The organism is Methylobacterium sp. AC315 (assembly GCF_979253755.1).
In genome coordinates, this window is sequence record NZ_CEEDEA010000019.1 from 1 (window position 1) to 57,193 (window position 57,193).

A 57,193-nucleotide genomic window follows, 5' to 3' on the forward strand; every position below is an offset into this window, starting at 1 on the left:
CCTCGCTTCATGTCCAGCTCCTTCAGTCCTGGCTGATCCTCTCAATCAGCCCGGTCCAAAGCCAGCCGGTCAGGTCAGCTGTCTCCAGCGTCACGGCATCAGTCGACTGCCGGAAATAGACGGCGACAAGCCCAAGCGTTCGCGCGCCAAAGCCTACCCGATCGGCTACTTTCACATCGACATCGCACAGGTCAGCACCGAACAAGGCAAGCTCCACCTGTTCGTTGCCATCGACCGCACGAGCAAATTTGCCTTCGTTCAACTTCACGAGAAGGCAACTCAGCGGATCGCAGCGGCCTTTCCACGCGATCTGGTCGCGGCCGTGCCCTACACGATCCACACGGTCCTGACCGACAACGGCATTCAGTTCACCGACAACAAGCCGGTGAACGCGGAGGCCGAAGCGAAGGCGGCCGCCTACTGGGCGACCCAGGACGGGCCGCGCCTGTACCGCTGGCATTCGTTCGAATGGGCCTGCGAGCAGAGCAAGATCGAGCATCGCCTGACCAAACCACGCTGCCCGTGGACGAACGGCCAGGTCGAGCGGATGAACCGCACCATCAAGGACGCCACGGTCAAGCGCTACCATTACACCGACAACGACGAGCTGCGCCGCCACCTGCAACTGTTCGTGGAGGCCTACAACTACGGTCATCGGCTGAAGACCCTGCGAAGCCTCACCCCCTACGAACTTATCTGCCCGACCTGGACGAAAGAGCCCGGACGCTTCAGGCTCGATCCGTCACACCACATGCCGGGACCAAACATCTACCCCAACGGTGTAGAAGATTGCGCCGGTGCCGCACCAGTCTGACTCAAAGTGCGAGCACCTATGCAATTTAGGCAGCTCGATGATTTTGGTGACCCGCTGCGACCCGGCATTTCGCTGTCGGAGTGAACCCTCACCAAGCCGCGACCCGTCCTCCGGAGCCGGACGTTCCGCAAAGTGCCCATCTTGTTCGGTTAGGCCACCGGACGTCACACCCGGAAGCAGACCTTGCCTGGACGGAGCCAAGGTGCTGCAGCAAATCGACTATCGACGCCGGCGCCGATAGTCGATTTGCCGCTCGAGCACGCGGGGCGCCGGCGGTGCGCGATCGTCCTGCGTCGTTGGGTGGATCACCAGCCCACGCGAAAGCTTGTCGTCCCGGCGTGCGGGTGCATCGGAGAGCGTGGAGCGGGATGGCTCCGAAACGCGCTCGCTGCTCCCGCGGCACCCAATGCCGGGCGTCCTCGATCCAGGGGACGCCGTCCATGTGGGTGAAGCTCTCGGTCCCAATGCGGTCGATCGCACCCGGCGTGCGGCAGATCCCCCAGCCCGCCGCGCCGAAGACGAAACGGGACGGTCCGTCGATCGCGCGGCCGTCGATCAACGAACGCTCCGAGTGGCCGAAGCAGTCACCGTCAGCGAGTAGCCCCGCGGCTGCGTCCATGGCTGCGCCGCTTGAACGGGAACCGTAGCGGGACCGCTCGATTGACCGTGCGCGTACGCTGCATCCTCCGCCTGTCCGGGAGGAACCACGCGACCGCCCCCACCCCATCGTAGGATCCCGGTTCGGCTGCCAAAGGGGGTGGGTCGGAACGTCGGTCCGGAGCGTCGTGCATGGAACACGGTTTGGCGACGGCAGTCCTTTGCGTCGTCGGTGGCGGCATGGCCGCTCAGGTTCTCGCGGCCCGACTGCGCATCCCTGCCATCGTCATCCTGCTCGCGCTCGGCTTCCTGGTCGGGCCGGTGCTCGGGCTGCTTCATCCAACGCACGATTTCGGCCCGAACCTGCGCCCCCTGATCGGCTTGGCGGTTGCCATCGTGGTGTTCGAGGGCGGTCTCGCCCTCGATTTCCGCGAGTTACGGGCGTCCGGCGAGGGGGTGCTACGGCTGACCGCCTTCGCCTTGCCCATCAATTTCGTCCTGGGCACGCTCGCCGCCCACCTGATCGGGGGGATGTTGTGGGGGCCGGCATCCGTGTTCGGCGCCATCCTCGTCGTCACCGGGCCGACCGTGATCCTGCCGCTCCTGCGCCACGCGCGACTGGAGAGGCGCTCAGCCGCCTTCCTGAAGTGGGAGGCCATCGTCAACGACCCGGTCGGAGCCATGCTGACCGCGGTCGTCATCGAGATGCTTGTGGGCGTGCCCCGCGCAGCCGGCGAGGATCCGGCAACGGCGCTCATGCTTCACCTCGCCGAGGGGGTGCTGGTGGCAGGTGCGCTCGGCGTGGGTTCGGCACTCCTTGTCGCCTGGGCGTTCCGGCGCGACCTCATCCCCGAGACGCTGAAGACGCCCGTGCTGCTGGCACTCGCGCTCATCGCCTACGTCGTGCCGAACCTGCTCATGAACGAGGCCGGGCTGATCGGTGCGACCGTGTTCGGCATCGCGCTTGCGAACCGGCACGTGCCGGGTCTGGCCGAACTTCGTCGATTCAAGGAAAGCCTCGTCGTCCTGCTGGTGTCTTGCCTGTTCGTGGTGCTGACCGCCGACCTCGACCTCGCGGTCCTTGGAAAGCTGTCGGCACCCATCCTCGGGTTAACGGCCGCGATCCTGTTCGTGGTTCGCCCGGCGGCGATCTGGTTGGCCACGCTGCGCAGCGACCTGTCCCGGCGCGAGCGCCTGTTCGTCGGCTGGATCGGGCCGCGTGGCATCGTCGCGGCCGCCGTCGCCGGGCTGGCCGGTCCCCGCCTCAGCGAGGCGGGGTACGCCGGAGGCGACCTGATCCAACCCACCGTGTTCTCAGTCATCGTCGCGACCGTGCTCGCCCACGGCTTCTCCCTGGGCCCACTCGCCCGCAGGTTCGGCCTGTCGACCGCCGCCGATACGCAGCGGCTCGCCGTGGTCGGGGCATCCCCATGGGCGAGCGACATGGTGATCGCGCTGCATCGTGCCGGCGTACCGGTCGTGATCATCGACATCTACCCCGGCGCCATGCTGGCCGCCCGAGACGCGGGGGTGCCGACGCTGCAGGCGGAACTCCTGTCCCGATCCGCCGAGGAAGGGATGGCCGACCATCCTCCGGACCATTTGCTCGCTGCGACCCGGGACGAGCTCTACAACGCCCTCGTATGCACGCGGCTGGCCCCGGAGATCGGTCGCGAGCGCGTCTATCAGGTCGCTCCGTCCGAAAACCACCTGCTGCACGCCGACACCGGTGTCAGCCGGGATGCCCGCGGCAAGGTCTTCGGGGATGCGGACGCCAGCTTCGATGCGCTGGCCGGACGGCACGAGGCCGGCTGGCGGTTCCTGGTCGCCGGCCCGGACGCCGTCGAGCAACCGGACTCCATCCATCTGCTCGCCATCAAGGCCGACGGGAGCCTCGAATTCTTCTCGGTCGATCACGAGGAGAACGAGGTCGGCGAGGGCGATCGGGTCCTGATCCTGCAGGCGCCAAGCGGGACGGAAATCGACGCCGATGACCGACCCGCCATGCTGTTTGCCTGAACGGTTGTGTCCCCTGCGGGATCGATCCGTCCTGATCCCGATGCTTCGACCGCGCGCCGCTGGAAAGACCCGCCGACCGGTGTGGAGGATTCAGTCGGCCTGCGCCCATCCGCGGTGGTTCCCGCGATGTGGGGGTTTGGGCGGAACAGACCACGCCCGCCGCGCAGTCCCGTCACCATCGTAGGCAATCCCATGCCCGCAGATCGCCCGTGCCGGCCGGCTACGTCCGCCGGCGGGGCTGACGGCCGGCGGCTTCCAACGGCCGCGCCGCGCGTTCGAACTCGGCCCAGGGATCGCGCTGAAAGGCGGAAAGGCGGCTTGGCAGGTTCATGACGTCGAAGCGCGCGCCGGACCCCAGCGACGAAAGCTCGTCCCAATCGACGGGGACGGAAACCGGCGCGCCGGGGCGGGCACGGGTCGAGAAGGCCGAGACGGCGGTCGCGCCCCTTTGGTTGCGCAAGTAGTCCACGAAGATCCGGGCGTCCCTGGCCTTCTTGGACACGGTTGCGACGTAGAGGTCGGGCGTGTCCTTCGCCATCTCGGATGCGATGCGCTGCGCGAAGGCTTTCGCCTCGGCCCACCCGGCCTTCGGCTCGATCGGGACGACGACGTGCAGCCCCTTGCCGCCGGTGGTCTTCACGAACGTGGCGAAGCCCACCGCCGACACGCGTTCGCGCACCTCCAGGGCGCCGGCGACCAGATCGCCCCACGCGACGCCGTCGCCCGGATCGAGGTCGAAGATCAGGCGGTCCGGCCGTTCCGGGTCCGAGGCCGGCGCACCCCAGGGGTGGATTTCAAGGACGCTCCCCTGGACCAGCGTGCGCAGGCCGTCGCGATCGCGGATCACCACGGCCTTCTCGTCACCCACGACCCGGAGGTACCGCTCGTCGAGCCCGGCCCAGCCGTGCTTCTGGTAGAAGCAGGACCCGAGGCCGTCGGGGCACCGGAGGAACGACAGCGGGCGGTCGATCACATGCGGCAGCATGCGGTCGGCGATCTCCGCATAGTACGCGGCGAGACCCTCCTTGGTCAGGCCGACGTCGGACCAGAGGACGCGATCGGGATGCGTCAGCGTCACGGTCTCTCCTGGCGCCTTCCGCGTGCTTGCCTTCGGGGCCGCAGGCGTCTTCTCCCATACGACCTCGTCCGGACGCACGTCGCTCCGGAGGGTCTTGAAGGAGGCATGCCGCAGCTGATCGTCGCCCGTCCACCCGCGGAACGTCACCTCGCAGACGAGCCGGGGTTCGACCCAGCGAGCGTTGCGGCGCGCAAGCGGCGGCAGCTCGGCTTCGAAGGGCGGCGCCGGGATGCGTAGCGGCTCCAGTTCGGTCCAGAGATCCCGCGCGACCGCGTCGCGGAAGCCGGTACCAACCCGCCCGACATGGACGAGGGTGCCGTCCGCGTGCGTCCCGAGGATCAACGACCCCACAGATCGCGCCGCCGTGGTCGAGGGCATGTAGCCCGCGACGACGAACTCCTCGGACCGGGTGCATTTGATCTTGCGCCAGGCATCGGTCCGGCCCGACCGGTAGGGCGCGTCCGCCCGTTTGGCGACGATACCTTCCAGGCCGAGCCTGCAGGCATGGCGCGCCATGGCCGCGCCGTCGGCGGCCAGGTGCTCGCTGAACCGGATGGGGCCGCCCGGCTGGGCGTCGTCGAGGCTCTGCAGCAGCAGATCCTTGCGTTCGGTCAGGGGCAGGTCCCGGATATCCCTGCCGTCCAGGTACAGGAGGTCGAAGGCGTAGAAGACCGCCGATGCGGCATCGCCGGCGGCGAGCGATCGCTGCAGCGCAGAGAAGCTCGAAACGCCGCCCGCCGTCTCGACGACGATCTCGGCGTCGATCAGGGCGGAGGGCAGCTTCATGGCCTTCAGGGCCTGCGCCGTCGCTTCGAACTTCGCGGTCCAGTCGAGGCCCGAGCGCGTCAGGAGCTTCACCGAGCCCCCGTCGATGCGGGCCTGCATGCGATAGCCGTCGTGCTTGATCTCGTACAGCCACCCGTCGCCGGTGGGCACGTCGTCGACGAGGGCCGCGAGCGCGGGCTCGACGAAGGGCGGCAGGATCGCCTTGCGGGCGCTCTTGGACCGGCTCGTGGGCGGCTTCGTCCTCCGCGCGGCAGCCACCTCGGCGCGGGCGGCGTGATCGGCCCTGACGCCCCCGCCCTCGGCGAGATCCCGGTTGGTCCGCCCCGACAGGACGGAGGCTTCGTGCGCGACGAGGATGTCGCCCTCACGCCGGGCGTGCTCGTCGTCGGCCTTCATGAGAAGCCACGGCTGCTTCTTCTCGCCGCCGCGCCCCTTCATCCGCACGAGGTGCCAGCGGCCAGCGAGCCGCTCGCCGTGCAGGGCGAACTCGAGGTGGCCCTTCGCCAGCCCGGCGGCCGGATCGCCGACCGGCTCCCAGGAACCGGTGTCCCAGACGATCATGGTCCCGCCGCCGTACTGGCCCTTCGGGATCGATCCTTCCCAGGCCAGGTAATCGACCGGGTGATCCTCGGTCATGACGGCGAGCCGCTTCTCGGCGGGCGACAGGCTCGGTCCGCGCGTCACGGCCCAGCTCTTCAGCACGCCGTCCATCTCCAGACGCAGGTCGTAGTGCAGGCGCCGCGCGTCGTGCTTCTGGACGACGAACCGCGCGCGCGCCGCCTTGCGGCCGCGCTTCCCCTGGGGCTCGGGCGACGCCTCGAAGTCCCGCTTGGCCCGATACGGTTTGAGGAGCTCGGTCATCGCTTCCAGGAAACGGGACCAGTCGGATCGGGTTCCTGGGGGGCCGGGACGGCGGAGCGAACGACAATAATGGGCCCGTTATCCACAGGTGCGCCTGTGGAGGAACGAGTCGAGTTGGACTCTCGTTGAACCGCCAAGCTCCCGATCGCCGCATTACGGATGCATCGACGGGTGGAGATACTTCGACGGACACAGGAGAGCGACGTGGCAGCCCGCGCCAACTGGAAAGGTCATCTTCGACTGTCCCTCGTCTCCTGTGCGGTCGGACTGTATCCGGCGGTCAGCTCTTCGAGAGAGCTGAAGTGCCATACGATCAACCGCGAGACCGGAAACCGCCTCAAGCAGCTTATGGTCGACTCCGTGACCGGCGACACCGTCGAGCGCGACGATCAGGTGAAGGGCTGCGAGATCGCCAAGGACGAACTCGTCCCCGTCGAGGATGACGAGCTCAGCGAGATCGCCCTGGAGAGCACGCACACCATCAACATCGAGACCTTCTGCCGGCGCGCGGAGGTCGACGAGCGCTACCTCGACAAGCCGTATTACCTCGCGGCCGAGGACAAGGTCTCGCGGGAGGCTTTCGCCGTGATCCGGGATGCGATGAAGAAGAAGGGCATGGCCGGGCTCGGCCGCATCGTCATCTACAAGCGCGAGCGGATCGTCCTGCTCGAACCGTACGGCAAGGGCCTGCTGGCCACGCTGCTGCGCTATCAGGACGAGGTTCGATCGCCGACGGCCTACTTCGAGGACATGCCCGACGGTGATCCAACAGCCGAGATGCGAGCGCTCGCCGAGGAGCTGATCACGCGCGCGACGCGGACGTTCGATCCGTCGAAGTTCGAGGACCGCTACGAGGAGGCGCTGATCGCATTGGTCAAGGGCAAGGCGCCCAAGGCACCGAAGGGCAGGGGGCGGGCAAAGGCCGGGGCCGCGAGTTCCGGCAACGTCGTGAACCTGATGGAAGCCCTCAAGCGCAGCATCGACGCCGAGAAGAGCGGCAAGCCGGCGAAACCGTCGCGTCGGAAAACATCGAGTTCCGAGCGCTCGAACTCAGCCCCGAAACGCGCGCCGGCCAAGACCGCTACGGAGAAGGCGCGGAAAGCGGCGTGACCGACACGCACGCCCGACGTCCAGTGGGCCTGGTGCGCGCGGCACGCAAGGAACGGCGCGCGCGGCTACCGTGCGCGATGCCGAAATCGCCGCCAATCCGGGGAACATCGTCGAGACGCTCAAGGGCAGAGGCATCCGCGTCGTTCGGCTCGTGCACGCCGCGGAGCACCCCCGGGGCGTGGAAGCGGGACCAACTCACAATCTCGACCGTGGCCCGTAGCGATCCCACCCGGCGCCCACTGCGCCCGTCGCCACGGTCTTCAAGCGGCAAGGACACCTGCCGCGTCGTCGGAACTCGGCTGTCCCGTCGGATGCGTTAACACCGATCCGAGACCGGGGGCCACGTTCTGGACGTCGCTCGCTTCTCGGGCCATCGCCGTGGCGAGGAGCTGCGCACGCCCAGCCCAACGATCCCGTTCGATCCGCAGGGCATCGCACTGATCCTCGCTCGATGCCAACGCGACTTGCAACGCGTCGATCTCAGTCCGAAGATCGCTCGTGCGCTGCCGCTCACTGGCCAGAGCGGCCTTGAGTATATTCAATGCCGCGGCGGTTGCTCCCTTCGACGAGCGTCTCACGTCGCCAGCGGGACGGGATTGCGGCCCCGCGTTCGTGAAGGCACCGCTTTGCTTTTCGTCCGCCAGCGTCGACACCCGAGTCGCTGCGGCATCCGGCCGAAGCTGCGCGATTTCCGCTTTCAGTTGCTCGACATCGAGTCCTGCCGGGGGGCCGGCATCGGTTGGCCCGACCAAAGGAGCGGTGGCGAGGGAGGTCGGCAGCCCCTCCTCCTCCAAGACCAACTCGTGCAGCATGGCGAACACGGCATCGCCGTCCAGCCTGGACAGGTCAAAACCGCTCTCAGCCGCAAGTTGGTTGAACTGCGCCTGCCCTCCGGCCGACTGCCCGACGAAGGCCATCGACCAATTGGCAAAGCCGCGGGACTCCGTCGGGCCGCACTGAAGAACCGTCACGTCCCCATGACGATCATCGCACTGGATCCGCTCGAAGGTCTCTTCGACCCCCCGGCGCGGGCCTTCGAGGACTTGAGCGAAGGCGCCGGCGTTGAACATCAGCGCGCCGGTCACCTCGGATCGATCGTTGTTTCGCTGCGACGCGGCCAGGATCTGACTGACGGTGGCTGTCAGCTCGGCCTCGGTTCCTTGGAACAGGTTCTTGCTGGCATAGACCAAGCGGTAGAGTTCGCTCATGGGATTGTCCGACGGATAGGGTGGATCAACGGTGTGGACGGTAGTTCGCAAGGAACTGCAGCAGATCGTCAGCGGGTATCGGCCTGCTGATGAGGTAGCCTTGAACGTCGGTGCAGCCTTCGTCGCGGATGCGCTGCATCTGCTCCGGCGTCTCGACGCCTTCGGCGACCGTGGTCATGCCCAGGCTCTTGCCGAGGCCGGCGATCGCGCGAATGATCGCGTCACCGTCGGGCTTGCTCGACAGATCTTTCACGAACGACCTGTCGATCTTGATCTTATCGAACGGGAAACTGCGCAGGTAACTCAGGGACGAGTAGCCGGTGCCGAAATCGTCCATGGAGACACGGACCCCGAGTTCGCGCAGACGATGCAGCGTTTGCAAGGTCTTCTCGCTCTCCTGCAGAAGCACCCCCTCGGTGATCTCCACCTCCAGCCGCTTCGCTGACAAACCTGAACTGGCAAGGGCCGAGATGATCGTCTCGACCAACCGGTCACTCTTGAACTGAGCCGGCGACACGTTCACCGCGACGGACATCCCGGCGGGCCAAGTCGTCGCATCGCGGCAGGCCTGACGAATGACCCACTCGCCGATCGGTACGATCAGGCCGATCTCTTCGGCGAGCGGAATGAAATCGAGCGGCGACACCGAGCCACGCTCGGGATGCTTCCAGCGGATCAGAGCTTCGCAGCCGATCAGCCTGTCATCGTCCAGCTGTAACTGTGGTTGGTAGTGCAGCTGAAACTCGCGACGGGCCAGCGCCTGACGCATGTCGAGTTCGAGCCGACGGCGCGCTTGCATGCGCGCATCCATTTCAGGTTCGAAGAAGCGGTATGTCCCGCGCCCGTCAAGCTTGGCCCTGTACAAAGCGAGGTCGGCGTTCTTCAAAAGCTTGTCGGCACTTTCCCCGTCTGCGGGCGCGAGGGCTACGCCAACACTGGCCCCGATCGTCAGGAGGTGGCCATCGACCATGTAGGTGCGGCCGATCAGATCGACGATGCGCCGGGCCAGCGCTTGTGTATTCCCGGCCTCACGGATGTCGGTTTGCAGGATGACGAACTCGTCGCCCCCGATGCGGGCCACGGTGTCTGTGGGCCTGACGGTGGAGCGCAGGCGATCGGCAACCTTCGCGAGCAGTGCGTCGCCGACCGGGTGGCCGAGCGTGTCGTTGACCGGCTTGAACCGATCGAGGTCGATGAGAAGCAGTGCGCACGCCTCGCCGCTGCGCTGCAAGCGCGCCAGAGCCTCGGCCAGACGTTCACGCAAGAGGAGGCGGTTCGGCAAGCCAGTGAGGGGATCGAGGCGCGCCATCTCGTCGGCTCGCGCCTCGCTCGCCTTGCGTGCGCTGACATCCTCCAGCGTTGCGATCCAGCCTCCATCAGCGATAGGACAGAGTTCGATCTGAAGCGTACGATCCTGGCCCGTCACCTCGAAAGACACCGCCGTCTGAAGATCCAGCGCATGCCGCAGCGACTGAAATATTGCGCGACGCGTCAACGCGGTCCCGCGAGATAAAGCGCGGAACAACGAAATCGCAGACAGCTCGATTGTCAGTTCGACGCTCAGGCTTGTCAGGAGAAGCTTGGCTGGGACGTTGAAGCCGATGACATATCCGGACCGGCCGATCATGAGCAGGCCGTGTCGAATGACGTCGAGGTAGTGGTTGGGCGTCATGCGGGAAGCCGCACCTGAGTCCGGTCGCGTCGCCGGCACCGGTATTTTGGGTTGCACTGCGCCGAGGTGGTGCAGGTCAGCATTCATCACGCAATGGCCCTGTCAAAAACGCCTTGAAAGTACAGGTCGTCTAAAATCAGGACGGATATAAGCAGTGAATCTTTAATTCGAGGTTTATGCCCTTCGAAATATATCGAAGCATTCCAGATCGAGTCCAAGACCAGCTACTGATCTAAGTTAATCCGCGACAATGTGTAACCGCGCCCCGGAATAGGCGACCTGTCCTAAACGTGTGACGGTCGCTGATCCCATCGGCTTTTTATCGATCCGCGGACGTATAGTGTGAGTCGTCAAAAGCAGCTTCTTACTCATGTCGAATATGTGAGGGCCTACAAATCAATCAAACTTCCTATTCGTGCCATGGATAGTTCGAGCGAAGTTGTGACCGCGGCGACGCCGTCGGAGGCCGGCACCGGACCCGACGCATCGGTGAAGGAGGCATCCGCTTGTCTGGTCGACGATCGCCGGATCGGGCCAGCGACTTTCGCCCAAGTTCGGTCTGCGGTCAGGCGGATTTTGGCAGCTCGCCGACTTCGATGGAGGCGTTCTCGTGAGCGGCTTCGGAAATGGCATCCCGGGCGATCTTTACGGTCACACCCATCACGTGCCGTCGCAGAAGACGGGACAAGCGAGCGGCTTTGCGAACCTTCAAAGCGTCCATGATCGCGTGGTGATCGCTCACCGCGGCGAGCCAGTTCTCCGGGCTCTTGCGAGCCACAAATCGGAACGCCCGCGTCCGCGTCAGGATCTGCATGTAGCTGGCTGTCAGCGTGGCGTTTCCGGCCGCGGACACGAGGGTCTCGTGGAAGCTGCGGTTCGCCTGCAGGTATGTCGGCTCGTCCTCGGCGGCGTGAGCGCGCATCATATGATCGTGGATGGCGCCCAAACGCGCCAGGTCCTCATCGCTGGCATGTTTGCAGACCAATTCACCCGCGAGCGCCTCAAGCGCCGCCATCACGGGGAACAGCTCGTCGATCTCCTCCGGGCTGACGTTCGCCACGATGGCGCCGCGCCGGGGCAGCAGCTGGAGCATGCCTTCCGAGGCCAGGACCTTCAGCGCTTCTCGCAACGGCGTACGCGAGACCCCGAACCGTTGGCAGAGCGCTTGTTCCGGGACCTTGTCGCCGGGCCGCAGCACGCCAGCGATCACCATCTCGCGAATGCCGGCAACGAGCATGTCGTGGAGGTTGGTCCGGATGAGGTTCGTCGGCTGCATCATCGCGATCGTCAGATGGTCTCTATGCCCTACCGTTTCATATCGGACCTGCGCCCCCGGCAACATTTTTCGGTGACCGCATCGAGCTAAACCGCGTTCCCGGGCGCCACCGTCGGCGACAGACTGGACGTCGCCTCGCTCCCTGTGACCTCATCCCGCGGCAGGCCCCGCCAAGCCAGGACCGCGCCGACCAGCAGCAAGGCGATCGAGCCGACGAACGGCAGGGCATAGCTTCCCGAGAGCTGGGCGATCACGCCGAACGCCAGCGGCGAGACGATGCCGGCGATTGCCGACCCGGTGTTCATGATGCCGCTGGCGGTGCCGGCATGCTTCGGCGCCACGTCCATCGGGATTGCCCAGATCGGGCCGACCGTCAATTCAAGGAAGAAGAACGCGCCGCTCAGACAGAATGCGACGACCGCGAGTTCGTGGACGAAGAGCACCGGGAGCAAGCAGACCATCGAGCCGAGCAGGCTCACGACGATCACCGTGCGACGCGCCCGCGCGAGGTCGTTGGTACGGCGATAGATGCGGTCGGCCCAGATGCCGCCCATGGCGTCGCCGACGACACCGGCGCCGAACACACCGAAGGCGAAGAACGCAGACTCCTTGATGTTAAGGCCCTGCGCCTTGACGAAGTAACTGGGCAGCCATGTCACGTAGAGCCACAGCGTCCAATTATAGCAGAAGTACACCAGCGTCGTCGGCAGCATGCGGCGCAGGAGGGCCGCCCAAGGGGTGGGCTCCGACGATTCACCGGCCGAATTGCGCGGCGCCGGCAACTCCGCCAGCTCCTCCGGCGTGCAGCCCGGATGGTCACTCGGCTCATCTCGGAAGTACAGGGCCCAGACGACAATCCAGCACAGGCTCACCGCCGCGAGCGCGATGAAGGTGCCCCGCCAGCCAAAATAGGCAGCCATCAGGACGACCAGTGGCGGCGTCACGGTGTTGGCCAACCGCGAGCAGGAATGGACGACACCCTGCGCATAGCCGCGCTCAGCCGTCGGAACCCAGCGTGTCATCGCGGTGGTCGCGGCGGGGAAGGTCGCGCCCTCACCGACGCCCAGAAGCAGGCGGGCGAGGACGAGGGAGAGCAGGCCGCCGACGAACCCGGTCAGCAGCGTTCCGACGGTCCACACGATCCCGCACAGGACCAGGGTCCGACGCGCGCCGAGCCGGTCGGCGGTCATTCCGCCCAGGATCTGGAACAGCGCGTAGGTGTAGCCGAACGAAGAGAGGGCAAAGCCCAGCTCCACGTTGTTCAGGTGTAGGTCGGCCGCCATCAGCGGCGCCAACGTCGAGAGGTTCACCCGATCGACGTAAGTGATGAAGTAGACCAGGCACAGCAGCGCGAAAACGCGCCCCCGGGTCGTCGTGAACGTGCGGCGCAAGGCGTGCGTGACGCCGCCGGATCCTAGGCTCATCGGCTGTTCCTCCCGTGAGCGCGGTTGGCTCCGCACCCATCGCATGTCGCTGCTTGTCTCGGCTCAGACTGCGCGCAGGCGTCAAACCCCGCAAGATGAATTCTGCACGCAAAATGCATTTTATGCGTGACGCCCGGAATATCGTTGCACGCGCCGAAAATCGCCTTATGCATGCAGAATTCAAAAGGCGACGCCTTGGATGCGTCGCGGGAGGAGAGCCCTGAATGGATGAGATCGGCCGTTCCGACGATCGCTCGGCTCAGGCGCTGGAGGATGAGGTTGCTACCGCACCCGTCCGGCCGCTGCCGCTCGCAGGCCTGCGCGTTCTCGACGTGACGCAGGTGATGGCGGGTCCGTTCTGCAGCATGCTGCTGGCGGATCTCGGCGCCGACGTCATCAAGATCGAACCACCCGGCACGGGCGACCAGACCCGCGGCGCGATGGGGTTCAAGATGAAGGGGCCCGACAGCATGGGCTTCCTCAACATGAACCGGAACAAGCGCAGCATCGCGATCAACCTGAAGAGCGAGGCCGGCCGCGCGTTATTCATGACGCTCGTGGCCACCGCCGATATTCTGGTCGAGAACTACCGTCCGGGCGTGATGAAGAAGCTCGGGCTCGGTTACGACGTGCTGCGCGCGCACAATCCGCGTCTGATCTATGCCAGCATCTCGGGCTTCGGTCAGTCCGGTCCCTGGGCGATGCGGCCGGGCTACGATCTGATGGCTCAGGCGATGTCCGGGGTGATGAGCGTGACCGGCCATCCCGGCGGGCCGCCGGTCAAGGCGGGCGTGCCGGTAGCCGATATCGGCTGCGCATTGTTCTGCGTCTACGGGATCCTGAGCGCGTATATCGGCCGGCAGACGAGCGGCGAAGGCCAGTACATCGACGCGTCGCTGTTCGACTCCGCCCTGGCGTTCTCGATCTGGGACATCTCGGAATACTGGGGTACCGGCCGCATCCCGAAGCCGCTCGGCACCGCGAACCTGATGAGCGCCCCCTATCAGGCCGTGCGCGCTTCGGACGGCTACTTCGTCATGGGCGCGACCAACCAGAAGCTCTGGCGGCTGCTATGCGAGGTGCTTGCGCGGGCCGACCTCGTCGATGACCCGCGCTTCGTCGACATCCCGGCCCGACTCGCCAACCGCGACGTGCTGATTGGCGAGTTGGAGAAGAGCTTTGCCGAACGGACCGCCGAGGAATGGGTGACCCACCTGCTCGCGGTCGGCATTCCGGCCGGCCGGATGAACACCTATCCGGAAGCGTTCGAAAGCGAGCACGGCCGCCATCGTGAGATGCGGATCGAGGTCCCGCATCCCAATGAGGGTAGCGTCCCCAACATCGGTTTCCCTGTGAAGTTCTCGGGCACACCGCCGCGCACCCGGATGCATGCACCGCTTCTGGGCGAGCATACGGAGAGCCTGCTCCGGGAACTCGGTCTCGGCGAAGACGAAACCGAGGCGCTGCGCGCGGGAGGCGCGTTCGCACCGTGAGCGCGTGCGAGCGGGAGGGCGCAGTCCGCTATCGCGCCGAGGACGGCATCGCCCACCTGACCTTCGACCGGCCCGCCGCGCGCAACGCGATGACGTGGCGGATGTACGAAGACCTGGCCGACGGCCTCGCCCGGATCGAGGCTGACCCGGCGATCCGCATTGCGGTCCTGCGCGGGACTGGCGGCAAAGCTTTTGTTGCCGGCACGGACATCGAACAGTTCGTGGGGTTCACCGGGGAGGACGGGGTGGCCTACGAGGCGCGGATCGACGCGTATGTCACTGGACTGGAACGCGTGCGCGTCCCGACAATCGCCGTCATTGAGGGTCTGGCAGTCGGCGGTGGCCTCGCGATCGCCAATGCGTGCGACCTGCGCGTGGCCACACCGGGTGCGCGGTTCGGCGTTCCGATCGCCCGCACCCTCGGCAATTGTCTGTCGCCCGCGAACTTGCGTCGCCTGACGGCGACGCTGGGTCTGAGCACCGTCAAGCGCATGCTTCTGCTCGCCGACATGCCGACGGCCGAGAGCCTGGAGCCGCTCGGCTACCTCGCCGCGATCGAGAGTCCCGAGACCCTCGACGCTCGTGTGGTGGAGCTCTGCCGGCGCCTGCTCGGTCATGCCCCGGTGACCATGCGCGTCACCCGGGAGATGCTGACTGCGCTCGCCCTCGATCTCGATGCCGACGGCAGCGCCGGTATCCGAACCTGCTACGGCAGCCGGGATTTCGCCGAGGGCGTTCGAGCCTTCCTCGACAAGAAGCCAGCGGTTTGGTCGGGCGCCTGACGTCGGGTCTCTCATCCAACAGTCAGCACGGCTCGTCCGCGACGGCACTGGAAGAGGACACGACATGCGCCTTCGGCAGGGACGGCATTTTCTCAACATCCCCGGCCCAAACCGGTGCCCGAGCGTGTTCTCCAGGCGATGGACCGACAGGCGATCGATCACCGGGGGCCGGAATTCGGCCGGCTGGATCGGGAGATGCGGGAAGGTTGCAGGGCGGTCTTCCGGACCGATGGACCGGTCGTTCCGTTTTTGGCTCCGACACGGGGGCGTGGGACGCGACGATCGTCAACACGCTCTCGCCGGGCGCCCGAGTGTTGATGTCCGAGATCGGGCATCTCGCCACGCTGTGGAGCAAAATGGCCGCCCAATGAGGGATCGCAGTTGAGTTGGTACCGGGCGACTGGCGCCACGGTGCGGACCCGGCCAACGTCGAGGCCACGCGCGCCGAGGACACGCTCGCCGAGGACACGGCGCACGCGATCAAGGCGGTTATCGTCGCCGGTCATTCGGCTTTTCGCCCTTGTCGGACGCCGAACGAGCCAGAGCGCTCGGTTGGAAGCAGACGCTCGCGGGCAGGATGGTCAGTCTCAGCACGCTGGCGCTATCCTTGCGTCGGGCCAGCTTGCCCCCAGACGCGAGAGCTGACCAATCATGGCTGTCACAGACCAAGCGCTCGCCTGGACGCAGCTGTTCGGAGACCTCGACCGCAGCGGCTTGGCGCTGCACTTTCAGATCCGCCGGGCAATCGTCACCGCCATCGAACGGGGCCTGTTCACCGCGCAGGCCCGACTACCGTCAACACGCCAGTTGGCGACGCTGCTCGGGGTTGCCCGGAACACGGTGGTGAACGCCTACCAGCAATTGATCGACGAGGGATTTCTGGTCGCCCACGAACGCAGCGGCATCTTCCTGGCACCGGACTTGGCCGTCTCCCAGGCGCCCGCGGCCGCCGGCGGCCGGACCATCGATTGGTCGGAGCGCCTCGCGCTTCGGCCTGCGCGGCTACGACAGATCACCAAGCCCCGGGACTGGCTCGACTACCCCTATCCCTTCCTGTTCGGCCAGTTCGATCCGTCCCTGTTCCCGGCCAATGATTGGCGCGAGAGCGTGCGGGCCGCCTCCGGCGTGTCCGAGATCAACGCCTGGGCGGGCGACTTGATCGACGAGGACGACCCCGACCTGGTCGATCAGCTGCGCCTGCAGGTACTGCCCCGGCGGGGCATCTTCGCGAGCGCGGACGAGGTGATGGTCACGATCGGCTCGCAACAGGCGCTTTCGCTGCTGATCCAGCTGCTGGTCGGCCGCAACACCCCGGCGGGCGTCGAGGACCCCTGTTATCCCGATACCCGCAACATGCTGACGCTGGCCACCGACGACCTGGCGACACTCGCCATCGACCGGCAGGGGGTCGTGCCGGATGCGACCTTCGCCAGCCGGCGCGTCGCCTTCGTCACCGTGGGCCATCAGTGCCCGACGACGGCGGTCATGCCGCTGGAGCGACGCCGCGCCCTCCTGGAGGCCGCGCGGCGCCACGACGTCGTCCTGGTGGAGGACGATTACGAGGCCGACCTCGCGCTGGCGGACGAGATCCCCGCGCTCAAGAGCCTCGATGCAGACGGGCGCGTTGTCTATGTCGGCAGCTTCTCGAAGGTGTTGGCCCCGGGCCTGCGCGTTGGCTACGTGGTGGCACCCCGGGCCGTGATCGCCGAGTTGCGCGTGCTGCGGCGGCTGATGCTGCGCCACCCGCCGTCGAACAATCAGCGCGCCACCGCGATGTTCGTGGCGCTCGGGCATTACCGCACGCACCTCCGCCGGACAGCCAGCGTGCTGGAGGAGCGCGCGTCGCGCATTGCCGGTTTGCTGCCCCGCCTCATGCCCCGGTTCAGCTGGCGGCGCGATCCGGGAGCCACAAGCTTCTGGATGAAGGGACCGGCAGGCCTCGATGCCCGGGATCTCAGTCTGCGCGCCCGCGCCCGCGGCGTCCTGATCGAGCCGGGCGACATCTTCTTCGCCGATCCGGATGCCGGCCGGGCTTGTTTCCGGCTGGGCTTCGCCTCGATCCGCACCGATCGGATCGAGGCGGGGCTCACCCACCTGTCGGAGCTGATCGGCCCGGCGGGCGCTCCGCTGTCACAGAGGATGGCCGAGCAGGTCTGAGACCGCCTGCACCACGCTCGTGATCGCCACGGTACAGAGGAGCAGGATCGACAACGCCCGATGGCCGCGGCCGTCGCCGCGCTGGAGGAGCGCCTCGCCGACCCGGCTTCCGGCGACGATGAGCGGGATGCCGATCGCCACCGGGATCGCCAGGGATACCCCGAGGAGGCCCGCGGTCGCGAGGCTGACGGCGCTGGCGATCGACGTGGCGAGGAAGAACACCAGCAACGAGGCGCGCCCCTGCTGAGGCGAGAGCGGCGTCGCGAGATAATAGGCGACCACGGGCGGGCCGGGCATCGCCGCGAGCCCGTTGCACAGGCCGGCCGCCAGCCCGACCACCAGCGTCGCGCCGCCCCGCGGCACCACCACGAAACGGAAGCCCCGCACCAGCGCGACGGTTCCCCCACCGCAGATCAGCGCGATGCCGAGCCGCGCGACGTCGGGGCTCGCCGCTGCGAGCGCGGCCACGCCCAGCGGCGATCCGACCACCGCACCGGCGACGAGCCAGCCGAGCGAGGGCCAGTGGCAGGTCCGGCGCGCCCGCGGCAGGTCGGACAGGCTTGCGCAGAACTGAAGGGCGACGGCGAGCGGGACGCATTGGCTCGGCGGCAGCGAGAAGCCCAGCAGCGGCACGGCCGCCAGGGCGAATCCGAAGCCCGTGAAGCCGCGGATCAACGCCGCCGCGAAGACCGCCGCCGCGATGGCGACCAGGGTCCCCGGCTGGGGCGCGGCCGCCAGCAGGGCGGGAACGGCTTCCATCGCCTCAGCGCATGTCGACCACGATTGTCTTCTTGCGGGTGAAATGCTCCAGCATCGACTCGAGGGAGGCTTCCTTGCCGAGGCCGGACTTCTTGAACCCGCCGTAACTCAGGTTCGGCTGGATCGTCAGGTTCTGATTGACCTGGACATAGCCGGCATCGAGCGCGTGCGACACCCGCAGCGCACGACGCAGGTCGGTGGTCCACACTGTCGCGGCGAGGCCGAAATCCCCGGCATTCGCCGCCTCCAGAACGGCCTCCTCGTCGGAGAACGGCACGATGCAGGCGACCGGCCCGAAGATCTCGTCGCGCATGAGCGGGCTGTCCTCGGTAAGACCGGTGAACAGGACCGGCTCGACGAAGAGGCCTCCGGCGAGCTCCGCCGCTTCGGGGAGGGTTCCGCAACGCACGGCCTGCGCGCCCGGGGTCGCCTCGCCCTGCGCGATGTAGTCCATGATCTTGGCACGCTGCCGGGCGTTGATGACGGTGCCGATATCGGTCGCCTCGTCGAGCGGGTCGCCCATCCGGAGGTTCGAGACGGCAGCGGCCAGCCGCTCCACGAACGGGTCGTGCAGGTCCGCATCGACGTAGATCCGGCTCGACGCGGTGCAGCTCTGACCCTGGCGGGTAAAGCGCATGCCGGCCACTGCGCCCGCGACGGCCCGGTCGAGATCGGCGTCGGCGAAGACCAGCATCGGGCTCTTGCCGCCGAGCTCCAAGCTCACCGGGATCAGCTTGTCGGCGGCCTCCCGGTAGATCGCCTCACCCACCGCCTGCGAGCCCGTAAAGGTGACCTTGGCGACGTCGGGGTGGCGGACCAGCGGCGCCCCGCATCCGGCTCCGGTGCCACAGATCACGTTGAGGACGCCGGACGGCAGGAGCTCCGCCAGCAGGCGCGCGGCCTCGATCGTCGCGAAGGGGGCCTCCTCGGAGGCCTTCACCACCACGGTGTTGCCCGCCACCAGGGCCGGGCCGATCTTGAGCGCCATCAGCACGAGGGGCACATTCCAGGGCAGGATCGCCGCCACCACGCCCAGGGGCTCCCGGGTGGTCAGCGCCAGCATGTCCGGGCTGAACGGCAGCGTCTCGCCTTTGAGTTCCGTGGCGAGGCCGCCGAACATCGCGAGGATGTCGGCGGCGGTGGCGATCTCGGGTCGGCATTCGGTGCGGATCGCCTTGCCGGTCTCGGCGGCGAGGAGCGGGGCGAGGTCCGGGGACGCCGCCGCGATCCGGCGCCCGCCCTCGGCGACCAGCCGCCCGCGCTCGCGCGCCGGCACCCGCGCCCAGGCCTTTCCGGCGGCGCGGGCGGCCGCGACCGCCGCCTGGACATCCGCCGGGCCGGCCGCCGGCGCCTGCCCCAGTGCGTCGCCGGTCGCCGGATCGAGAACAGTCAGGCATGTGCCGTCCACCGGGCCCACCAGCGCGTTCCCGATCAGGTGGCGTCCCGCAAGCGAGGCCAGGAGGTCGCGCGCGTTCCCAGGAAGGCGCGCCGGGCCGCGCGTCAGGCTCTCGGGTTCGTTCGACATGGGCGGGTCACTCGCGATCGGACTCGGGCGTCCCGCCGTCGATAAAACCGGTGCGGGCGCCGCGACAGGTCCAGGCGGCGGCGAGTGAGCGGACCAGGGCACTGTCCGGGCGCCGTCAGGCCTTGCCCTTCCAGGGCACCAGCGCGCGTTCGAGCCGCCGCAGGCCGAATTCGAAAAGGGCTGCGAACAGGCCGATCAGCAGGATCCCCATCACCACCACGTCGGTGCGCAGGAAGTTCGAGGCGTTGAGGACGAGCTGGCCGAGCCCGGCCTGGGCCGCCACCATCTCGGCGGCGACCAGGGTGGTCCAGCCGACGCCCATGCCGATCCGCAGGCCGATCAGGATCTCCGGCATCGCGGCCGGGAACACCACGTAGCGCAGCACTTGCCAGCGGCTCGCGCCGAGTGCACGCGCCGCGTTGATCTGGTCGACAGAGGCCGAGAGCACGCCCGATCGGGTCGCCAGGGCCACCGGGGCGAAGCAGGCCAGGACGATCAGCAGCACCTTCGACAACTCGCCGATCCCCAACCAGATGATCATCAGCGGCAGGTAGGCCAACGGCGGCAGCGGCCGGTAGAACTCGATCAGCGGGTCGAGGATGCCGCGGGCGATCCGGCTCATGCCCATGGCCAAACCGGCCGGGACACCCAGCAGCGTGGCGAGCCCGAAGGCGCCGAGGACGCGCAAGAGGCTGTCGCGCACGTGAAGGCCGAGGGGGGCGCCGTCGAGTTCGCCGTTCCAGGCCTGCCCGAGGGCCGTCAGGACCGCCTCCGGCGGCGGCAGGAACAGCGGTTTGATCCAGCCGACATGGGTCGCGACCGCCCAGAGACCGAGGCAGGCCAGCACGGTGGCCAGACTGATGATCGGCACCAGCGACTCGTTGCGGCGGCCACGGCGCCCGGGGCGAGAGCGCGACGCCTCGGGAACCGCCGCGTCGAGGGGAAGGCCGCTCATCGGGAGCCTCCGAACGCCGGTTCGATCCGGTGATGGATGCGCCCGAGCACGCGCTCGCGCACGGCGATGAAGTCGGGATCCGACTTGACCGCCCGCGCCGCCCGCCCGGCCACGACCGCGCGCGAAAAGGGCAGGTCGATCGTCTCGACGATGCGGCCCGGCCGCGGGCTCATGATCAGGAGCTTGGTGGCCAGGAACACCGCCTCCTCGACGTCGTGCGTGATGAAGAAGGCCATCTTGCCGGTCCGGTGCCAGACTTGGAGGATCAGCTCCTGGACCTGCTCGCGCGTGAATGCATCCAGGGCGCCCAGCGGCTCGTCCATCAGCAGGGCGCGCGGGTCACTGGCCAGCGCCCGGGCGATGCCGACCCGCTGCTGCATGCCGCCCGAGAGCTCGTAGGTCTTCCGGTCCGCGAACTCGGCGAGACCGACCAGCTCAAGCATGGCGAGGGCGATCCGGTGCCGCTCCGGGCGCGCAACGCCGCGCATCTTGGGACCGAAGGCCACGTTCTCGGCCACGCTCAGCCAGGGCATCAGCGCGTGGCGCTGGAACACCACCCCCCGGTCGGCCCCCGGACCCCGGACCGGCACCCCGTCCAGCAGGATGCTACCCTCGGTCGGTTCAAGGAAGCCGGCCATCGCCGAGAGCAGGGTGGTCTTGCCGCAGCCTGAGGCGCCGAGCGCCACCACGAACTCCCCCGGCCGGATCGTGAGGTTCACCTGCGAGAGGGCGACGATGCCGGTCTCGCCCTCCCCGTAATGGACGCTGAGGTTGCGGATCTCGATCATGGATCTCTCCGGCTTCGCCGCGGGCTATTGTCCGGCCGCCGCCACGTAATCGCCGGTGACGAACCGGCCGTAATCGGGTGCCAGCGCCTGCACGCGCCCCTGCGCCTTCAGGAACTCCGCGGTCTCCGTCAGGGCCCTGGCGGCCCCGCCGCCAAGCCAGGCCGGGGAGGCCTGCGCGTCGAGGGCCGGGAAGCGGTAGCTCGCGAGGCTCGCCGGCACCTCTGCGGGGGTCGCACCGGTGATCTTGGCCACCGCCTTCACCTCGCTTGAATCGGCAGCCCACGGCCGAGCCCTGTAGGCCGCGTCCTCGGCCGCGATCAGCTTCACCAGCGTGACGAGGAAGTCCCGGTTCTGTGCCGCCCAGGCCCGGTCGACCACGAGGCCGTCGAAGGTCGCCTTGCCCTTGCGGGCGATGTCGCCCGCCGAAATCAGCACCGTGCCGGACTTCTTCACGCGGGCCAGCACAGGGTCCCAGATGAAGGTCGCATCGATGTCGCCGCGCTCCCAGGCGGCGGCGATCTCGGGCGGCCGCATGTTGAGGATCGTCACGTCCTTCTGGCTCAACCCGGCCTCCGCCAGCGCGGCGATCAGCTGATAGTGGGATGTCGAGACGAACGGCACCGCGACGGTCTTGCCACGCAGGTCGGCCACGGTTTTGACGCTGCTGCCGTTACGCGCGACAAGCTGCTCGGCGTCGGCGATCTCGTCGAGAATCCAGAAGAGCTGGATGTCGAGTCCCTGCGAGGCCGCCGCAGCGATCGGGCTCGACCCCGCCTCTCCGATCTGGACGTTGCCCGACGCCATGGCGCGAATCACGTCGCCGCCGCCGCCGAACTTACGCCACGTCACGGTGTAGCCGGTGACCTTCTCGATGGCGCCCGAGGCCATCAGGGCCCGGAACGGGACCACCATGTCCTGGTGCGCGAAGGTGACCGATTTCTCGGCGGCCAGGGCGGGGTCAGGCGAGAGGATGCCGAGGAACAGCGGTGCCAGGGCCGCCAGAGCGGCTAAGATTGCTCGCGCGGCGGGGCGGGCTTTTGGTCGCGATCGTACGCTGTCCATGAGCATTCATCCCCTCCGGGACCCCGAATCGCTCCCGATGAGCGGTCCGACCGGAGGGTCCGACAAGGCAAGCTCCGTGCACAAGGGGCCAGACCATGCCTAAATCTCCCCCCGCATGGCTCCCCCGCGCCAGTCGCTCCCCAGGGCCGGCCAACTGGATGCGTCGTTGACACCGCTCTGGACCTCGCGAGGCTGACGGCGCCGGCGCTAGGTCGTGGCGACGACAGCCGCCCGCGGGCGAGCCAGGGGAGTGCGGTTCCATGAATGAAACGACGACCGAAGCGGAGCGCCACGCGGTGCTCGACAGCCTGTTCGAAGCCTTCAACCGCCACGATGCGGACGGGGTGATGGCCTGCTTCACGCCGGACGTGGTGTTCGACACCGCCGCCGGCCCGGAGGCGCACGGGCGCCGGCTGACCAGCCAGGACGCGGTGCGGGCGGCCTTCGTGGCCGTCTGGACCGACATGCCGGACGTGGCCTGGACGGTCACCCGCCACACCCTGGCGGGGGAGCGCGCCACGTCGGAATGGCTGTTCACCGGCACCCGGGCCGATGGCGGCCGGGTCGCCGTGGAGGGGGTCGACCTGTTCGTGTTCGAGGGAAGGCTGATCGCCCGCAAGAGCGCCTTCCGCAAGGACCGCCCGGTCCAGGCGGCCTGAGGGAGGCGGACCGTGAGCCTGACCCCCGATCCCGTGCCACGCCCGACCGGCGCGCCCTACGATCCGACCTACGATCCCCTGACCAGCGCGACCCCTGGCACGAACCGCGCCTACGCGCCGACCTACTGGGTGGCCACCGCCGGCCCTCCGCCGGAGGATGACGGCCCGATCACGGGCGACGTCGATGCCGACGTGGTGATCGTCGGCTCGGGCTTCACCGGCCTGTCCTGCGCCCTCAGCCTCGCCCGCGATCACGGCATCAAAGCCACCGTGCTGGAGGCCAACCGGGTTGCGTGGGGCTGCAGCACCCGCAACGGGGGCCAGGGCCAGAACGCGTCGGGCCGGCTCAGCCGCTCGCAATGGATCGCCCGCTACGGTCGGGAGACCGCGCTCCGGCTCCACGCCGAGATCCAGGACGGGTTCTCATACTTCTCCGACCTCGTCCGCGAATTCGACCCCGATCCGCAGCCTGGCGGCCACATCTACGTCGCCCATCGGGCGCGCACCTTCGCCAAGCTGGCAGCCGAATGCGAGGTCGCCAACGCGGTGTTCGGGTATCGCACCCGGATGCTCGGCCCGGACGAGTTGCGGCGCGACTGGCTCGACGAGGCCGGGGCGGTCGGTGCACTCCATGAGCCGTTGGGTATCGGCATCCACCCGGCGAAGTTCGCCTTCGGGTATCTCCGGGCCGCGCGGGCGGCTGGCGCGCGGATCCACCCCGCCAGCCCGGTGCTCGGGATCGACCGCGACGGCGCCGGATTCCGGGTGCGCACCCCCCACGGAACCGTTCGGGCCCGTGCAGTCGCGATCGCCACGGGGGGCTACACCAGCCAGGGACTGCACCCGCGCCTGCGCAGCCGGATCATGCCGATCCTGTCCAATTCCCTGGTCACCCGCCCGCTGACGCAGGACGAGATCGCCGCGACGTTGCGGACCACCACCTTCGTCACGGACACCCGCACCCTGCGCTTCTACTACCGCCGGCTACCCGACAACCGGGTCCAGATCGGCAGCCGCAGCGCCATCACCGGGGCGGACGCGACCAACCCGCGCCACCTCCGCCTCCTGGTCGATGGCCTGCACCAGAAATTCCCGGCGCTCGAAGGCATTGCGATCGACTATTCCTGGTGGGGCTGGGTCGATGTCAGCCACGACATGATGCCCCGGATCGTTCGGCCGGAGCCGGACCAGCCGCTGTTCTACGCCCTGGGCTATGGCGGCAACGGCGTCTCGTTCTCCGCTCAGGCTGGCCGCCGGCTCGCCGGGCTGGTGGCAGGTCGCAAGCTCGCGGGTCTGCCGATCTTCGAGGGATCCTTGCCGAGCCACCCCTTCGCGCCGTTCCGGCGTATCGGGCAGCGGATGTTGTATCGCTGGTACCACCACCGCGACGAGGCGGCCTGACCCGGCTGTCTGCGGGAACGAATAACCCAGCCCTCTTCGGATGGGCCGCCCGGTCGGTTCGGGGCGGCCCTTGCCATGTCGGGAGGTACCGCCGGATGGTCAGGCAGCCTGTGCCTGATCGAAGTTCGGCGCCTCGATCTCGCCGACACGGTGACAGGCGACGTAGTGACCCTGGCCCGTCGCGAGCAGGGCCGGATCCTCGGCCCTGCACCGCTCGACCGCGAACGGACAGCGCCCGGCGAACCGGCAGCCCGCGGGCGGATCGATCGGGCTCGGCGGCTCGCCGCGCACGAGGTAGCGGGCCTTCAGGGCCTCCCGTGCCGGACCGGCCGGCACCGCCGCCGAGATCAGCGACCAGCTATAGGGATGGCGCGGGGCGGAGAAGAACGTCCGCGTCGGCGCCTGCTCGACGATCCGGCCGAGATACATCACCGCGACCTCGTCGCAGAGGTGCTGCACCACGCCGAGATCGTGCGAGATGAAGATGTAGGCGAGCCCTCGCTCGGCCTGGAGCCTGGCCAGGAGGTTGAGGATCTGCGCCTGGATGGCGACGTCGAGGGCCGAGACCGCCTCGTCGCAGACGATGATGTCGGGCTCGGTCGCCAGGGCCCGGGCGATGCACAGGCGCTGGCGTTGCCCGCCCGAGAACTGATGCGGGAACAGGCTTTTGGCCTCCGGTGGCAGGCCCACCGCGGCGAACAGCGCGTCGAGCCGCGCCGCGGCCTGCTTGCGCGACAGCCCCTCCAGCAGCCGGAGCGGCTCGGCCACGAGGTCGCCGGCACAGCGGCGGGGATCGAGCGACGCGAACGGGTCCTGGAACACCATCTGGATGTGGCGGCGCGCCTGCCGCAACCGGGCGCCCCGGAGGCCGAGGATGTCCTCGCCGTCGAGGACGACGTGGCCGGCGGTCGCCGGAACGAGGCGCATGATGCCCTGCGCTGTGGTGGATTTGCCTGATCCGGACTCTCCGACGATGCCGAAGCTCGCGCCGCGACGCACGACGAAGCTTACGCCATCGACCGCGTGTACCCGCGAGCCGCCGCGACCCGGGACCGGAAAATGAACCCTGAGGTCGTTGACCTGCAGGATGGCGGCGCCCGTCGGGGCCGGGATGGGTCTCACGTTCATGCCGCTCTGGCTGCTCTTGCCGCTCATGCCGCTCGTGCCTCCGGGTGCCAGCAGGCCACCGCCCGGGCGGACCCGGTTTCGGCCAGGGCCGGCTGGGGACTGTCCAGACAGGTGGCGTCGACCCGCGCGCAGCGGTCGGCGAAGGCGCAGATCGCGGGTCGACGGCCGAGCGGAGGGACGAGGCCTGGGATCTCGCGCAACGCGCCCGTCCCGGCGTCCGCCGCTGCGCCGAGGCGCAGGTGCGGCGTGCAGCCCATCAGCCCGCGGGTATAGGGATGCTGCGCCGCGCGCATCACGGCGCGGGTCTCGCCCTGCTCGATGCACCGCCCGGCGTAGAGTACCGCCACCGTGTCGGCGATGTCGGCCACCGCCCCGAGATCGTGGGTGATCAGCACGATGGCGGTGCCCATCTCGTCCTGGAGGGCCTTCAGCAGATCGAACACCTGCGCCTGCACGGTCACGTCCAGCGCCGTCGTCGGCTCGTCGGCGATCAGCAGCTTCGGCCGGCAGGCCAGCGCCATGGCGATCATCACGCGCTGGCGCATGCCGCCGGAGAGCTCGTGCGGGTAGGCGTGAAGGCGCCGATCGGCGGCCGGGATTTGGACCGCCCTGAGCATCGCCAAGGCCCGGTCCAGGGCGTCGCGGCGCCCGAGCCGCTGATGCAGCCGCAGCGCCTCGGCAATCTGGTCGCCCACCGTGTAGACCGGGTTCAGGGCCGTCATCGGTTCCTGGAAGATCATCGACATGGCGCTGCCGCGCAACGCCCGCAGCCGGGCCGGCTTAGCCGCCGCGAGATCCTCCCCGGCGAGGCGAATGCGACCGGCGGCACGGGCGAATTCCTCCGGCAGCAGGCCCATGATCGCCAGCGCGGTCATGCTCTTGCCGCAGCCGGATTCGCCGACCAGCGCGATGGTGCGGCCGGCCTCGACGGAGAAGCTCAGGTGCTCCAGCACCGGCACGCTGGCTCCGGCCTGCCGCAAGGTGACGGTGAGGTCTTCGACTGCGAGGACGGGGGGCATCGCTCAGCTCCGCTTGCGCAGGCGCGGGTTGACCGCGTCGTTGACGGCGTCGCCCACGAGGCTGACGCCGAGGACCGCGAGGAAGATCGCCGCCCCGGGCAGCAGCACCGTCCACCACGCCTCCAGGGCGTAGGCGCGGTTCTGGCCGATCATCAGCCCCCAGCTCATCACGTTGGGGTCGCCCAGCCCGAGGAAGCTCAGAGCCCCCTCGAACAGCACGGCGGTGCCGATCGCCAGCGTCGCCGAGACCACGATCGGCGGTGCGGCGTTCGGCAGGATCACCCGGCCGATCAGGTAGAGCGGTCCGGCCCCGGCCGCCCGCGCGGCTTTGACGAAGTCGAGGCCGCGCAGGCGCAGGAACTCCGCCCGGGTCAGCCGCGCCGTGGGCGGCCAGGAGACGATCCCGATCGCGATCGTGGTGATGGCGATCCTCTGGCCGAACAGGGTGACCAGAACCATCGCGAACAGCAGGGTCGGCAGCACCTGGAAGAATTCGGTGACCTTCATCAGCAGCGTGTCGGTCCGGCCTCCGAAGAAGCCCGCCAGCGCCCCGAAGGTCACGCCGATCACCACGGTGATCAGGGCCGCGGAGAAACCGACCAGCAGGGTCGCGCGACCGCCCTGCAGCAGGGCCGCCAGGATGTCCTGGCCGAGGTAGTCCGTGCCGAGCAGCGGATCGCCGCCGGGCGGCTGGAACGGGGCGCCGACGATGTCGAACGGATCGACCCCGTAGAGGTGCGGTCCGACCAGCGCGGCGAACAGGAGGCCGAGCAGGATGGCGAGACCGAGGAGGCCGCTGGGGTTGCGCAGGAACAGGTAAAGCGTGGCGAGCCCGGGCGTGACGGCCGGGCGCGGCATCGGCGGGGCCGCCTCGGGGCGCGTCGCCTCCGATGGCAGGGTCGAGCCGGTCGCGGCGGCGACGTTCATGCGGGCCTCCCGGCACGGATGCGCGGATCGATCAGGCGATAGAGGAGGTCGGTGACAAGGTTCGCGGCGACGACCAACAGCGCCGAGCAGAACAGGATGCCGAGCAGCGTCGGGTAGTCGCGCCGCAGGATCGAGTCGAAGGTCAGGCGGCCGAGTCCCGGCCAAGCGAACACGGTCTCGACCAGGATGGCGCCCGCGAAGAGCTGTCCGAACTGGAGTCCGACCATGGTGACGAGCGGGATCAGCGCGTTGCGCAGGGCGTGCTTGCCGACCACGATCCACTCCGGCAGGCCCTTGGCACGGGCGGTGCGGACGTAGTCGGCATTGAGCGCATCGATCATGCTGGCCCGCATCAGACGGCTGTATTGGGCGACGTAGACGATGCCGAGGGTGAGCATCGGCAGGACCAGATGTTCGGCCACGTCGAGGGCGTGGGCGAGGCCGCGCCGCGGCGTCGCCACATCCTCCATCCCGGCGACCGGCAGAACCGGCCACAGGGAGGCGAACACCACCAGCAGCATCAGGCCGGTCCAGAAGACCGGTGCGGCATTGCCGGCGATCGCCACCAGCGAGACGACGTGACTGAGGAGGCCGTTCGGTTTGCGCGCGCTCAGGATCCCGAGGCCGGCGCCGATCAGCACCGCGAGGGCGAGGGAACTCAGAACGAGCAGGGCGGTGGCTGGCAGCCTGCCGAGGATGAGGCGCGAAACCGGCTCGTTGAAGTAGAACGAGTAGCCGAGGTCGCCCTTCGCCACCTTGCCGACATAGGTCGCGAGCTGTTCGGGGATGCTGCGATCGAGGCCGTAGCGCGTGCGGATCTCGGCCATGATCTCCGGCGAAGCACCACCCATCTCTCCGGCGATCACCTGCGCCGGGTCACCGGGTGCCGCCTGGATCAGCAGGAAGTTCAGCACCACGACGGCGAGCAGCAATCCGACCGCGTTCAGCGCGGTCGAACCGAGGCTGCGCAGAGCCGTCATCTCTCGGCTCCCGCGGCGCCTTGCGCCCAGGCGACCTCGTCGAGGGGTGAGAGCGGGCCCCAGATCGACAGCGGCAGATTGGTCAGGCGCTTGTCGTAGACCGCCTTGTAGGGCGTGAGGTTGAGGTAGGCGATCGGCACATCGGACACGACGATCTTCTGGAAGTCATCGTAGAGCGTCTTGCGCTTGGCGACGTCGGTCTCGATTGCGGCCGCGTTAAGCAATTCGTCGACTTTTGGATTCTGGTATTGCTGGGTGTTCGACCAGATTACGCCTTTGCGAATGTTGGTCGACAGGTAGGTTCGCGCCACGCCGATCACGGGGTCGCCCCAATTGAAGACGTTGTCCATGGTCAGGTCGAAATCGAAGTTCGAGACGCGCTGCGCCCAGGTCGGGAAGTCCGGCGCAGCCCGGACCTGAAGGGCGATGCCGATCCGCTTGAGGCCGGCCCGCAGGTATTCGGCGACGTTGCGCTGCTGGTCGTTGTCGTTGGGGATGTAATCGATGGTGAGCTGAAGCCGCGTGCCGTCGGCCCCTTTCTTCAGCCCGGCCTCGTCGAGCAGGCTCTCCGCCTTGGCGATGTCGAGCTTGTACGGGTCGACGGCCGGCTCGTAGAACGGCGAGCCCGGCACGATCGGGCCGGTGGCGGGCTTCGCCACGCCGCCGAGCAGCTTGCCCGTGATGAAGTCGCGGTTGGCGGCAAGAGCGATGGCCCGGCGCACCCGCACGTCGTCGAGCGGCTTCTTCCCGCAATTGAAGGCCAGCCAGTTGATCGGGCCGATCCCCTCGAAGCCGCGATCGGTCACCGTGAGGGTCTGCGCCTTGCTCAGGCGCTCGATGTCCCGCACCGAGGACAGGAACGGCAGCATCCCGATCTCGCGCCGTTCGGTGGCGATGACGAGGCTGTTCTGGTCCGGCAAGATTCGGTAGACAAGCCGCGCGAGCTTGGGCCGCCCGGCGATGAAGAACTTGTCGAACCGCTCGAGCTGGATCGACTCGCCCTGCTTGTACGCGACGAACTTGAACGGGCCCGATCCGACCGGCTTCAGGTTGGCCGGATGGGTCTTGATGTCCTGCCCGTCGCCGTAGACGTGCTTGGGCAGGATCGGCATCAGGCCGGGTGACATGGCCAGCAGCAGCGCAGGATGCGGCCGCGAAAGCCGGATCACGACGGTATGGGCGTCGGGGGTCTCCACGGTCGAGACCGGCTCCAGCATGGTCTGGAACGGGTGGTTCGCCTTGATCACCCCGATCGAGAAGGCGACATCCTCCGAGGTCAGCGGATGGCCGTCGTGGAACACGGCATCGCTCACGAGGTGGAGCGTCACGCTGAGGTTGTCGGGGGCGACCTCCCAGGACTTCGCCAGATAGGGAAGCGGGTTCCACGCGTCGTCGTAACGCAGCGGGCTCGCGAAGATCTGCGTCGAGACCATCCCGGTGGCGATACCGGACTGCACCGCGCCGTTGAAATGGCGGGGCACCTGGTTGGTGCCGATCACCAACGGCGCGTTCGCGTCGTCGGCCAAAGCCGCGGGCAAACCGAGGATCGGGGAGGCCAAGGGGGCGGTCAACACCGCGAGGCCGGCGCCGAGGAGCGTGCGTTTGGTCAGTCGCATCCGAGTCGGTCTCCGTGGGGGATCTGCGGCGGGAGCAGCGCGGCGTCGAGGCGATCGCTCAGCGTCGGACCGGCCTCCGTGTCGGCCGCTGCGATGCCGACGAGTTCGATGCCGCCCTGTGCAGCCTCCGGCAGCGGCGAGAGGCTCCACCGGCGCCCGACCATCTGAAGCAGGTGCATCCCGGAGGCGTCGCCCAGTCGGACCCGGCCCTTCAGGCGCAAGAGCGGGGTCGGCATGCCGGCGAGTGCGCGTCCGAGACCGGCGCGGTCGAACGTCCCCGTGCGCCGGTAGAGCAGGCGCTGGAACGTGTCCTCGTGCGTGACCGCTTCGGCACGCAGCCGGGAAGAGCCCCGCCCCACCAGTTCCGGAGCCTCGCCGCCGAGGGCGAAGAGCGCCTCCGGCAGCACGGCCGCCACGGTGTCGACCACCGGGACAGCGGGCGCGAGGGCGGCGAGCGTGGCGTGCGACGCCGCGAGGCCGATTGCGTCCACGAGATCGCGCTTGTTCAGCACCAGGATGTCGGCTGCGCGGATCTGGCGGGCGATCGTGTCGCCCATCCGCGGATCGGCGGCGAGGGCGGGCAGGCGCTCGGCATCCACCAGCACGACGACGCCGCGCAGGACGAGGCCAGGCTCCACCAGGGCGATCTCCGCGATGGCGCCGGGATCGCCGACACCGCTGGCCTCGATGACGATGTGATCGAAGGGTTCGGGCTCGGCGAGCACGCGCATCAGCGTGTCGAGGAAGCCGTCGGCCAGACTGCAGCAGACGCAGCCATTGGTCAGCCGCAAAGTCTGCCCGTCATGGTCGCGGATCAGGCCGGCATCGACGTTCACCGCGCCGAAATCGTTGACCAGCACTGCGTAGCGGCCCTGCGCGCCGGCGAGCAACCGGTTCAGCAGCGTCGTCTTGCCGGCGCCGAGGAAGCCGCCGACCACCGTGAGCGGGCAGCGCGTCGCGGGGGCGGGACGCTCCTGCCTCATACCGACGGCACCGCGAAGACGCGGCCGCCCAGTACCGTGGCGTGGATGGGAATGTCCTTCAAGGTCTCTGGCGGCGTCTCGAACGGATCCGCGTCGAGGACGGCGAAGTCGGCGAACTTCCCGGCTTCGATGGAGCCGACGCAATGGTCCATCCGGAGGGTGTAGGCGGCCCCCAGCGTCACAGCGTGCAGAGCCTCGGCGACGCTCAGCCGTTCGTCGGGGCCGAGCACACGCCCCGACGACGTGGTCCGGTTGACGGCGCACCAGGCCGTGAAAAGCGGCCCCAGTGGCGTCACAGGCGCGTCCGAGTGGATCGCGAGCGGGATGCCGAGGCGCGCCGCGCTCCCGGCGGCGTCGATCCGGGCCGCGCGTTCCGGCCCCATGGTCAGATCGTGGTGGGCATCGCCCCAGTAATAAAGATGGTTCGAGAACAGGTTGAGGCACAAACCCAGCGCCTTGATCCGGCGCAGCTGTGCCTCGGTCGCCATCTGGCAGTGCTGGAGCGTGTGCCGGTGGTCGGGACGCGGATGGGCGATCTGCGCCTTCTCGACCGCGTCGAGGGCCGCCTCGGTGGCCTCGTTGCCGTTGGTGTGGATGTGGAGCTGGATGCCGGCGGCGTGGTAGACACCCACGATCCGGTCGAGGTCGTCCGGGGCGACGTACCAGAGGCCATTTGGTGCGCCGTTATGGTAGCCGGGCGGCAGGAGCCGGGCGGTGAATCCCTGGATCGAACCGTCGACGACGATCTTCACGATGCCGAAGCGCAGGCGGTCGGTGTTGGCGGCATTGAGGCGGCCGATCTTGGCGACGCCCTCTTCCGGCGCACAGGAGACCGAGGCCAGCGCCGGCACGATCCGCACCGGCAGGCCGTCGACGCAGGCGGCCCGATAGACCGCCACGGACGCCTCCGTAAGGTCGTTGTGCAGGTCCGCGATGGTGGTGATGCCCTGGAGCTGCGCGGCGGAGCCGAACCGGGCGACATCGGCCGCATCGAGATGCCCGCTCATCGGGTTGTAGCCGAGCGCTCGGAATAGGCGCAGCCGGGCGGCGATGCCCTGCAACTCGCCCGACGGGGTGCCATCCGCCAGCTTCGGCACACCATCGATCGCGGTGGTGGCGTCGAAGCCCGCCATCTCCAAGAGGAGGCTGTTGACGTTGGTGATGTGCAGGCTGGCATGGTGGACCATGACCGGCCGGGTTGTGGAGACCCGATCGAGATCGTGCCGGGTCAGGCGTGCGCCGCCGAGATGCAGCGGATCGAAGCCCCACCCGTAGAGCAGCTGGTCCGGGTCGGCGATGGACCGGTCCGCGTCCGAAAGCCGGGCGACGACGGCCCCGATATCGCGCAGGCCCGGCACGCGGCGTCCGTCCGGACTGCGGCGGTCGCCGGCCCCGACATAGGTCTGGCGCCAGAGGGTGCCCTCCATGACGTGGGCGTGTCCCTCGACGAAGCCGGGAAGGATGACCTTGTCGGCAAAACGCCGATCGGGAACTGCATCGAGCCCGTCGAACTCGTCTTCCGTCCCGACCATCAGCACGCATCCGTCACGCACGGCGACGTGCGTCGCGTACGGCCGCGATGGGTTCATCGTGATGACCCGCCGGGCCTCGAAGAGGGTGATCTCGCTCGGCATGGCTGTCCTCGGCACGGCGGCCAAGATGTCGGCCGTTCTCCGGGGCCGCTAGCGCCAGACGCCGGGTATGAAGGGGGCCAGGGTGCCGCAATTCGAAGATCGGAATCCCCGCATCGAGCGGCGATGGGGACGCCGCCGTTGAAGTCCTCGCTCATGCCGCGGCGCCCGATTTCTCGGGCTCGTTCGCCTCAAGGGGATCCAGTCCGCCCGGAAGGCTGCGTGACACCCGTCGGGGGGCGGGTGGCTCCGGCCGGCGGGCAGCCCCCCGCGGCCAACGGTGAAGCGACTGTGCGAAGCCTCGCCCGGCGCTTTCGGCTCCCACACGGGGAGGAATAGCGCACCGGCGTGAACACCATCCCGGTCTTTCCGGTGCGCACGCCCGAGGAGGCGGGCAACTGCCGGGACATCGATTTCGATCCGCTCGTCCTGCCAGACGGAATCGGGCCATCCGACGACCCGCTGTTGCGCGCCCGCCCAGCTGCCTATTCCCGATCCTTCACGCGCCGGGCAGGCGAGGCGAAGACCCCCGAGTGCTGCAGTTGCGGCGACGGCCCAAGGAGCTGGCCTATGACCGCTCCACCCGCTTCAACCTGCCGGCTCGCCTGCTCCACTGGAGCATGGCGGTCCTGAACCTGGCGATGCTGTTGATCGGCGTAGCGATGGTGACCGCGCTCGCCGACTACCACGTGCTGGCCGCGCTGCACCGCCGCTCGGCTCACCGCGCGATGCCGGAACATCTGACGCGCGCGTCCGGTGCGCGCCGGACGTGTCCTTCGGCACGCAGCCGACGCCCCGGCGGACCGCGTGTTATAACGGTAACCATCGGCTCCACGTCCGACATGATCGTGTAGCTTCGGCATCCGAGGGTCCTCGCGCCGACATCCTCGGTCCGCCGCATGGGGGCATCCCCCGCTTCACGCACCTCGCCTACGAAGGCTCCCGACTGCCGAGCTTCACCTTCGGACCGGAAGACATCCCGAACCTCGAAGCGGCGGCGGCTGCACCAACAGGATTTCATGCGCGCGATCGTCGAGGCGCGCCGGTCTGCGACATCCGGCGCGGCGCGGATCGGCGCGGTTCAGCCCGTGCGCGGCGCGCGCGTCGTCCTGCGCCTGTTCGCCATCGCCCTGGCCCCAGAGCGGCCGGGCGCAATCTCAAAGGGATCGGGATTCCTCCGCATGGTTGCCGAACAGGTTCGTCGAGACCGGGTCTGGAAGCGCCGTGTGGCCGCATTCCTCGGATCGGCCGTTCTCCTGGCCGGCGCGGCCAGCGTCGGCCCGCGCCTCCTCAGGCCGAACGCCTACGCGTCCGTCACGTCGATCGCGACGCGGCCGGACTTTCATGATCCTGCGCTGCTGGCGCGGGCCTGGGCCTTACCGGTGGCGGCGGCTTACCGGAGACGGCCTTACGAGTACCAGAGCAATCCGAGCTTCTGCGGTCCTGCCACGGTGGCGAACCTGCTCCGCTCCCTCGGCGTCGACTTCTCGCAAGCCGACGTGCTCCGGGGGACGGCGTTCCAGCCCTGGTTCGGCGTGCTCGTGAATGGGCTGACGCTGGACGAGCTGGCCGACCTGATGCGAAGGCGGCTCGACCGCCCGGTCCATGTCGTGCGCGATCTCACGTTGCCGGCGTTCCGCGATCTGATGAAGGGCGGCAACGACCCCGACAAGCGGCTGGTCGTCAACTTCCATCGCGGCCCCTTGTTCGGACGCGGCGCCGGGCATTTCTCGCCGATCCTCGGATATCTGCCGGACGCGGACCTCGTCTTTGTCGGCGATGTCAACGGCGACTACCGGCCGTTCCTGGTCGACAGCGAGCGCCTGTGGCGCGCCGTCGCGACGCGCGACAGCACCTCGGGCAAGACGCGCGGGTTGCTGATCGTCGATACGACCGGGCATTGAGGCAGAGACGCGCCGATCGAGGGCCGGCGTCAAAACCGTCGCTGCGAGCGTGCGGGAGGACGGTCGACGGGGGAATGCCGGCGGATGCCGCGCGATCGCCTCTGGGCGCTTCCGGTCAGCATTCGGGGAAACGGGGCGGCCCGTCGCCAACCCTGCAAGCGCAGCACCACCGGTTTGTGGGGAAGGCCACGCGCCGGGACGCCGGGTCCCGAACGGGCGGCCGTCCCGCCCTGACGGGCTCACGGCCCTTCGATGGCCGCTCCGGCGTCGCCGGCGTGCCTCCGTCAGGGCAGAGACGATGTCTCGTGGTGCCGGGAATCTCGGACCGGATCAGGTCGCCTTGGATTCGGCGACGAGGCGGTCCAGCGTTCCAAGGATCACTGCCGACGTATCGATCGCCGCCATATCCGCCGCGATCGACCGCGCGCGCTCGACGAAGGAGGGCACGGTCAGGACCCGCTCGACCGCCACGCGCAGGTCTCGAGCCTCCGGCCGCTGCGACGGGATCTCGAGGCCTACGCCCGACCACGCCACCCGGGCGCCGACCTCGGCCTTGTCCTCGGTGCGCCCCGCTGCCACGATCGGTACGCCGGCTTGAAGAGCCAGCTGCACAGTCCCGTAACCGCCATTGGTGACCAGCACGTCGACCTTCGGCAGGAGCGCCGCGAAATCGAGGAACTCGGCAAGACGAGCGTTCTTCGGGATCGGTCCGCGCACGTTCCCGATCGGTCGGAGGCCGGTGGTGACGAGCACCAGCAGGTCGTCGCGCGTGCCGAGCGCCGATAGGGTCGGCTCGATCAGCTCGCCGAGATCGGCGTTGGCGACTGTCCCCTGGGTTACGAGCACGACCTGCTTGGACCCGTCGAGTTCGCCCCACCAGTCCGGCAGGGCAGCGTCCCGCTGAGGCGGAGGGGGCAGGGCGCCTACGAACCGGACGTGGTCGGGCAGCCCCCCGAAATCGTACTCGAACGCCGGTACGGTCGTCTGAAGGACGGCGTCGGCCATGAGATGGCGCGAATGCAGCACCGAGCACGGCAACGGCGGCAGGCCCATCTCGGCGAGTTTGGCATCCGCGTAAGCGCGGACCGGCGCACCGAATAGACGTTCGGCTTCGATGGCGATGGCCGCGTATGCCGCGCGCGCGGCCTCGTCGCGTGCCGGCGGCAACCCGATCATGGTCGGAGCTCCATCCGGCCTGTCGGCCACCATGATCGTGATGCTGCAGGCGACGATCGGTGGCCGGGGTGTCCCCTCGTCCAGGAACAGGGCCGTCGCGCCGAAGAACAGATCGTCCACGACGATGATGTCGGGGCGTTCGGACGCGATGATCCTGCGCAGCGTCTCGGCCTGAGCCCGCATCGGGTCGAGGAAGATACGCTCGAAATTGTAGCGGAGCTGCTCCGGGCCCGGGGGTAGATTTGCGCGCTCGGGCAACACGTCCTCGATCCGCGTGAGGTCGATGTCAGCGCCGGCGGCGAGCGGCAGGAAGCGGGCACCGGACTTTTCGACGGACGGGCGGAGGTACCCGGCCGTGGCCACCAGCGCCTCGTCGCCGCGCGCCAAGGCCATGCGCGCGATGGCCAGCAGCGGATTCAGGTGGCCGGCGGCCGGCGTAGCGGCAAAGAGGATTTTCATGGAGGACCCGTGACGGCGACAAAGCAGGTTCTGGTCGGTCGCACGCGCTGCACTGTTCCGTGCTCGGTGGTGAACGACGGTCCCTGCTCCTGACCGGGTGTCTGCGCCTTGCGCATGACCGCAGCGTTTCGCCCGTCGGCGATAAGGTTACAGGCGTAACGTCGGACGGTCGGGCATTCGCCGCTGCCTTGCGTCGGCTATGGCGTTCCTCTGAGCAATCGTCCGCCTTCCAAATCGCACGCAACGCCATGTCCTGATCGCATCATGGCGAGGATGAGCCGTCCGCGTTTCTGCTTCGAAGCGGACAGGCCACTTCCGGCCAGACTACGCGATGCTGGATCGCCAATCGGCGTATCACCGGCCCTTCGGTTTCGCGCCCGATGTCGCCGTCCATCCAAGCCAGGCAGCATCGCGAAGGCGGACGCTGAGACAAACGTCGTGGGCCGGATCACGGGAACGCTGGTTTTCGGCTCGGGACGGACATGGGAACGTGCCACTTCGCAAGCCTGCGAAGGTCCGGCGCTTATATGTCTTCGGATGATTCGAGGAACGCCCGTACCGTGTCGCGGAGAAAAGCCGCATCGGCCGGGTTGGTGGAGGGATTGCCGGCGCGGTGGCCCCAAATGCTGGGGATCGGCCGCAGGATGGCGTCGCGCAGGGCGGGCAGTTCGGCCGCATTGTCGGCGACGCGGAAGTAGAGGTCGGTCTCCGCGGGCATCAGCAGTAGCCTGGCCGTGATCGCGCCGAGCGCCCGCGTCAGGTCGCCGTCGAAGCGTGGATCGCGGCTGATGTCGCCCGCGTCCCAGGTGCAGAGCTGCGCGTAGAGGTCGGCCGCCGGGCGCCGGGCGAAGCGTTCCTCCCAGTCGGTGCGCAGGAAGGTGTCGAGGTCCGGCGCGCCGAGCGCGGTCCGGTGCAGGTCCGCCCGGTAGAAGTCCTGGCTGAGCGCCCAGCCGGCGTAGATGCGCCCGAAGGCCCGGAGGGACGCGGCGGGCTCGGCCGAGAAGCGGCCCGCGCCGCGATACGCGGGCGCGGCCTCCAGCACCGCCATGAGGCCCTTCAGGAACACGCGGTTATGGGTGGCGGTGCGGGCGCTGCCGCAAATGATCACCGCCCGGGCGACCTGCTCGGGGAACAGGGCCGCCCAATGGTAGGCTTGCTGCGCGCCCATCGACCAGCCGTAGACGGCGTGCAGCCGCGCGATCCCCCAGGTCTCGGCGAGGAGGCGGCGCTGGGCGTGGACGTTGTCCCAGGCGGTGACGAGGCCGGGCCAGTCCGGCGTGTTGGATGGGCTCGATGACAGGCCGTTGCCGAACATGTCCGGGATGACGATGAACCACCGCTCCGGATCGAGCACGCCCTCCGGGCCGATCAGCCATTCGAGGTCGGGATGCTGGGCCGCGTAGCTCGTCGGGTAGAGCACGACGTTGTCGCGCCCGGGGGCGAGGGTCCCGTGCGTCTTCCAGCGCAGCTGCGCCCCCTCCAGCACGCCGCCCGATTGGAGGGGCAGATCGCCGAGGGCGAAGGTTCCGGCGGCGCTGGCCCAGCCGGTCACGGACGCAACGTCCGGACGAAGCCGACATGCCACTTGGCGTAGCCGCGCTGCAGCACGACGAGCCGCTCGCGCATCGCCGCGTGGGCGTCCGGCAGGCGGTGGAACGGGATCGACGGGTAGAGGTGATGCTCGGTGTGGAACGGCATGTTCCACATGAGCAGACGCATCAGGCCGTTGGTCAAGGTCGTGCGGGTGTTGGTCAGGCCGTTGTTGTCCATGGTGCAGAGCGTGTGCTCGGTGAGCAGGTAGAGCCGCAGGAATGGCTGCCCGAGGAGCTGCGGACCGATCCAGAACACCAGGGGCGCCCACCATCCGACCAGCACCATGGCCAGAACCGAGACGCCGAGCAGGACGGCGCACATCAGCCGGAGCGACCGGATGATGCGCGGCGCGGCGCGCTCCGTGATGAAAGGGTAGGCCGAAAGATCGCCGCGCAGGCCGGCCGCAGCCACTTGGAGGCGGGTGCGCCAGTAGGGCAGCGCCATCACGCGCCAGACATAGGCGTCGAGGGTGGAGGGGGGCAGCAACGCGAGTTCCGGATCGTGCTCGGGATCCTGGGTATGGCGGTGATGGGCCAAGTGGAAGGCCGTGTAGAAGTGCCAGTTCAGGAGCGACGGGCAGGCCACCAGCCAGCCGACGACGGCGTTGGCCCGGCGCGAGCGGAACGCGGTCAGGTGGATGGTCTCGTGGATCGGCGCGAACAACGCCGATTGCACGATGCCGAGCAGCAGCATGGCGGGCAGCAGCGTCCACGGCCCGGAGCGCCAGACCAGCCAGCCGGAGCCGGCCAACATCAGGACATGCGCGCCGAGGCGCATCGCACCGCGCAGGTCCGAGCGCTGCGACAGCGCCTTCACCTCCGCGCCCGTCAGAATTCGTCCGCTCGCCGAAGCCATGGATCTCCCCGAGAGTTGCAGGCGCCTCGAAAAACACACGCCTGGTGCATCATCCGTGCCGGTGCCGCGGGCCTTCGTCGCCGAACCGGCGGACGCGCTCAAGCGGTCCGCGCCTCGGGCGCCGACGCGTCGAGGCCGCCGAACAGGCGGCGGCCGGGCATCGCGGCCACGAGGCCGCGCGTGTAGGGGTGCTCGGGCGCGGCGAAGATCGCAGCGGCCGGTCCCGCCTCGACGATCCGGCCCTGCTGCATCACCGCGACCCGGTCGGCGATCCGGGCCGCGATGCGCAGGTCGTGGGTTATGAACAGCATCGCGAGGTTGTACTCGGCGCGGAGTTCCGCCAGCAGGTCGAGCACGCGGGCCTGTACGGAAACGTCGAGCGCCGAAACCGCCTCGTCCGCTACGAGGACGCGCGGCTTGAGCGCCAGCGCCCGGGCGATGCAGATGCGCTGGCGCTGGCCGCCGGAGAACTCGTGCGGGAAGCGGTCGGCCGCGCCGGCCTTCAGGCCGACCCGGTCGAGCAGCGCCCGTGCCTCGGCGACGGCCTCGGCCTTCGGCACGCCGTAGGCCATCGGGCCGCGGGCGATCGCCTCGCCGACCCTCTGGCGCGGGTTCAGCGCCGCGAACGGGTCCTGGAACACGATCTGGAGGCGGCGGCGTGCGACCCGGAGGGCTTCGCCCCGCAGGGCCAGGAGATCCTGGCCCTCGAAGCGGACACGGCCCGAATCCGGCTCGGCCAGACGCAGGATCATCTGCCCCAGGGTCGACTTGCCCGACCCCGACTCGCCCACCACCGCCACCGTCTCGCCGGCCGACAGCGTGAGGGAGATCCCGTCCGCGGCGACCACGCGCCGGGCTGGACGGAACCAGCCCTGCCGGGTGATGAAGGTCTTGGAGAGTGCTTCGATCTCGAGCAGCGGCGGCGACGCCGCCGTCGTCCTGCGGGGCGTGCGGCCGCCGCCATGCGGCACCGCGGCGATCAATGCCCGGGTGTAGGGGTCGCGCGGCGCGGTCAGGACCGCCTCGGCGCTGCCCTGCTCGACGACCCGGCCGTCGCGCATCACCACGACGCGGTCGGCCATCTCGGCGACCACGCCGAAGTCGTGCGTGATCAGCAGGACGCCCATCTGCCGCTCGCTCTGGAGGCGGCGGATTAGCGCCAGGATCTGCGCCTGCGTGGTCACGTCGAGGGCGGTGGTCGGCTCGTCGGCCACCAGCAGCGCCGGATTGTTGGCCATGGCGATGGCGATCATCACCCGCTGGCGCTGGCCGCCCGACAGCGCGAACGGGAAGCTGGCCCGGATCCGCGCCGGGTCGGGCAGGCCGACATCCTGGATCAGCGCGCCGACCCGTGCTCCGACCGCGGAGCGCGGCGTTTCCGGCGCATGGGCCCGTATGGCCTCGGCGATCTGCTCGCCGATCCGTTTCAGCGGGTTCAGTGCGCTGAGCGGCTCCTGGAAGATCATCGCGGCCTCGCGTCCGCGGACGGTGCGCATCTCCGCCTCGGAGGCGGTGGCGATGTCGCGCCCGCGCAGCGCGACCGCGCCGCCGGCCACCGTCACCCCCGACGGCAGCAGGCCCAGGATCGCGTGGGCGATCATCGACTTGCCCGACGCCGACTCGCCCACGAGGCAGACGATCTCGTTTGCGCCCACCGTGATCGAGACGTCGCTCACCGCCTGGGCCCGGTCGGCGCCCCGCGGCAGGCTTACGGAGAGGTCCGAGATCGTGAGGACCGGCGGGCTCATGCGCCGCTCCGCCGGGCAAGCCGCGGGTTGAGCGCGTCGTTGAGCGCCTCGCCGACGAGGTTGATGGCGAGCACCGTCACGAGGATCGCGGCGCCGGGGAAGACGCTCGTCCACCAGGCCTGCCGGATGACCGTGCGGGCGGCGCCGACCATGTAGCCCCAGGACATCAGGTTCGGATCGCCCAGACCGAGGAAACTCAGCGCGCTCTCGATCAGGATCGCGGTGGCCACCGTGAGCGAGCCGGTGACGATGATCGGCGCCAGGGCGTTCGGCAGGATGTGGCGCAGGACCAGGGCCGCGGGGCGCTCGCCCTGGCAGGCGGCGGCCCGCACGAAGTCCCGGTTCTTCAGCCGCAGGAACTCGCCGCGGGTCAGGCGTGCCAGCGGCGGCCAGCTGATCGCCGCGATCGCCAGGATCTCGTGGGCGAGCGACGGCCCGAGGGTCGCGACCAGCAGTACCGCCAGGATGAAGCCGGGAATCGTCTGGAACAGCTCGGCGATCCGCATCAGCACGGCGTCGACGACGCCGCCGAACCATCCGGCCGTCGCCCCGATCGCCACGCCGATCAGCAGCGCTGCGAGCGTCGAGGCGAGGCCGATCGCCAGCGAGACCCGGGCGCCATGGGCGAGGCCGGCGGCGATGTCCCGGCCCATCGTGTCGGAGCCCAAGGGCAGATCGGGGCTGAGCGGCGGCTCGAAGGGCGCGCCGACCATCTCCCAGGGATCGACCGGGACGAGGAGCGGCGCGAAGATCGCCACCACGACCACCGCCACGAGCAGCACGAGGCCGATCACCCCGCCGGGATTGCGCAGGAACGCCCGGACGAACCCCATCACGCGGCCTTCGCGGAGGCGTCAATCCGCGGATCGATGAGCCGCGAGAGCAGGTCGGTCAGCATGTTGATGACGATCACGAGCACGGACATGACGAGGAAGATCCCAAGCAGGACCGGGTAGTCGCACTGGCTGAGGGCCTCGAACACCAGCCGGCCGAGCCCCGGCCAGGCGAAGACGGTCTCGACCACCACCGAGCCGCCCACGAGCGCCCCGGCCTGCATGCCGGCGACGGTGACCACCGGCAGGATCGCGTTGCGGATCATGTGGTCGCGGATCACGCGTCCGCGGGTAAGCCCCTTGGCCCGGGCGGTCTTCACGAAATCCTGGGCGGCCACCTCGACGATCGAGCTCCGCATCAGGCGGGCGTAGACCGCCAGATAGACCGCGGCGAGCGACAGGACGGGCAGGATCAGATGGGCCAGCACGTCGCCGACCTGCCCCAGCGGCGAGAGGGTCGCGCCGACGCTGCGGTAGCCGAAGGCCGGCAGCCATTCGAGCTGGACCGAGAAGACCAGCACCAGCATCAGGCCGAGCCAGAAGACCGGCATGGCGTAGAGCACCAGCGCCACGAGGCCGATCAGCGTGTCGGACCACCGGCCCGCCCGGACGCCCGACAGGGTACCGAGCAGGATCCCGGACCCGAGCGCCAGGGCGAAGGCCGTGCCGGTGAGCAGCAGGGTCGCGGGCAGGCGCTCCAGCACGAGGCCGAGCACCGGCCGCTGCTGCCGGTAGGAATAGCCGAGGTCGAGCCGCAGGACCCGGCCGAGATAGGTCGCGAGTTGCACCGGGTAGGGCTTGTCGAGGCCGTATTCCGCCCGGAGCTGCCGGAGAAGCGTCTCGTCCGAGGCGCCGGACTGGCCCGCGATGACCTGGGCCGGATCGCCGGGCGCCGCGTGGACGAGGGCGAAGTTCACACTGGCGATGACCAGGATCACCGCCAGCGTCCGCGCGATCCAGGCGGCCAGGGCGGCCATCGTCCTCATGCGCGATAGGCCCGGGCGAAGGTGTCGTTCACGCCGCTGCCCGTGACGACGAGATCCTTGATGCGCTTGTCGGTGAAGGTCGGGAAATCGAGTTCGGTGAGCCAGGCCACCGCGGCGTCCTCGACCAGGATCTTCTGGACCCGGCTGTAGAGCGCCTGCCGGGTCGCGTCGTCCCGCGCCACGGCAGCCTCCTCGAACAACCTGTCGACTTCCGGATTGCTGTATCCGGAGGTGTTCGAGAACAGGATGCCCTTGCGGATGTTCGTGGAGATGTAGGAGCGCGAGACGCCGAGAGCGGGATCCCCGTATTGGTAGGTCCAGGGCGCGGAGATCTCGAACTCCCAGTTGCCGCATCGCGCCGCCCAGCCGCCGACGTCGATGCCTTCCAGCACGATGTCGATCCCGACCTTGCCGAGGGACTGGCGCACGTACTCGGCCACCCGCTGCCACAGCTCGCCGTAGGGCGGCACCAGGTATTTCAGGCTTACCCGCTTGCCGCCCGCGCCGGGCTTCAGCCCCATCTCGTCCAGGAGCGCCGCTGCCTTGGCCGGGGCATACTCGTAGGTCTTCACGTCCGGCTCGTAGAACCGCGTCTTCGAGGAGACCGGGCCGGTGGCGACCTTGCCGAGGCCGAAGAAGACGCGCTTGCGCAGGGCCTCCCGGTCGATGGCGTAGAGCACCGCCTGCCGGAATCGCCGGTCGTTCATCGGCGCGATGCGCGTGTTCATCTCCAGCCAGAGATGGGGGGCGTAGAACTCGTAGCCCTTCGTGGTCATGTCGAGGTTCGGCAGCGCCTTGAGGCGCGGCACGTCGAAGGCCTCGACGTCGTTCCACTGGGTCAGCTGGATCGTGCCGCTCTCCAGGGCGACGGCCCGGGAGGCCGCGTCCGGAATGACGCGGTAGTAGATCTCGTCGAGATAGGGTTCACCGTTGCGGTAATAGCCTTCGTGGCGCACGAGGTGGATGTGGGATCCCTTGACCCATTCCTTGAGCTGGAACGGGCCGGTGCCGATCGCCCGGGCGTTGTTCGGGTTCTGCCGCAGATCGGTGTTCTCGTAGAGCGCTTTGGAGATGATCGGCGCGGTGGTGGCGTCGAAAGCGTGCAGGAACGGCGCGAACGGCTCCTTCAGCTTGAACACCACGGTGAGCGGGTCCGGCGCTTCGGCGGACGCAAGGCGCGAGAACGTGCCGCGCGCCCTCGCATGAGCCTCCATCAGCGCCTTCGTGACGGAGAACACCACATCCTCCGAGGTCATCGGCGACCCGTCGTGGAAGGTGATCCCGGGAAACAGCTTGAACGTGTAGGTCAGGCCATCCGGGCTGCGCTCCCAGCTCTGGGCCATGCCGGGCTTCGGCGTCAGATCGAAATCGTAGGTGAGCAGGCTCTCGTAGATCTTGCCGCAGACCGTGAGCGTCGGGGCCTGCTGGTTGAGCGCCGAGACCAGGATCGGCGGCTCGGGCTGGATCACGGTGTTGAGGACGCCGCCGCGGGTCTGGCCTGCGGCGCGCGTGACGCCGAAGGGGATCGGCCCCGCCGCACCTGCGGCGAGCACGAGCTTGGCGAAATCGCGTCGATTCATCCGGGACCTTTTCAAGCGGCTCGGAGCCCTCCGGGGCGATCCGGCAATCCCCACGGCGAGCTGGGGCCGTTCCAGCCGAATGCATCGAACAGGCCACTTCTGGTGGCGCTAACCCGGCAACCTTCCAATTCGTGGGTGAGGAGGCCCGCACGGTGCCCTCGCGGATCGCGCCGAACGCCCCTGGATCGGCACGCCATCTTTTGCTGGTATCTGGCTTGCTTAGCCGGCTCGGACACAGGGTGAATACGCATGAGACGATTCTGGCTTCCCGGGCTGATTGCAGCCGCGGGTGCGCTCCTCGCGCCGGCACCGGCCGGTGCGGAGACGACGGTGCGGGCCGTGCTCGAGGCGGAGATCGTCACCCTCGATCCTTATTTCACCACGGCCTACATCACCCGAACCTTCGGCTTCATGGTCTACGACACGCTGTTCGCGCCGGACGCGCGGGGCCTGTTCCAGCCGCAAATGGTCGACACGTGGTCGGTGTCGGATGACCGCCTGACCTGGCGCTTCACCTTGCGCGACGGCCTGCGCTTCCATGACGGCACGCCCGTCCGGGCCGCCGACTGCGTCGCCTCGCTCAAGCGCTGGGCAGCCCGCAGCGCACTCGGCGGCCGGCTGATGGACGTGGCGGCCGCGCTCGAGCCCGTGGACGACAAAACCTTCGTGCTGACGCTGCGGGAGCCCTACGGCCTCGTGCTCGACACGCTCGGCACCACGTCGAGCCCGACGCCCTTCATCATGCCCGCCCGGCTCGCCGCGACGCCGGCCACGACGCAGCTCTCGGAGGTCATGGGATCGGGTCCCTTCGTCTACGACCGCGCCGCGCACATCACCGGCGACCACATGCTGTTGCGCAAGAACGCCGATTATCGGCCGCGTCCCGAGCCGGCGGACTTCCTGGCCGGCGGCAAGGTCGTGAAGGTCGACGCCCTCGACATTCGCGTCATTCCGGACGGGGCGACGGCCGTCGGCGCCCTCGGCGTGGGCGAGATCGATCTCATGCAGTACGCGCCCTTCGATCTGATCGAACAGATCGAGCGCAACAAGGGCCTGGCGGTGTTGAACTTCACCGGCCCGCACAGGTTCACGGGGCATTACCGCATCAACACGGCGGCCGCGCCCTTCGACGACCCGGCGATCCGGCGCGTGCTGCTGAGCCTCGTGGATCAGCGCGAGGTCCTGGACGGGTTCGGCCTGGATCCACGCTTCTCGCAGACCTGCGACGCCTTCTTCATCTGCGGCTCCCCCTACGAGACGCATGCCGGGACCGAACTCCTGCGCGATCCGTCGGTGGCGGCGGCCCGAGCCGCCCTGAAGGCGACCGCCTACAAGGGCGAGCCCGTGATCGTGATGGCGGCCAACGATCTCGAGGCGGCGCGCGTCTCCTCGACGATCCTGGCCGACCGGCTGAAACAGGCCGGCTTCACCGTGGATCTCCAGGTCATGGATTGGGCGGCCCTGCTCGCGCGTCGCACCAAGAAGGCCGGGTGGAACGTCTTCGGCATTCACGCCCTCGGCCTCGACCTCAGCTCCCCGCTCACGAACTCGGCGATCAACTTCAATTGCAAGGATGCAGCGAGTTCCGGGTTCATGTGCGACCCACGCATGGTCGGGCTGTTCGACCGGTTCTCCCGCGAGCCCGATCCGGACAAGCGGCGTGACATCGCGGGCGAGATTCAGTCCGTCATCTACGGCGAAGGCCTGGTCGTGCCCTTCGGCCAATTCGCGCAGCCCGCAGCCTACCGGACCACGCTCACCGGCCTGATCCCGTCCGCCATCCCGCTGTTCTGGAACGTTGAGAAGAAATGAGCGCAGCCCTGTACGATGTGGTCGTCGTCGGCGCCGGATCCGCGGGGGCCGCGCTCGCCGCACGCCTCTCGGAAGATCCGAAGCGACGTGTGCTCCTGCTGGAGGCGGGGCGCGACTGGCGCACCGGCGAGGCCCCGCCGGCCTTGCGCTCGGCCAACATCGTCCCGTTCATGTACGATCCGGACCACCAGGCGGATTGGCAATGGCCCGGGCTGATGAGCCGGCGGACGCGCGTGCAGGAGCCCCGCTTTTATTGGCGTGGGCGTGCGCTCGGCGGCAGCTCGACGGTCAACGCACAGATCGCGATCCGCGGTGTCCCGGCGGCCTTCGATGCCTGGGCGGAACAGGGCTGCACCGGCTGGTCGGCCCGTGACGTGCTGCCGCTCTTCGACCGGATCGAGGACGACGCCGAATTCGGCACGGAGGCCGGCATCCGTCGTGGCGGTCCGCTCCCGGTCTACCGTGCGCCGCCGGAGGCCTGGGGCGCGGTGGATCTCGGGCTGCGGGACGCAGCCCTCGCTGTCGGCCATCCCTGGAAGGCGAACCTCAACGCTCCGGAGGGCGAAGGCGTCTCGTGCAATCCTATCAACAGTCGCGATGGGCACCGTGTCACCACCAACGACGCCTACCTCGAGCCGGCACGCGGGCGGCCCAATCTCGAGATCCGCGGCGGCGCCCTCGTCGATCGCGTCCTGTTCGAGGGACGCCGCGCGGTCGGGATCCGCGTCCGCTTCGGGACGGGGCCCTGGACCGAAGTTCACGGCCACGAGATCGTCCTGTGCGCCGGCGCCATCCATAGCCCGGCCATCCTGATGCGCTCCGGGATCGGCCCGGCCGCGCAGCTCCACGCCCTCGGCATCCCCGTTCTTCAGGCCCGCGAGGCGGTCGGCTGCCATTTCATGGATCACCCGATCCTGCGGGCGACGATGGATCTGCGGCCCGACCACCGGGCGTTCGGTCCGGACGCGCGACACACCAACTGCTGCGTGACGTATTCCAGCGGTCTCGCGGGCGGCGGCGAGCGCGACATGATCCTCGTCGCCTACAATCACAGGGGCCTGACGGGTCCGGAGCCGACCCCGCAAGGGGCCGTCGGCGTCGGGCTGTACGATGCGTTCTCGCGCGGTTCGCTGCACCTCACGTCGGCCGATCCCGAGATCAATCCGGTCATCGAGGAGAACATGCTGGACGATCCGCGCGATCGCCTGCGCATGCGCGATGCGGTGCGACGCCTCGCGCACCTGATGGCGCAGCCGGCCCTGGCCGACCTCGCCACGGCGATCCGGTTCGGAGAAAGCCCGCTCGCGATCGGCGAGGCCGCGCGCCTCCCGGATACCGAACTCGATGCCCTGATGCTCGCCGAAGCCGGCGATATCCAGCACGCGGCCGGCACCTGCCGCATGAGCGGATGGCAGGACGCATCCGGCGTCGTCGACCCGGATCTCAAGGTTCGCGAGATTGGCGGACTGCGCGTCTGCGATGCGTCGATCATGCCCAGTGATTGCCGGGCCAACTTGCACTTCACCTGCGTGATGATCGGCGAACATCTCGCTCGGAGCATGGCCAAGCAATAAGCTGAAGCTCTTTCATGTGCCGAATTTTATGATTCACTGCCGTGCATCGCCCACTCGGACGAGCCTGCGAGGCTTGCGAATCGCGGAACGAGGGCTGCTTCCTCTCGACGGAACACCGAACGCAACCAGTTTCTTTTCGCCCAGATCCCGTCGTTCATGGCCGCTCAGACGGTGGTGACCGGACCCATCTTCAGCGGCCTGCGATGTGCCGCCTGCATCAAGAGGTCCGCGTTATGCGCGCTTCGATTATGCGGAGCGCCTCAAGCCGTTCATCGTCGTTCGGCAGTGCGCGGAAAGCCCGGATCAACCTGGCGAGCAGGTAGGTGCCGTGCAGATCACCGGCTTTGTCCAGTTCGACAGCACTTTCAGTCGCAAACACTTGCGCAGGCACGCTGAGGGCTGCCGCAATCAATCGCAGGAGATGATCGTCTCGCTCGTCGTGCGCCAAGGGCTATTCGAATCCTCTGTCGGCCGATGCGGGATGCCTCCTACCTAGACGATCAAACCGAGCCGGAAACCCTCGGCCACAGACTGAGCCCGATTGCGTGTTCGAAGTTTCGTGCGCACCCCGCGCAGGTGTGAGTCGACCCCGTGTTCCGAGATGCCCATGATCTCGCCGATTTCCCAGTCGGTTTTGCCCTCAGCGGTCCACTGAAGGGTCTCACGCTCGCGCGGTGAAAGGCCAGCGGATTGTTCGATTGGTTGGCCGCGCACAAGTAGGCCGTGACCGAAGGCGTAGCTGGCGACAAGCGTCAGCATTCCGCGATGCTCGGGGGCTATCTCGAGCCGGCGGCCGGCAAAGCTCATCCCGCCGATCTCACCCTCGACGGTCGTCAGGGGGACCGTGTAGCCGTCGCGAAGGCCGAACTCGGCCGCCTCGTTCATGATTTGAACAGCGGTCTCAGACGTCGGCGACGGAAGTGCGGGGTCGCGCCAGCCAAATCCCGTCTGCCTGTGCAGGGTTTGCACGACGATCGGATCGTGTGCGGCGTAGCGCCGATGCAGGTACCGTTGCCGCCACTCGTCGGGAACGCTTTCCATCACCAGGAACTGCCGATTGAAGCTGGTTAAGGCGGACGATGTAGGGAGAAGCCCGGCGATGATCGCGTCGATCCCAAAACCCGCGAGTTGGCGGTGTACCGTTGAAACCACCTCGGGAACGCTGCCGGCTCGGTCAAGCTCTTTAAGCAACTTGAGCGTGTGATCGAGTGATTTTCGGCTCACGACAGCCCCTATCGTCTGCTCTCGAAAGCTTCGAGCCGCGCTTCAACCGACGATAGCACCGAGACCTCATCTCCGGAAATAGCCCGCACCGCGCAACAAACAGGCGGACACCACGCGTTCGCGTGGTGTCGCGCGCCGCGTCGGGCGGGCACACCAAGCACGGAGGTGTTTCATGATTAAAGTCATCACTGCCGCGAATATCGATCATAACCGAGAGCTAATGGAGCAAGCGTGGCGCCTGCGGCATAGAATTTTCGTGGAGGAGATGGGCTGGGCGGCAATCGCGCGCGATGACGAGCGTGAGATCGACGAGTTCGACGATGAACATGCCGTCCATCTTCTCGCAGTCGACGACGATGAGGTTGTGGGATACTCCAGGCTCCTCCCAACTTTACGCCCCTACGTTCTGTCCACGCATTTGCCGCAGCTTTGCGAAGGCGTGCCACCCGCCTCGCCGCATATCGTCGAGTGGAGTCGGATCGGCGTCGCCGGCCCCGCCCGCACCTCGGGCCGTCGGCTCAATCCAACCGCTCTGGCCATTCTCACGGGCATCGTCGAGTGGGGGCTGCCTCGTGGCCTGAAAGGCTTCGTCTCCGAGATGCCAACGAGTTGGCTTCTACGGCTGCTTCAGCTGCACATCCATGCCCTGCCCCTTGGGCTTCCGCAGACGATCGATGACGTCGAGATCGTCGCGGTCAATGCCGGCTTCGACGGCCGCAGCCTCCGACAACTCCAGAAGATGCGCGGGAGCACGGACTCGGTCTTGGCGCCGGAGAGCCGGGTCGCCGCCCGGTTGGCAAGCTGAAGAAGGCCGCCTTGTCATGAGCAACGCGCTGGCCGATGGCAGCCATGTCGACAACGGGGGTGAGCTCATAAGGCGCGCCGCCGAGCAAGCCCTGGATCTGCGACAGACCGTCAACGAACTGGTCGATCCGCAGCTACGCGAACTTGTTGACGTTGTACTGATCGAACTTGGATTTCGCCTTTCCAAGCTAAAATGACGATCGTCCTGCACAACATATCCAGGTAGAAGAACCTAAAAATCGCGCCACCGGTCGTCTTACGTTGCCGACCAATAGCATCGTCCTGTCGCTGGAACCGGCCGAAAGTCCAGCGGCAGGCCCCTGATTCCTGCAAATACTTATTGGCAAGGCCACGATCCAGCAAGAGGAATCAGTCTCATGCTTTCGCCGACAGCAGAAGGCCATGCAAGGAAAAATCCAATGCCCAAAATGTCTTCTCAAGAATCACTGCCACATTCATGCCTTGAGCTGGCAGCTGAGATCACGGCCGCCTATGTCACCAACAATCACATCGCGGCGACCGATCTGCCAGGTTTGTTCGAGTCCATTCACTGGGCACTTTGCAAACTGGAGCAGCCATCCGACGAACTCCGTTCAGCCATCGCAACCACTGATGTCCCAAGTCCTGCACAGATCCGCAGGTCGGTCCAGCATGACCACATCATGAGCTTTATCGACGGACGTTTGTACAGAACCCTAAAGCGACATCTCACCGCCCACGGCCTTACGCCTGAGACGTACCGTGCCCGCTACCGCCTGCCTAACGACTACCCGACTGTGGCCCCCAGCTACGCCGAGCAACGCTCGGCGATCGCGAAGGCGATCGGTCTTGGGGTACCGGGGGCACAGAGTGTTCGGCGCCCGCAACAGGCCGCCGAGTGAGACCCGGAGGCTCACCTTTCGGCCGGACCAAGACCAGGGGACCCTCACCAGCCCGAGACCTTGCACAGGCCTTGGTTGGCAAACGGGGTCAACGCCAGCATGGCTCAAAGCCATACCTCAGGGAGGACGACTTTTGAGGGGTCAGGTCACGTCAACGGTGAGACGGGCGGCAAAAGCATGGCGTGGGTTTTTCCCCAGTTGGCGGGAAGCAGTCATGCCGCCAGCGATGAGATTGCAACGATCAGGTGCTTGATGCCGCAATTGAACGCATTCGGCACGAACCATCCGGTTCGGTCCTCTATCCCAAAGAGCGGCAGGCTCTTTACCAGGCCCCGCTCCTCGCGTGACCGGTGGTGAACGGCACCCTGCGGTCGGAGCGGGCGTCACCCGACAGGAACCGGGACCGATGAAGGAGCTTGGCTCACCAAGTCGGTACGGTCGCCGGCCGGGAGAAACGCATGTCTGCCGATACTGAGAAGCACCGCGCCCTGCTTGGCGCCCTCAAGGACGCCCACGGCAAGGGCGACGGGTCATTCGAGAAAGCTGTCACGGCGGCGTTCGAACACGTCTTCGAGCACCTGGGCCGCCTGAACGACCACGTCGCACGGGGCGGTCCCGATGGGGAGGAACGGCGCCTGGAGGACGGGGAATCTGCGACTTTACGATAATCGCGGCCCCTCGTTGCGGCGTTGACGCTCAGGTGCGCCAACGCCTTTCGGTGGATCAGGAATTCTGCGCGGCCGCGGACCGTACGGGAAGGGCCCAGTTCGGTCTGACGAAGTGGCAGGTGTACCCATCGGGCCGCCGCTCCAGGTAATCCTGGTGTTCGGGCTCGGCCTCCCAGAAGTCTTCGGCGGGCGCCACCTCGGTCACGACCTTCCCGGGCCACAGGCCGGACGCGTCGACGTCGGCGATGGTGTCCTCCGCCACCCGACGCTGGTCGTCGTCGGTGTAGTAGATCGCCGAACGGTAGCTCAGGCCGCGATCGTTGCCTTGGCGGTTCGGGGTGGTGGGGTCGTGGATCTGGAAAAAGAACTCCAGCACGCGCCGGAAGCTCGTCCGTGTCGGGTCGTAGACGATTTCGATGGCCTCAGCGTGGGTGCCGTGGTTGCGGTAAGTGGCGTTCGGCACGTCGCCGCCGGTGTAGCCGACCCGGGTCGACAGCACGCCTTCCTGACGCCGGATCAGGTCTTGCATACCCCAGAAGCATCCGCCTGCCAGCACCGCTCTCTCGCTACCCATGTTGTCCTCCGTAAGCTCCTGCACACTCCTAGATAGGGGCTCCGACTGCGCTTACCCCATGGCCCGGTCTACCTGCTGTCAAACAGCGTTGATCATTGACCCCTAGGATGGGTGTGGCGGGACGCCCCTGATCAGCCCGGCGAAGCGAGTCGAGGGGGCACAGCCGGTCAGATCGGGGGCCAGCGGACGCGATGCGTGTGCCGGCCTCAGGCGCGGTTCTTGAAGCGCCAGTTCTCCTTGCCTGTCTCGACGATCCCGCAATGGTGGGTGAGCCGGTCGAGCAGCGCCGGGTCATTTTGGCGTCGCCGGCGAAGATGCTGGGCCATTCCCCGAAGGCGAGGTTGGTGGTGACCACGATCGAGGTGGTCTCGGAGAGCTTGCCGATCGGGTGGAACAGGAGCTGGCCGCCCGACAGTGTGCACCTTCATAGGCGCACGGCTGCGAGGCAGCAGGGATGAAGGGGGGACGAGGCCGGTTAAACCGCAAGATCGGAACCGTGCCGCTGAGCATAGCTTGAACCCATCCCGAGCCAACGCCCACGGTTCAGGCAAGCGCGACGCTCCATCGGTCGGAATTGGCGACATGCTGATGGCCGACCGAAGCCACCATCGTCCAGGGTCGTCCATCCCGCTCGACTGGGCACAAACTGGACACCAGCCACAACAGTCTAAGCTGACTGCCTCGTATTTTTGGCGCTCCCAAGGGGAATCGAACCCCTGTTTTCGCCGTGAGAGGGCGACGTCCTAGACCGCTAGACGATGGGAGCTTTCCGGCGGCGTGCAGGTGCTATAGCCACGCCCCGCCGGGGGGGCAAGGGCCTTCTCTCGAGATTCCGCACGGTTCGGTGCGGTGGAGCGCAGATTGAGGTCGTGGTGAACGCAAACGACGAAGAACGGGTCGGGACCGTGGCCGAGGGGGGGATCCGGCTCGACCGGGCGCTGGTGGCGCTGTTTCCGGATCTGTCGCGGGCGCGGCTCCAAGATCTCGTGCGCACGGGCTGCGTGCGCCGGGATGGCACGCAGGTGCGCGACCCGTCTGCGAAGGTCGCCGTCGGAGCACAGATCAGCCTGGACGTGCCACCGGCCGCGGATGCCCAACCCGCGGCCGAGGCTGTGGACTTGGTGATCGCCTACGAGGACGACGACCTCGTCGTGATCGACAAGCCGGCCGGGCTGGTGGTGCATCCGGCGCCGGGTCACGAAAGCGGAACCCTGGTCAACGCGTTGCTCGGCCATTGCGGCGCGAGCCTGTCGGGGATCGGTGGCGTGCGCCGGCCCGGCATCGTGCATCGCCTCGACAAGGACACGAGCGGCCTGATCGTGGTCGCGAAAAACGATGCAGCCCATCAGGGACTGACGGCGCAGTTCGCGGACCATGGCCGGACGGGGCCGTTGGAGCGGGCCTACGCGGCTTTGGTCTGGGGCGTGCCGCATCCGCGAGCGGGAACGATCCAGGCGAGCCTGGCCCGGTCGCGCCACAACCGCGAGAAGATCGCCGTGGTCTCCGAGGAGGCCGGGCGGCACGCCGTTACGCATTACGCGGTCGCCGAGACCTACCCGGAGGTCGCCCTCGTGCGCTGCCGCCTCGAGACGGGCCGAACGCACCAGATCCGCGTCCACCTCGCCCATCGCGGCCACCCGCTTCTGGGCGATCCGGTCTATGGCGGCGCGTTCCGCACCAAGGCGGCCCGGCTGTCGCCGGATGCACGCGACGCGCTCGCCACGCTGGGACGTCAGGCGCTGCACGCGGAACTGCTGGGCTTCAGGCATCCGCGCACCGGCGAGACCCTCAGGTTCGAAAGCCCGATCCCGCCCGATATCGCCGCGCTGGTGAACGCCCTGGCGAAAGCTTGACGGCTTAGGATCGGGGATGAAACCGTAGCCGCGCGGCGTGCGAAAGGTCACGGCGAGCCGCGTCAGATCGTGACATGGTACGACCAATCGGCCGGTCGCGCGTTGATGGCAATATGGGGGTGCCCAACCGCGACCGGCCCGTCCGACGTACCCGTATGACATGGGTGGTCGGGAGGGTCGGCTCAAGAGCGGCCCGAGTGGACGGCACTGTTGCCCGTCGCGTCCGCCCGTCAGGGGGACAAGAGTCCAGGAGAATGCCATGGCCGGTACGCTGCCCGTGCTCGCCAATGAAGGTGGCCTCTCGCGCTACCTCGACGAGATCCGCAAGTTCCCTATGCTGGAGCCGACGGAAGAATTTACGCTGGCCAAGAGTTGGCGGGATGCCGGCGACCGTGAGGCCGCACATCGGCTGGTAACCTCGCACCTGCGTCTCGTGGCCAAGATCGCCATGGGCTATCGCGGCTATGGCCTGCCGATTGGCGAGGTCGTGTCCGAGGGCAATGTCGGCCTGATGCAGGCGGTCAAGCGCTTCGATCCCGACAAGGGTTTCCGGCTTGCGACCTACGCCATGTGGTGGATCAAGGCGGCGATCCAGGAATACATCCTGCGCTCCTGGTCGCTCGTGAAGATGGGGACTACCGCCAACCAGAAGAAGCTGTTCTTCAACCTCCGCAAGGCGAAGGGGAAGATCTCGGCGCTGGACGAGGGCGACCTGCGGCCGGATCAGGTCAAGCAGATCGCGACTCGCCTGGGCGTGCCCGAGCAGGACGTGATCGACATGAACCGGCGCCTGTCCGGTGACACGTCGCTCAACGCTCCCCTGCGCGAGGAAGGCGAAGGTGAGTGGCAGGACTGGCTGGTCGACAACGCCCCGAGCCAGGAGACGGTGCTGGCCCGTGAACAGGAGGGGCAGAACCGCCTCTCGGCCCTGCGCGACGCCCTCGGCGTGCTGAACCCGCGGGAGCGGCGGATCTTCGAGGCCCGGCGCCTCGCGGACGATCCGATCACGCTGGAAGACCTATCCGGCGAGTTCGGCGTCTCACGTGAGCGTGTGCGCCAGATCGAGGTTCGGGCGTTCGAGAAGGTGCAGGAGGCGGTGAAGCGCAACATCGCCAACCGCGAATTGCCGCGCACCGGCATCGAGGCTCACTGACCGTGCAATCCGGCGCGCCGGAGCGCGCCGGCCACGATTACTGCCAGGCGTCGAAAGCGCTCTGCAACACCTGGGCGCCGGCGCTGCCCTTCTCGAAGGTCAGCACCGCGCGCTTGCCCGAGGTGTAGCGGACGGCCAGATCGAACCAGTTGCGGTGGAGCAGCAGGTCCGTGTTGCGATCGACGTCGTTCTGTAGCGACGACAGACCGATGAGGAACAGGTTGTCCCGGACCCGCACCGGCAGGCCGGAGACCGGCGAGCCGCGTCCGTTCTCGTCGTCCTTGGCCTGGAGCAGGCCGACATCCTGCACCGTCCGCCCCGTCCCACTCTGCTGGGTGAAGGCGAGGCTCACCGTATGTGAGGCCGGCAGCGTCGCGTCGAGATTGCGCTGGATCGTCATCACCAGCGTCAGCCCGGCATCCGGGATCGTCACGGTCGCGACCACGGCGTTCTGGAGCGGCTGACCCTGCTCGCCATTCACCGTGTCGAGCCGCCAAGTTACCCGGCCGGTCGTCCGCGTCGGCTGCGCATTGTCGGTGCCCGTCCCCTCCTCGATCAGTTCCGCACGCTGGGCGACGGCAAGGTTTGACTGGGCCGGCGCCGGCGCGACGCGAGGCGGCGTGCCGTTCTCCGCACGTGGGGGCGTCCGCGGTGCGGGTGCGGACTCGCCGCCGACCCGGTCGCCGAACTTCGTTTCGCTGTCCGTCTGCTGCGAATCTGCGGTCTCGGTCGAGCTGGACGGCAGATTCTGGGGCCGGTCGCGAAGCAGGAACGCCGCCACCGCGATCAATCCGATCACGATCGCCAGGACGCTTCCCACGAAGGCGTTGCGCAGGATGCGCGAGCGCCCCGACCGCGGCGGGACGACCTCGATCCGTGGACGCTGGCGACCGTTGCCGCCGTCGCCCGATGCCGCCGCGGGATCCGCATCATCCCCGGTGTCGGGAGCCGGATCGGCCTCGGACTGCGGCTCCTCAAAGGTCGCAGCGGCCGGCGACGGCCCCGGCCGCCGTGAGGAAATCGCGATCGGCGCGTCGCGTAGTTCCGGCTCCTGCGCAGCCGCTGGGGCGAAGGGCGGCGGCGCGGCGGGTAGAACCGGCTCCGGCGCCTGGACCGGGATGGGCTCGCGGTACGGGGTTGGCGGCGAAGGAATGGGCGGCGCCGGCTCTGGGATCTCCGCGGGCGGGGCCGGCCGGGGGCTTGTCTCCGGCGGAGCGACCGCGGCGTCGTTGGCCGGCGCCGGAAGCCCCCCGTGATCGACTTCGAGCCGTTCGATCGCAGTGTCGAGCGCCCGGCGTTCGAGATCGATATCCGCTTCCGAGAGCGGGGGATCCAGCGAGCGGAGCTGACTGATGAGGGCGTTGCGGGCGCGGTCGTAGACCGCCTTGCGCAGGGCGGGTGATCGGTCGGGCAGCGCATCGAGCGCGCGTGCCAGAAGCGGGTAATAATCGGCCATGTTGCCCAGGTCCGCGCCTTCGGCCGTCGCCCGGCAGGACCGGTCGATGGCCGAGGACCGACGTTCGTTCCCGAACGACGATCGGGATCGGCCGCCGGCCGGTGATGTCTGCCCGCCGCGCGGATCGGCACCCGCGAGTCGGTTCCTCCGATATCGTACCGGGCGGTCGATCCCTGAGACCGCCGCCCGCCATAGGCTGGTTCTAGATCAAGCGGACGCGGGCTGGATACATGCCGAACAGCAGAAAAGGTGCGTCATCAACGGGATAGGGCTTCAGCCCTCAATCCTCGAAGGGATTCTGCATCAGAATGGTATCGTCACGCTCGGGCGACGTCGACAGCAGCGCCACCGGCGCCCCGATCAGCTCTTCGATCCGGCGGACATACTTGATGGCCTGCGCCGGCAGATCTGCCCAGGATCTCGCGCCCGCAGTCGTCTCCGACCAGCCCGGAATGGTCTCGTAGACCGGCTCGACCCGGGCCTGCGCGGCTTGGCTCGCCGGCAGGTGGTCGATCGTCTGCCCGTCGAGCTTGTAGCTGGTGCAGACGCGGATCTCGTCGAACCCGTCGAGGATATCGAGCTTGGTGAGCGCGATGCCATGGATGCCGGAGGTCCGAACCGTCTGGCGCACCAGGACCGCGTCGAACCAGCCGCAGCGACGCTTGCGGCCGGTGTTGACGCCGAACTCGCGGCCACGGGCGCCGATGGTCTCGCCGATCTCGTCATGCAGCTCGGTGGGAAACGGCCCCTCGCCGACCCGGGTCGTGTAGGCCTTGGCGATGCCGAGCACGTAGCCGATCGCGCCCGGGCCGAGGCCGGACCCCGTCGCCGCCTGAGCGGCCACGATGTTCGAGGAGGTGACGAAGGGGTAGGTGCCGTGATCGACGTCGAGCAGCGCGCCCTGCGCGCCCTCGAACAGGATGCGCTTGCCGGCCCGACGCTGGTCGTCGAGGAGCGACCAGACGGTGTCTGCGAAGGGCAGGATTTTGGGCGCGATCGCGGTGAGTTCGGCGAGCAGCGCTTCGGCGTTCACCTCCTCGATGCCAAGGCCGCGCCGAAGCGCGTTGTGGTGGGTCAGAACCCGCTCGATCTTGGCCGGCAGCGCATCGATATCGGCCAGATCGACCACCCGGATCGCGCGGCGGCCGACCTTGTCCTCGTAAGCGGGCCCGATGCCGCGCTTCGTGGTTCCGATCTTCAGGCCGGCGTTGGCAGTCTCACGGAAATGATCAAGTTCGCGGTGGAGCGGCAGGATCAGCGTGGCGTTGTCGGCGATCCGCAGCGAAGCAGGCGAAACCTCGACGCCCTGCGCCTTGATGCGCTCGATTTCGTCCACGAGGTGCCAGGGAT

The 57,193-nt window shown here is 68.2% G+C and carries 47 protein-coding genes, 1 tRNA gene and 2 pseudogenes (1 of these 50 cut by a window edge); 19 read left to right on the forward strand and 31 right to left on the reverse strand.

Features of this window, described 5'->3' with window-relative positions; all coding sequences use genetic code 11:
- Window positions 1-814: integrase core domain-containing protein (locus tag AC0IY0_RS23010; protein WP_471765659.1), on the forward strand; the 814-nt coding region annotated here is incomplete at its 5' end.
- Between the two features lie 789 nt (window positions 815-1,603).
- A complete protein-coding gene (locus AC0IY0_RS23015) occupies window positions 1,604-3,430 on the forward strand; it encodes a cation:proton antiporter (RefSeq protein WP_471765660.1) in 1,827 nt (608 codons plus the stop codon).
- Between the two features lie 220 nt (window positions 3,431-3,650).
- Here AC0IY0_RS23015 and ligD read toward each other — a convergent pair whose 3' ends face one another.
- Window positions 3,651-6,155, reverse strand: coding sequence for a DNA ligase D (ligD, locus tag AC0IY0_RS23020; RefSeq protein WP_471765661.1), 2,505 nt, complete (start codon window positions 6,153-6,155; stop codon window positions 3,651-3,653).
- A gap of 159 nt (window positions 6,156-6,314) precedes the next feature.
- Between ligD and ku the strand changes: the two genes are divergently transcribed.
- Entirely contained in the window at window positions 6,315-7,265 is a 951-nt protein-coding gene (ku, locus tag AC0IY0_RS23025; protein ID WP_471765662.1) for a non-homologous end joining protein Ku, read from the forward strand.
- Window positions 7,266-7,525: 260 nt separating this feature from the next.
- Here ku and AC0IY0_RS23030 read toward each other — a convergent pair whose 3' ends face one another.
- From AC0IY0_RS23030 to AC0IY0_RS23045, 4 genes are all read right to left on the reverse strand, one after another.
- A complete protein-coding gene (locus tag AC0IY0_RS23030) occupies window positions 7,526-8,473 on the reverse strand; it encodes a BLUF domain-containing protein (RefSeq protein ID WP_471765663.1) in 948 nt (315 codons plus the stop codon).
- A 25-nt stretch (window positions 8,474-8,498) separates the two neighbouring features.
- The gene (locus tag AC0IY0_RS23035) at window positions 8,499-10,145 is read right to left on the reverse strand and encodes a putative bifunctional diguanylate cyclase/phosphodiesterase (protein ID WP_246692762.1); all 1,647 of its coding nucleotides are present in this window, start codon (window positions 10,143-10,145) and stop codon (window positions 8,499-8,501) included.
- Between the two features lie 565 nt (window positions 10,146-10,710).
- Entirely contained in the window at window positions 10,711-11,424 is a 714-nt protein-coding gene (locus tag AC0IY0_RS23040) for a GntR family transcriptional regulator (RefSeq protein WP_147908150.1), read from the reverse strand.
- A gap of 83 nt (window positions 11,425-11,507) precedes the next feature.
- Window positions 11,508-12,845: an MFS transporter gene (locus AC0IY0_RS23045; protein WP_471765700.1), complete on the reverse strand. Its 1,338-nt coding sequence runs from the start codon at window positions 12,843-12,845 to the stop codon at window positions 11,508-11,510.
- A gap of 224 nt (window positions 12,846-13,069) precedes the next feature.
- Here AC0IY0_RS23045 and AC0IY0_RS23050 point away from each other — a divergent pair, with 224 nt between their 5' ends.
- The 4 genes and pseudogenes from AC0IY0_RS23050 to AC0IY0_RS23065 all read left to right on the forward strand — a co-directional run bounded on the left by AC0IY0_RS23050 (window position 13,070) and on the right by AC0IY0_RS23065 (window position 17,277).
- The gene (locus tag AC0IY0_RS23050; protein ID WP_147908152.1) at window positions 13,070-14,338 is read left to right on the forward strand and encodes a CaiB/BaiF CoA transferase family protein; all 1,269 of its coding nucleotides are present in this window, start codon (window positions 13,070-13,072) and stop codon (window positions 14,336-14,338) included.
- The gene (locus tag AC0IY0_RS23055; RefSeq protein WP_471765665.1) at window positions 14,335-15,120 is read left to right on the forward strand and encodes an enoyl-CoA hydratase; all 786 of its coding nucleotides are present in this window, start codon (window positions 14,335-14,337) and stop codon (window positions 15,118-15,120) included. The genes AC0IY0_RS23050 and AC0IY0_RS23055 overlap by 4 nt, the downstream gene beginning before the upstream one ends.
- A 64-nt stretch (window positions 15,121-15,184) precedes the next feature.
- Window positions 15,185-15,617: pseudogene (locus AC0IY0_RS23060) on the forward strand (serine--glyoxylate aminotransferase); the annotation flags it as partial.
- A 154-nt stretch (window positions 15,618-15,771) separates the two neighbouring features.
- Window positions 15,772-17,277, forward strand: coding sequence for an aminotransferase-like domain-containing protein (locus tag AC0IY0_RS23065; RefSeq protein ID WP_471765667.1), 1,506 nt, complete (start codon window positions 15,772-15,774; stop codon window positions 17,275-17,277).
- Here AC0IY0_RS23065 and AC0IY0_RS23070 read toward each other — a convergent pair.
- The 5 genes from AC0IY0_RS23070 to tauA all read right to left on the reverse strand — a co-directional run bounded on the left by AC0IY0_RS23070 (window position 17,251) and on the right by tauA (window position 22,366).
- Complete coding sequence (locus AC0IY0_RS23070) at window positions 17,251-18,036, reverse strand: sulfite exporter TauE/SafE family protein (protein ID WP_471765668.1); 786 nt, start codon at window positions 18,034-18,036, stop codon at window positions 17,251-17,253. The genes AC0IY0_RS23065 and AC0IY0_RS23070 overlap by 27 nt on opposite strands.
- Before the next feature lie 4 nt (window positions 18,037-18,040).
- Window positions 18,041-19,561 (reverse strand): aldehyde dehydrogenase family protein, encoded by a 1,521-nt coding sequence (locus tag AC0IY0_RS23075; RefSeq protein ID WP_471765669.1) that lies wholly within the window; start codon window positions 19,559-19,561, stop codon window positions 18,041-18,043.
- A 115-nt stretch (window positions 19,562-19,676) separates the two neighbouring features.
- On the reverse strand, window positions 19,677-20,516 hold the full coding sequence (locus AC0IY0_RS23080; protein WP_471765670.1) for an ABC transporter permease subunit: 840 nt from the start codon (window positions 20,514-20,516) through the stop codon (window positions 19,677-19,679).
- Entirely contained in the window at window positions 20,513-21,304 is a 792-nt protein-coding gene (locus AC0IY0_RS23085; RefSeq protein WP_147939883.1) for a taurine ABC transporter ATP-binding protein, read from the reverse strand. The genes AC0IY0_RS23080 and AC0IY0_RS23085 overlap by 4 nt, the downstream gene beginning before the upstream one ends.
- Before the next feature lie 24 nt (window positions 21,305-21,328).
- Entirely contained in the window at window positions 21,329-22,366 is a 1,038-nt protein-coding gene (tauA, locus tag AC0IY0_RS23090) for a taurine ABC transporter substrate-binding protein (protein WP_471765672.1), read from the reverse strand.
- A 260-nt stretch (window positions 22,367-22,626) separates the two neighbouring features.
- Between tauA and AC0IY0_RS23095 the strand changes: the two genes are divergently transcribed.
- Window positions 22,627-23,025 (forward strand): nuclear transport factor 2 family protein, encoded by a 399-nt coding sequence (locus tag AC0IY0_RS23095; protein ID WP_461231408.1) that lies wholly within the window; start codon window positions 22,627-22,629, stop codon window positions 23,023-23,025.
- 12 nt (window positions 23,026-23,037) lie between these two features.
- Window positions 23,038-24,426 (forward strand): NAD(P)/FAD-dependent oxidoreductase, encoded by a 1,389-nt coding sequence (locus AC0IY0_RS23100; protein ID WP_461231409.1) that lies wholly within the window; start codon window positions 23,038-23,040, stop codon window positions 24,424-24,426.
- Between the two features lie 99 nt (window positions 24,427-24,525).
- Here AC0IY0_RS23100 and AC0IY0_RS23105 read toward each other — a convergent pair whose 3' ends face one another.
- The 7 genes from AC0IY0_RS23105 to AC0IY0_RS23135 all read right to left on the reverse strand — a co-directional run bounded on the left by AC0IY0_RS23105 (window position 24,526) and on the right by AC0IY0_RS23135 (window position 32,713).
- Window positions 24,526-25,554 (reverse strand): ABC transporter ATP-binding protein, encoded by a 1,029-nt coding sequence (locus AC0IY0_RS23105; RefSeq protein ID WP_461232476.1) that lies wholly within the window; start codon window positions 25,552-25,554, stop codon window positions 24,526-24,528.
- A 23-nt stretch (window positions 25,555-25,577) separates the two neighbouring features.
- Window positions 25,578-26,573, reverse strand: coding sequence for an ABC transporter ATP-binding protein (locus AC0IY0_RS23110; RefSeq protein ID WP_471765673.1), 996 nt, complete (start codon window positions 26,571-26,573; stop codon window positions 25,578-25,580).
- 3 nt (window positions 26,574-26,576) lie between these two features.
- Complete coding sequence (locus tag AC0IY0_RS23115) at window positions 26,577-27,431, reverse strand: ABC transporter permease (RefSeq protein WP_147942021.1); 855 nt, start codon at window positions 27,429-27,431, stop codon at window positions 26,577-26,579.
- Window positions 27,432-27,496: 65 nt separating this feature from the next.
- A complete protein-coding gene (locus AC0IY0_RS23120) occupies window positions 27,497-28,480 on the reverse strand; it encodes an ABC transporter permease (RefSeq protein WP_147908896.1) in 984 nt (327 codons plus the stop codon).
- Window positions 28,477-30,096, reverse strand: a complete 1,620-nt coding sequence (locus tag AC0IY0_RS23125; RefSeq protein WP_471765675.1) for an ABC transporter substrate-binding protein — start codon at window positions 30,094-30,096, stop codon at window positions 28,477-28,479. The genes AC0IY0_RS23120 and AC0IY0_RS23125 overlap by 4 nt, the downstream gene beginning before the upstream one ends.
- Complete coding sequence (locus AC0IY0_RS23130; protein ID WP_471765677.1) at window positions 30,087-31,079, reverse strand: CobW family GTP-binding protein; 993 nt, start codon at window positions 31,077-31,079, stop codon at window positions 30,087-30,089. The genes AC0IY0_RS23125 and AC0IY0_RS23130 overlap by 10 nt, the downstream gene beginning before the upstream one ends.
- Window positions 31,076-32,713, reverse strand: a complete 1,638-nt coding sequence (locus AC0IY0_RS23135; protein ID WP_471765679.1) for an amidohydrolase — start codon at window positions 32,711-32,713, stop codon at window positions 31,076-31,078. Before AC0IY0_RS23135 ends, AC0IY0_RS23130 begins: the two co-directional genes overlap by 4 nt.
- 530 nt (window positions 32,714-33,243) lie before the next feature.
- Between AC0IY0_RS23135 and AC0IY0_RS23140 the strand changes: the two genes are divergently transcribed.
- Together AC0IY0_RS23140 and AC0IY0_RS23145 are read left to right on the forward strand one after the other, a co-directional pair.
- Window positions 33,244-33,564: a hypothetical protein gene (locus tag AC0IY0_RS23140; protein WP_471765680.1), complete on the forward strand. Its 321-nt coding sequence runs from the start codon at window positions 33,244-33,246 to the stop codon at window positions 33,562-33,564.
- Window positions 33,565-33,729: 165 nt separating this feature from the next.
- A complete protein-coding gene (locus AC0IY0_RS23145; protein ID WP_461231415.1) occupies window positions 33,730-34,614 on the forward strand; it encodes a phytochelatin synthase family protein in 885 nt (294 codons plus the stop codon).
- 330 nt (window positions 34,615-34,944) lie between these two features.
- Here the strand turns inward: AC0IY0_RS23145 and AC0IY0_RS23150 are convergent, their stop codons facing one another.
- From AC0IY0_RS23150 to AC0IY0_RS23180, 7 genes are all read right to left on the reverse strand, one after another.
- Window positions 34,945-36,249 carry a glycosyltransferase gene (locus AC0IY0_RS23150; RefSeq protein ID WP_471765681.1) on the reverse strand — a complete coding sequence of 435 codons (1,305 nt, stop codon included), beginning with the start codon at window positions 36,247-36,249 and terminating at the stop codon, window positions 34,945-34,947.
- Window positions 36,250-36,772: 523 nt separating this feature from the next.
- Entirely contained in the window at window positions 36,773-37,801 is a 1,029-nt protein-coding gene (locus AC0IY0_RS23155; protein ID WP_471765682.1) for an alpha/beta fold hydrolase, read from the reverse strand.
- Window positions 37,798-38,697 (reverse strand): fatty acid desaturase, encoded by a 900-nt coding sequence (locus tag AC0IY0_RS23160; RefSeq protein ID WP_461231417.1) that lies wholly within the window; start codon window positions 38,695-38,697, stop codon window positions 37,798-37,800. The genes AC0IY0_RS23155 and AC0IY0_RS23160 overlap by 4 nt, the downstream gene beginning before the upstream one ends.
- Window positions 38,698-38,795: 98 nt before the next feature.
- Window positions 38,796-40,445, reverse strand: a complete 1,650-nt coding sequence (locus tag AC0IY0_RS23165) for an ABC transporter ATP-binding protein (protein WP_471765683.1) — start codon at window positions 40,443-40,445, stop codon at window positions 38,796-38,798.
- Window positions 40,442-41,278, reverse strand: a complete 837-nt coding sequence (locus AC0IY0_RS23170; protein ID WP_147908919.1) for an ABC transporter permease — start codon at window positions 41,276-41,278, stop codon at window positions 40,442-40,444. Before AC0IY0_RS23170 ends, AC0IY0_RS23165 begins: the two co-directional genes overlap by 4 nt.
- The gene (locus tag AC0IY0_RS23175) at window positions 41,278-42,264 is read right to left on the reverse strand and encodes an ABC transporter permease (RefSeq protein ID WP_471765684.1); all 987 of its coding nucleotides are present in this window, start codon (window positions 42,262-42,264) and stop codon (window positions 41,278-41,280) included. Before AC0IY0_RS23175 ends, AC0IY0_RS23170 begins: the two co-directional genes overlap by 1 nt.
- The gene (locus AC0IY0_RS23180; protein WP_471765686.1) at window positions 42,261-43,844 is read right to left on the reverse strand and encodes an ABC transporter substrate-binding protein; all 1,584 of its coding nucleotides are present in this window, start codon (window positions 43,842-43,844) and stop codon (window positions 42,261-42,263) included. Before AC0IY0_RS23180 ends, AC0IY0_RS23175 begins: the two co-directional genes overlap by 4 nt.
- A gap of 249 nt (window positions 43,845-44,093) precedes the next feature.
- On the opposite strand from AC0IY0_RS23180, the gene AC0IY0_RS23185 reads away from it, so the two are divergent.
- Both AC0IY0_RS23185 and AC0IY0_RS23190 read left to right on the forward strand, forming a co-directional pair.
- A complete protein-coding gene (locus AC0IY0_RS23185; protein WP_471765687.1) occupies window positions 44,094-45,656 on the forward strand; it encodes an ABC transporter substrate-binding protein in 1,563 nt (520 codons plus the stop codon).
- Between the two features lie 8 nt (window positions 45,657-45,664).
- Window positions 45,665-47,230 carry a GMC family oxidoreductase gene (locus AC0IY0_RS23190; protein ID WP_471765701.1) on the forward strand — a complete coding sequence of 522 codons (1,566 nt, stop codon included), beginning with the start codon at window positions 45,665-45,667 and terminating at the stop codon, window positions 47,228-47,230.
- A 217-nt stretch (window positions 47,231-47,447) separates the two neighbouring features.
- Here the strand turns inward: AC0IY0_RS23190 and AC0IY0_RS23195 are convergent, their stop codons facing one another.
- Both AC0IY0_RS23195 and AC0IY0_RS23200 read right to left on the reverse strand, forming a co-directional pair.
- Window positions 47,448-47,678: a hypothetical protein gene (locus AC0IY0_RS23195; protein ID WP_147908908.1), complete on the reverse strand. Its 231-nt coding sequence runs from the start codon at window positions 47,676-47,678 to the stop codon at window positions 47,448-47,450.
- A gap of 44 nt (window positions 47,679-47,722) precedes the next feature.
- Entirely contained in the window at window positions 47,723-48,454 is a 732-nt protein-coding gene (locus tag AC0IY0_RS23200; protein WP_147908909.1) for an autoinducer binding domain-containing protein, read from the reverse strand.
- A gap of 172 nt (window positions 48,455-48,626) precedes the next feature.
- Here AC0IY0_RS23200 and AC0IY0_RS23205 point away from each other — a divergent pair, with 172 nt between their 5' ends.
- The 4 genes from AC0IY0_RS23205 to AC0IY0_RS23220 all read left to right on the forward strand — a co-directional run bounded on the left by AC0IY0_RS23205 (window position 48,627) and on the right by AC0IY0_RS23220 (window position 50,807).
- The gene (locus AC0IY0_RS23205; protein WP_147908910.1) at window positions 48,627-49,259 is read left to right on the forward strand and encodes an acyl-homoserine-lactone synthase; all 633 of its coding nucleotides are present in this window, start codon (window positions 48,627-48,629) and stop codon (window positions 49,257-49,259) included.
- Between the two features lie 16 nt (window positions 49,260-49,275).
- Window positions 49,276-49,455, forward strand: a complete 180-nt coding sequence (locus AC0IY0_RS23210; RefSeq protein ID WP_147908911.1) for a hypothetical protein — start codon at window positions 49,276-49,278, stop codon at window positions 49,453-49,455.
- A 180-nt stretch (window positions 49,456-49,635) separates the two neighbouring features.
- On the forward strand, window positions 49,636-50,139 hold the full coding sequence (locus AC0IY0_RS23215; RefSeq protein ID WP_471765689.1) for a Ros/MucR family transcriptional regulator: 504 nt from the start codon (window positions 49,636-49,638) through the stop codon (window positions 50,137-50,139).
- Window positions 50,140-50,597: 458 nt separating this feature from the next.
- Entirely contained in the window at window positions 50,598-50,807 is a 210-nt protein-coding gene (locus AC0IY0_RS23220; RefSeq protein ID WP_147939820.1) for a hypothetical protein, read from the forward strand.
- 55 nt (window positions 50,808-50,862) lie between these two features.
- On the opposite strand, the gene msrA is transcribed toward AC0IY0_RS23220, so the two are convergent.
- The 3 genes and pseudogenes from msrA to AC0IY0_RS23235 form a co-directional block, all read right to left on the reverse strand.
- Window positions 50,863-51,381: a peptide-methionine (S)-S-oxide reductase MsrA gene (gene msrA, locus AC0IY0_RS23225; RefSeq protein ID WP_147908913.1), complete on the reverse strand. Its 519-nt coding sequence runs from the start codon at window positions 51,379-51,381 to the stop codon at window positions 50,863-50,865.
- A 206-nt stretch (window positions 51,382-51,587) separates the two neighbouring features.
- Window positions 51,588-51,793 (reverse strand): annotated as a pseudogene (locus tag AC0IY0_RS23230) (ATP-binding protein); the annotation flags it as partial.
- 278 nt (window positions 51,794-52,071) lie between these two features.
- A tRNA-Glu gene (locus AC0IY0_RS23235) sits at window positions 52,072-52,147 on the reverse strand.
- 103 nt (window positions 52,148-52,250) lie between these two features.
- On the opposite strand from AC0IY0_RS23235, the gene AC0IY0_RS23240 reads away from it, so the two are divergent.
- Complete coding sequence (locus AC0IY0_RS23240; protein ID WP_471765690.1) at window positions 52,251-53,234, forward strand: RluA family pseudouridine synthase; 984 nt, start codon at window positions 52,251-52,253, stop codon at window positions 53,232-53,234.
- A 259-nt stretch (window positions 53,235-53,493) separates the two neighbouring features.
- The gene (rpoH, locus tag AC0IY0_RS23245; protein ID WP_147853264.1) at window positions 53,494-54,387 is read left to right on the forward strand and encodes an RNA polymerase sigma factor RpoH; all 894 of its coding nucleotides are present in this window, start codon (window positions 53,494-53,496) and stop codon (window positions 54,385-54,387) included.
- Window positions 54,388-54,424: 37 nt separating this feature from the next.
- Here the strand turns inward: rpoH and AC0IY0_RS23250 are convergent, their stop codons facing one another.
- Both AC0IY0_RS23250 and AC0IY0_RS23255 read right to left on the reverse strand, forming a co-directional pair.
- Window positions 54,425-55,843: a histidine kinase gene (locus tag AC0IY0_RS23250; protein WP_419830704.1), complete on the reverse strand. Its 1,419-nt coding sequence runs from the start codon at window positions 55,841-55,843 to the stop codon at window positions 54,425-54,427.
- Between the two features lie 280 nt (window positions 55,844-56,123).
- A protein-coding gene (locus AC0IY0_RS23255; protein WP_147909767.1) for an adenylosuccinate synthase crosses the window boundary here: on the reverse strand, window positions 56,124-57,193 show its 3' portion. Its footprint extends 223 nt past the window's final position; 1,070 of the gene's 1,293 nt are visible here — the last part of the coding sequence; its start codon lies off the right edge, out of view; it ends in the stop codon at window positions 56,124-56,126.

Excerpts from the sequence above, each read along its gene's own strand:
- AC0IY0_RS23135 (WP_471765679.1), bottom strand. The coding sequence starts at position 32,713 with ATGCCGAGCGAGATCACCCTCTTCGAGGCCCGGCGGGTCATCACGATG.
- AC0IY0_RS23035 (WP_246692762.1), bottom strand. The coding sequence starts at position 10,145 with ATGACGCCCAACCACTACCTCGACGTCATTCGACACGGCCTGCTCATG.
- AC0IY0_RS23130 (WP_471765677.1), bottom strand. The coding sequence starts at position 31,079 with ATGAGGCAGGAGCGTCCCGCCCCCGCGACGCGCTGCCCGCTCACGGTG.
- AC0IY0_RS23215 (WP_471765689.1), top strand. The coding sequence starts at position 49,636 with ATGCTTTCGCCGACAGCAGAAGGCCATGCAAGGAAAAATCCAATGCCC.
- AC0IY0_RS23075 (WP_471765669.1), bottom strand. The coding sequence starts at position 19,561 with ATGTCGAACGAACCCGAGAGCCTGACGCGCGGCCCGGCGCGCCTTCCT.
- AC0IY0_RS23170 (WP_147908919.1), bottom strand. The coding sequence starts at position 41,278 with ATGGGGTTCGTCCGGGCGTTCCTGCGCAATCCCGGCGGGGTGATCGGC.
- AC0IY0_RS23180 (WP_471765686.1), bottom strand. The coding sequence starts at position 43,844 with ATGAATCGACGCGATTTCGCCAAGCTCGTGCTCGCCGCAGGTGCGGCG.
- AC0IY0_RS23085 (WP_147939883.1), bottom strand. The coding sequence starts at position 21,304 with ATGATCGAGATCCGCAACCTCAGCGTCCATTACGGGGAGGGCGAGACC.
- AC0IY0_RS23030 (WP_471765663.1), bottom strand. The coding sequence starts at position 8,473 with ATGAGCGAACTCTACCGCTTGGTCTATGCCAGCAAGAACCTGTTCCAA.
- AC0IY0_RS23250 (WP_419830704.1), bottom strand. The coding sequence starts at position 55,843 with ATGGCCGATTATTACCCGCTTCTGGCACGCGCGCTCGATGCGCTGCCC.
- AC0IY0_RS23095 (WP_461231408.1), top strand. The coding sequence starts at position 22,627 with ATGAATGAAACGACGACCGAAGCGGAGCGCCACGCGGTGCTCGACAGC.
- AC0IY0_RS23065 (WP_471765667.1), top strand. The coding sequence starts at position 15,772 with ATGGCTGTCACAGACCAAGCGCTCGCCTGGACGCAGCTGTTCGGAGAC.
- AC0IY0_RS23040 (WP_147908150.1), bottom strand. The coding sequence starts at position 11,424 with ATGATGCAGCCGACGAACCTCATCCGGACCAACCTCCACGACATGCTC.
- AC0IY0_RS23120 (WP_147908896.1), bottom strand. The coding sequence starts at position 28,480 with ATGACGGCTCTGCGCAGCCTCGGTTCGACCGCGCTGAACGCGGTCGGA.
- AC0IY0_RS23110 (WP_471765673.1), bottom strand. The coding sequence starts at position 26,573 with ATGCCCCCCGTCCTCGCAGTCGAAGACCTCACCGTCACCTTGCGGCAG.
- AC0IY0_RS23105 (WP_461232476.1), bottom strand. The coding sequence starts at position 25,554 with ATGAACGTGAGACCCATCCCGGCCCCGACGGGCGCCGCCATCCTGCAG.
- AC0IY0_RS23205 (WP_147908910.1), top strand. The coding sequence starts at position 48,627 with ATGATTAAAGTCATCACTGCCGCGAATATCGATCATAACCGAGAGCTA.
- AC0IY0_RS23185 (WP_471765687.1), top strand. The coding sequence starts at position 44,094 with ATGAGACGATTCTGGCTTCCCGGGCTGATTGCAGCCGCGGGTGCGCTC.
- AC0IY0_RS23045 (WP_471765700.1), bottom strand. The coding sequence starts at position 12,845 with ATGAGCCTAGGATCCGGCGGCGTCACGCACGCCTTGCGCCGCACGTTC.
- AC0IY0_RS23165 (WP_471765683.1), bottom strand. The coding sequence starts at position 40,445 with ATGAGCCCGCCGGTCCTCACGATCTCGGACCTCTCCGTAAGCCTGCCG.
- ligD (WP_471765661.1), bottom strand. The coding sequence starts at position 6,155 with ATGACCGAGCTCCTCAAACCGTATCGGGCCAAGCGGGACTTCGAGGCG.
- rpoH (WP_147853264.1), top strand. The coding sequence starts at position 53,494 with ATGGCCGGTACGCTGCCCGTGCTCGCCAATGAAGGTGGCCTCTCGCGC.
- AC0IY0_RS23210 (WP_147908911.1), top strand. The coding sequence starts at position 49,276 with ATGAGCAACGCGCTGGCCGATGGCAGCCATGTCGACAACGGGGGTGAG.
- AC0IY0_RS23080 (WP_471765670.1), bottom strand. The coding sequence starts at position 20,516 with ATGAGCGGCCTTCCCCTCGACGCGGCGGTTCCCGAGGCGTCGCGCTCT.
- tauA (WP_471765672.1), bottom strand. The coding sequence starts at position 22,366 with ATGGACAGCGTACGATCGCGACCAAAAGCCCGCCCCGCCGCGCGAGCA.
- AC0IY0_RS23145 (WP_461231415.1), top strand. The coding sequence starts at position 33,730 with ATGCGCGCGATCGTCGAGGCGCGCCGGTCTGCGACATCCGGCGCGGCG.
- AC0IY0_RS23070 (WP_471765668.1), bottom strand. The coding sequence starts at position 18,036 with ATGGAAGCCGTTCCCGCCCTGCTGGCGGCCGCGCCCCAGCCGGGGACC.
- AC0IY0_RS23160 (WP_461231417.1), bottom strand. The coding sequence starts at position 38,697 with ATGGCTTCGGCGAGCGGACGAATTCTGACGGGCGCGGAGGTGAAGGCG.
- AC0IY0_RS23150 (WP_471765681.1), bottom strand. The coding sequence starts at position 36,249 with ATGAAAATCCTCTTTGCCGCTACGCCGGCCGCCGGCCACCTGAATCCG.
- AC0IY0_RS23115 (WP_147942021.1), bottom strand. The coding sequence starts at position 27,431 with ATGCCGCGCCCGGCCGTCACGCCCGGGCTCGCCACGCTTTACCTGTTC.
- AC0IY0_RS23220 (WP_147939820.1), top strand. The coding sequence starts at position 50,598 with ATGTCTGCCGATACTGAGAAGCACCGCGCCCTGCTTGGCGCCCTCAAG.
- AC0IY0_RS23125 (WP_471765675.1), bottom strand. The coding sequence starts at position 30,096 with ATGCGACTGACCAAACGCACGCTCCTCGGCGCCGGCCTCGCGGTGTTG.
- AC0IY0_RS23015 (WP_471765660.1), top strand. The coding sequence starts at position 1,604 with ATGGAACACGGTTTGGCGACGGCAGTCCTTTGCGTCGTCGGTGGCGGC.
- ku (WP_471765662.1), top strand. The coding sequence starts at position 6,315 with ATGCATCGACGGGTGGAGATACTTCGACGGACACAGGAGAGCGACGTG.
- AC0IY0_RS23050 (WP_147908152.1), top strand. The coding sequence starts at position 13,070 with ATGGATGAGATCGGCCGTTCCGACGATCGCTCGGCTCAGGCGCTGGAG.
- AC0IY0_RS23175 (WP_471765684.1), bottom strand. The coding sequence starts at position 42,264 with ATGAGGACGATGGCCGCCCTGGCCGCCTGGATCGCGCGGACGCTGGCG.
- msrA (WP_147908913.1), bottom strand. The coding sequence starts at position 51,381 with ATGGGTAGCGAGAGAGCGGTGCTGGCAGGCGGATGCTTCTGGGGTATG.